This is a genomic window from Aminobacter sp. GW821-FHT11F06 (assembly GCF_058808215.1).
Genome location: NZ_JBXARL010000001.1, coordinates 1 through 56,885 on the forward strand (window position 1 = coordinate 1; position 56,885 = coordinate 56,885).

53 protein-coding genes and 2 tRNA genes (1 of these 55 running past the window's edge) are annotated in these 56,885 nt (G+C 62.1%); 13 read left to right on the forward strand and 42 right to left on the reverse strand.

All coding sequences use genetic code 11. The features are described 5' to 3' along the window. Positions 1-188: 188 nt before the first annotated feature. The 10 genes from AC1RTB_RS00005 to AC1RTB_RS00050 form a co-directional block, all read right to left on the reverse strand. Positions 189-1,004 carry an MBL fold metallo-hydrolase gene (locus AC1RTB_RS00005; protein ID WP_492877278.1) on the reverse strand — a complete coding sequence of 272 codons (816 nt, stop codon included), beginning with the start codon at positions 1,002-1,004 and terminating at the stop codon, positions 189-191. A gap of 3 nt (positions 1,005-1,007) precedes the next feature. Beyond that, positions 1,008-1,790, reverse strand: coding sequence for a TatD family hydrolase (locus AC1RTB_RS00010; RefSeq protein ID WP_492877276.1), 783 nt, complete (start codon positions 1,788-1,790; stop codon positions 1,008-1,010). Positions 1,791-1,801: 11 nt separating this feature from the next. Continuing rightward, the gene (metG, locus tag AC1RTB_RS00015; protein WP_492877275.1) at positions 1,802-3,343 is read right to left on the reverse strand and encodes a methionine--tRNA ligase; all 1,542 of its coding nucleotides are present in this window, start codon (positions 3,341-3,343) and stop codon (positions 1,802-1,804) included. An 87-nt stretch (positions 3,344-3,430) separates the two neighbouring features. Beyond that, entirely contained in the window at positions 3,431-4,486 is a 1,056-nt protein-coding gene (locus AC1RTB_RS00020) for a DNA polymerase III subunit delta' (protein WP_492877320.1), read from the reverse strand. Further along, on the reverse strand, positions 4,483-5,154 hold the full coding sequence (gene tmk / locus AC1RTB_RS00025; protein ID WP_492877273.1) for a dTMP kinase: 672 nt from the start codon (positions 5,152-5,154) through the stop codon (positions 4,483-4,485). Before tmk ends, AC1RTB_RS00020 begins: the two co-directional genes overlap by 4 nt. A gap of 109 nt (positions 5,155-5,263) precedes the next feature. Further along, complete coding sequence (locus tag AC1RTB_RS00030; RefSeq protein WP_492877318.1) at positions 5,264-6,403, reverse strand: D-alanyl-D-alanine carboxypeptidase family protein; 1,140 nt, start codon at positions 6,401-6,403, stop codon at positions 5,264-5,266. Positions 6,404-6,551: 148 nt separating this feature from the next. Continuing rightward, complete coding sequence (locus AC1RTB_RS00035; protein ID WP_492877271.1) at positions 6,552-7,844, reverse strand: septal ring lytic transglycosylase RlpA family protein; 1,293 nt, start codon at positions 7,842-7,844, stop codon at positions 6,552-6,554. Between the two features lie 291 nt (positions 7,845-8,135). Beyond that, a complete protein-coding gene (locus AC1RTB_RS00040; protein ID WP_492877269.1) occupies positions 8,136-8,627 on the reverse strand; it encodes an SRPBCC family protein in 492 nt (163 codons plus the stop codon). Beyond that, entirely contained in the window at positions 8,624-8,998 is a 375-nt protein-coding gene (locus AC1RTB_RS00045; RefSeq protein ID WP_492877267.1) for an ArsR/SmtB family transcription factor, read from the reverse strand. Before AC1RTB_RS00045 ends, AC1RTB_RS00040 begins: the two co-directional genes overlap by 4 nt. A gap of 244 nt (positions 8,999-9,242) precedes the next feature. Then, a tRNA-Ser gene (locus AC1RTB_RS00050) sits at positions 9,243-9,332 on the reverse strand. A 365-nt stretch (positions 9,333-9,697) separates the two neighbouring features. On the opposite strand from AC1RTB_RS00050, the gene AC1RTB_RS00055 reads away from it, so the two are divergent. Beyond that, a complete protein-coding gene (locus tag AC1RTB_RS00055) occupies positions 9,698-10,366 on the forward strand; it encodes a DUF2161 domain-containing phosphodiesterase (protein WP_492877265.1) in 669 nt (222 codons plus the stop codon). Positions 10,367-10,380: 14 nt separating this feature from the next. Here AC1RTB_RS00055 and AC1RTB_RS00060 read toward each other — a convergent pair whose 3' ends face one another. Then, positions 10,381-13,452, reverse strand: a complete 3,072-nt coding sequence (locus AC1RTB_RS00060; protein WP_492877264.1) for an efflux RND transporter permease subunit — start codon at positions 13,450-13,452, stop codon at positions 10,381-10,383. 42 nt (positions 13,453-13,494) lie between these two features. Next, a complete protein-coding gene (locus AC1RTB_RS00065; protein ID WP_492877262.1) occupies positions 13,495-14,625 on the reverse strand; it encodes an efflux RND transporter periplasmic adaptor subunit in 1,131 nt (376 codons plus the stop codon). Between the two features lie 278 nt (positions 14,626-14,903). On the opposite strand from AC1RTB_RS00065, the gene AC1RTB_RS00070 reads away from it, so the two are divergent. The 3 genes from AC1RTB_RS00070 to rimO all read left to right on the forward strand — a co-directional run bounded on the left by AC1RTB_RS00070 (position 14,904) and on the right by rimO (position 17,647). Further along, positions 14,904-15,239 (forward strand): hypothetical protein, encoded by a 336-nt coding sequence (locus AC1RTB_RS00070; RefSeq protein WP_492877260.1) that lies wholly within the window; start codon positions 14,904-14,906, stop codon positions 15,237-15,239. Positions 15,240-15,435: 196 nt separating this feature from the next. Beyond that, entirely contained in the window at positions 15,436-16,128 is a 693-nt protein-coding gene (locus AC1RTB_RS00075; protein ID WP_492877258.1) for a TerC family protein, read from the forward strand. A 202-nt stretch (positions 16,129-16,330) separates the two neighbouring features. Further along, entirely contained in the window at positions 16,331-17,647 is a 1,317-nt protein-coding gene (gene rimO / locus AC1RTB_RS00080) for a 30S ribosomal protein S12 methylthiotransferase RimO (RefSeq protein ID WP_492877257.1), read from the forward strand. 95 nt (positions 17,648-17,742) lie between these two features. Here rimO and AC1RTB_RS00085 read toward each other — a convergent pair whose 3' ends face one another. The 6 genes from AC1RTB_RS00085 to pcsA form a co-directional block, all read right to left on the reverse strand. Further along, on the reverse strand, positions 17,743-18,813 hold the full coding sequence (locus AC1RTB_RS00085) for a BMP family ABC transporter substrate-binding protein (protein WP_492877256.1): 1,071 nt from the start codon (positions 18,811-18,813) through the stop codon (positions 17,743-17,745). Positions 18,814-18,924: 111 nt separating this feature from the next. After that, a complete protein-coding gene (locus tag AC1RTB_RS00090) occupies positions 18,925-19,839 on the reverse strand; it encodes an ABC transporter permease (RefSeq protein WP_492877254.1) in 915 nt (304 codons plus the stop codon). Then, positions 19,832-20,932 carry an ABC transporter permease gene (locus tag AC1RTB_RS00095; protein ID WP_492877252.1) on the reverse strand — a complete coding sequence of 367 codons (1,101 nt, stop codon included), beginning with the start codon at positions 20,930-20,932 and terminating at the stop codon, positions 19,832-19,834. The genes AC1RTB_RS00090 and AC1RTB_RS00095 overlap by 8 nt, the downstream gene beginning before the upstream one ends. Beyond that, positions 20,932-22,509 carry an ABC transporter ATP-binding protein gene (locus tag AC1RTB_RS00100; RefSeq protein WP_492877251.1) on the reverse strand — a complete coding sequence of 526 codons (1,578 nt, stop codon included), beginning with the start codon at positions 22,507-22,509 and terminating at the stop codon, positions 20,932-20,934. The genes AC1RTB_RS00095 and AC1RTB_RS00100 overlap by 1 nt, the downstream gene beginning before the upstream one ends. 101 nt (positions 22,510-22,610) lie before the next feature. Beyond that, complete coding sequence (locus AC1RTB_RS00105; protein WP_492877249.1) at positions 22,611-23,588, reverse strand: quinone oxidoreductase family protein; 978 nt, start codon at positions 23,586-23,588, stop codon at positions 22,611-22,613. 4 nt (positions 23,589-23,592) lie between these two features. Further along, complete coding sequence (pcsA, locus tag AC1RTB_RS00110) at positions 23,593-24,333, reverse strand: phosphatidylcholine synthase (protein WP_492877247.1); 741 nt, start codon at positions 24,331-24,333, stop codon at positions 23,593-23,595. Between the two features lie 389 nt (positions 24,334-24,722). Between pcsA and AC1RTB_RS00115 the strand changes: the two genes are divergently transcribed. Then, positions 24,723-25,952 carry a UbiH/UbiF family hydroxylase gene (locus AC1RTB_RS00115; RefSeq protein ID WP_492877245.1) on the forward strand — a complete coding sequence of 410 codons (1,230 nt, stop codon included), beginning with the start codon at positions 24,723-24,725 and terminating at the stop codon, positions 25,950-25,952. Here the strand turns inward: AC1RTB_RS00115 and AC1RTB_RS00120 are convergent. Continuing rightward, on the reverse strand, positions 25,949-26,911 hold the full coding sequence (locus AC1RTB_RS00120) for an AEC family transporter (protein ID WP_492877243.1): 963 nt from the start codon (positions 26,909-26,911) through the stop codon (positions 25,949-25,951). The two genes, AC1RTB_RS00115 and AC1RTB_RS00120, sit on opposite strands and share 4 nt — an antisense overlap. 227 nt (positions 26,912-27,138) lie before the next feature. Here AC1RTB_RS00120 and hspQ point away from each other — a divergent pair, with 227 nt between their 5' ends. Next, a complete protein-coding gene (gene hspQ / locus AC1RTB_RS00125) occupies positions 27,139-27,462 on the forward strand; it encodes a heat shock protein HspQ (RefSeq protein WP_055977660.1) in 324 nt (107 codons plus the stop codon). A 74-nt stretch (positions 27,463-27,536) separates the two neighbouring features. Here hspQ and AC1RTB_RS00130 read toward each other — a convergent pair whose 3' ends face one another. Beyond that, entirely contained in the window at positions 27,537-28,163 is a 627-nt protein-coding gene (locus AC1RTB_RS00130; protein ID WP_476785455.1) for an invasion associated locus B family protein, read from the reverse strand. A gap of 234 nt (positions 28,164-28,397) precedes the next feature. Here AC1RTB_RS00130 and AC1RTB_RS00135 point away from each other — a divergent pair, with 234 nt between their 5' ends. Next, positions 28,398-30,218 (forward strand): extracellular solute-binding protein, encoded by a 1,821-nt coding sequence (locus tag AC1RTB_RS00135; RefSeq protein WP_492877241.1) that lies wholly within the window; start codon positions 28,398-28,400, stop codon positions 30,216-30,218. Positions 30,219-30,346: 128 nt separating this feature from the next. Next, positions 30,347-31,024 (forward strand): DsbA family oxidoreductase, encoded by a 678-nt coding sequence (locus AC1RTB_RS00140; protein WP_492877240.1) that lies wholly within the window; start codon positions 30,347-30,349, stop codon positions 31,022-31,024. Between the two features lie 61 nt (positions 31,025-31,085). On the opposite strand, the gene mfd is transcribed toward AC1RTB_RS00140, so the two are convergent. Continuing rightward, positions 31,086-34,586, reverse strand: a complete 3,501-nt coding sequence (gene mfd / locus AC1RTB_RS00145) for a transcription-repair coupling factor (RefSeq protein ID WP_492877238.1) — start codon at positions 34,584-34,586, stop codon at positions 31,086-31,088. 8 nt (positions 34,587-34,594) lie between these two features. Beyond that, the gene (locus tag AC1RTB_RS00150) at positions 34,595-34,882 is read right to left on the reverse strand and encodes an FAD assembly factor SdhE (RefSeq protein ID WP_492877236.1); all 288 of its coding nucleotides are present in this window, start codon (positions 34,880-34,882) and stop codon (positions 34,595-34,597) included. A gap of 92 nt (positions 34,883-34,974) precedes the next feature. Between AC1RTB_RS00150 and recG the strand changes: the two genes are divergently transcribed. Further along, the gene (recG, locus tag AC1RTB_RS00155) at positions 34,975-37,083 is read left to right on the forward strand and encodes an ATP-dependent DNA helicase RecG (RefSeq protein ID WP_492877235.1); all 2,109 of its coding nucleotides are present in this window, start codon (positions 34,975-34,977) and stop codon (positions 37,081-37,083) included. On the opposite strand, the gene AC1RTB_RS00160 is transcribed toward recG, so the two are convergent. From AC1RTB_RS00160 to AC1RTB_RS00180, 5 genes are all read right to left on the reverse strand, one after another. Continuing rightward, a complete protein-coding gene (locus AC1RTB_RS00160) occupies positions 37,035-37,790 on the reverse strand; it encodes a DUF502 domain-containing protein (protein ID WP_492877233.1) in 756 nt (251 codons plus the stop codon). The genes recG and AC1RTB_RS00160 overlap by 49 nt on opposite strands. A gap of 83 nt (positions 37,791-37,873) precedes the next feature. Continuing rightward, entirely contained in the window at positions 37,874-39,697 is a 1,824-nt protein-coding gene (gene glmS / locus AC1RTB_RS00165; protein WP_492877231.1) for a glutamine--fructose-6-phosphate transaminase (isomerizing), read from the reverse strand. 145 nt (positions 39,698-39,842) lie between these two features. After that, a complete protein-coding gene (gene glmU / locus AC1RTB_RS00170; RefSeq protein ID WP_492877230.1) occupies positions 39,843-41,210 on the reverse strand; it encodes a bifunctional UDP-N-acetylglucosamine diphosphorylase/glucosamine-1-phosphate N-acetyltransferase GlmU in 1,368 nt (455 codons plus the stop codon). A 100-nt stretch (positions 41,211-41,310) separates the two neighbouring features. Next, the gene (locus AC1RTB_RS00175) at positions 41,311-42,057 is read right to left on the reverse strand and encodes a cytochrome c biogenesis CcdA family protein (RefSeq protein WP_492877228.1); all 747 of its coding nucleotides are present in this window, start codon (positions 42,055-42,057) and stop codon (positions 41,311-41,313) included. 158 nt (positions 42,058-42,215) lie between these two features. Beyond that, positions 42,216-42,554: a hypothetical protein gene (locus AC1RTB_RS00180; protein WP_492877226.1), complete on the reverse strand. Its 339-nt coding sequence runs from the start codon at positions 42,552-42,554 to the stop codon at positions 42,216-42,218. 270 nt (positions 42,555-42,824) lie between these two features. On the opposite strand from AC1RTB_RS00180, the gene AC1RTB_RS00185 reads away from it, so the two are divergent. The 3 genes from AC1RTB_RS00185 (at position 42,825) to AC1RTB_RS00195 (ending at position 44,377) form a co-directional block, all read left to right on the forward strand. Beyond that, positions 42,825-42,900, forward strand: a tRNA-Lys gene (locus AC1RTB_RS00185). 276 nt (positions 42,901-43,176) lie between these two features. Continuing rightward, complete coding sequence (locus tag AC1RTB_RS00190; RefSeq protein WP_492877225.1) at positions 43,177-43,680, forward strand: BA14K family protein; 504 nt, start codon at positions 43,177-43,179, stop codon at positions 43,678-43,680. 175 nt (positions 43,681-43,855) lie between these two features. Beyond that, a complete protein-coding gene (locus AC1RTB_RS00195) occupies positions 43,856-44,377 on the forward strand; it encodes a BA14K family protein (RefSeq protein ID WP_492877223.1) in 522 nt (173 codons plus the stop codon). 31 nt (positions 44,378-44,408) lie between these two features. On the opposite strand, the gene AC1RTB_RS00200 is transcribed toward AC1RTB_RS00195, so the two are convergent. The 8 genes from AC1RTB_RS00200 to AC1RTB_RS00235 form a co-directional block, all read right to left on the reverse strand. After that, a complete protein-coding gene (locus AC1RTB_RS00200) occupies positions 44,409-45,185 on the reverse strand; it encodes a DeoR/GlpR family DNA-binding transcription regulator (protein WP_492877221.1) in 777 nt (258 codons plus the stop codon). Positions 45,186-45,280: 95 nt separating this feature from the next. After that, positions 45,281-46,693 carry a pyridoxal phosphate-dependent decarboxylase family protein gene (locus AC1RTB_RS00205; RefSeq protein WP_492877219.1) on the reverse strand — a complete coding sequence of 471 codons (1,413 nt, stop codon included), beginning with the start codon at positions 46,691-46,693 and terminating at the stop codon, positions 45,281-45,283. A 39-nt stretch (positions 46,694-46,732) separates the two neighbouring features. Next, complete coding sequence (locus tag AC1RTB_RS00210) at positions 46,733-47,464, reverse strand: proteasome-type protease (protein WP_492877217.1); 732 nt, start codon at positions 47,462-47,464, stop codon at positions 46,733-46,735. Positions 47,465-47,498: 34 nt separating this feature from the next. Continuing rightward, complete coding sequence (locus AC1RTB_RS00215) at positions 47,499-48,293, reverse strand: transglutaminase family protein (protein ID WP_492877215.1); 795 nt, start codon at positions 48,291-48,293, stop codon at positions 47,499-47,501. A 12-nt stretch (positions 48,294-48,305) separates the two neighbouring features. Then, positions 48,306-49,247 (reverse strand): alpha-E domain-containing protein, encoded by a 942-nt coding sequence (locus AC1RTB_RS00220; protein ID WP_492877214.1) that lies wholly within the window; start codon positions 49,245-49,247, stop codon positions 48,306-48,308. A gap of 54 nt (positions 49,248-49,301) precedes the next feature. Further along, positions 49,302-49,682: a four helix bundle protein gene (locus AC1RTB_RS00225; RefSeq protein ID WP_492877316.1), complete on the reverse strand. Its 381-nt coding sequence runs from the start codon at positions 49,680-49,682 to the stop codon at positions 49,302-49,304. Positions 49,683-49,742: 60 nt separating this feature from the next. Continuing rightward, positions 49,743-51,155 (reverse strand): circularly permuted type 2 ATP-grasp protein, encoded by a 1,413-nt coding sequence (locus AC1RTB_RS00230; RefSeq protein ID WP_492877212.1) that lies wholly within the window; start codon positions 51,153-51,155, stop codon positions 49,743-49,745. Positions 51,156-51,308: 153 nt separating this feature from the next. After that, positions 51,309-51,545, reverse strand: a complete 237-nt coding sequence (locus AC1RTB_RS00235; protein WP_109576006.1) for an Lrp/AsnC ligand binding domain-containing protein — start codon at positions 51,543-51,545, stop codon at positions 51,309-51,311. A 189-nt stretch (positions 51,546-51,734) separates the two neighbouring features. Between AC1RTB_RS00235 and AC1RTB_RS00240 the strand changes: the two genes are divergently transcribed. Further along, positions 51,735-52,148, forward strand: coding sequence for a DUF4864 domain-containing protein (locus tag AC1RTB_RS00240; protein WP_492877210.1), 414 nt, complete (start codon positions 51,735-51,737; stop codon positions 52,146-52,148). 2 nt (positions 52,149-52,150) lie between these two features. On the opposite strand, the gene AC1RTB_RS00245 is transcribed toward AC1RTB_RS00240, so the two are convergent. From AC1RTB_RS00245 to coaD, 7 genes are all read right to left on the reverse strand, one after another. Next, the gene (locus AC1RTB_RS00245) at positions 52,151-52,909 is read right to left on the reverse strand and encodes a class I SAM-dependent methyltransferase (protein ID WP_492877208.1); all 759 of its coding nucleotides are present in this window, start codon (positions 52,907-52,909) and stop codon (positions 52,151-52,153) included. Between the two features lie 72 nt (positions 52,910-52,981). Next, entirely contained in the window at positions 52,982-54,112 is a 1,131-nt protein-coding gene (tgt, locus tag AC1RTB_RS00250; RefSeq protein ID WP_492877207.1) for a tRNA guanosine(34) transglycosylase Tgt, read from the reverse strand. Beyond that, the gene (gene queA / locus AC1RTB_RS00255) at positions 54,109-55,185 is read right to left on the reverse strand and encodes a tRNA preQ1(34) S-adenosylmethionine ribosyltransferase-isomerase QueA (RefSeq protein WP_492877205.1); all 1,077 of its coding nucleotides are present in this window, start codon (positions 55,183-55,185) and stop codon (positions 54,109-54,111) included. Before queA ends, tgt begins: the two co-directional genes overlap by 4 nt. Then, positions 55,185-55,634, reverse strand: a complete 450-nt coding sequence (locus tag AC1RTB_RS00260; protein WP_492877203.1) for a DMT family transporter — start codon at positions 55,632-55,634, stop codon at positions 55,185-55,187. Before AC1RTB_RS00260 ends, queA begins: the two co-directional genes overlap by 1 nt. Positions 55,635-55,637: 3 nt before the next feature. Beyond that, entirely contained in the window at positions 55,638-56,153 is a 516-nt protein-coding gene (locus AC1RTB_RS00265; protein WP_492877201.1) for a peptidylprolyl isomerase, read from the reverse strand. 27 nt (positions 56,154-56,180) lie between these two features. Then, positions 56,181-56,768, reverse strand: coding sequence for a peptidylprolyl isomerase (locus tag AC1RTB_RS00270; RefSeq protein WP_492877199.1), 588 nt, complete (start codon positions 56,766-56,768; stop codon positions 56,181-56,183). A 17-nt stretch (positions 56,769-56,785) separates the two neighbouring features. Continuing rightward, positions 56,786-56,885, reverse strand: the end of a protein-coding gene (coaD, locus tag AC1RTB_RS00275; RefSeq protein WP_492877197.1) for a pantetheine-phosphate adenylyltransferase. Its footprint extends 401 nt past the window's final position; the window shows 100 of its 501 coding nt (coding positions 402-501); its start codon lies off the right edge, out of view — the gene reads right to left on this strand; its stop codon occupies positions 56,786-56,788.

Sequence of the window (56,885 nt, forward strand, 5' to 3'; positions counted from 1 at the left end):
CGACCAGCATCCCAAGAGGCGACGACTGTCGCATCTCTAACCGGCTCATGTGTCGCATCTCTAAAATGCCGCTACACGGGTTTGTCGCATAAGATAGATTATGGAACATCGTCTTGGGCAATAGGCGGAAATATGTATCTCCGCCTACGCTTCTCGCTGATGTCAAAAGGCATCAACTACCTAACCTATCACACTGACAGATAAGGTATTTCTACGATCATGCCGTCATAGGCTGGTTCGACATGCGCTGGCGTCGCCGACATCACCGCCGCATAGTCCAGCGGTACATGCATATGCGTCAGTACCGCCTGGCGAGGTTTTAGCCGGTCGATCCATTGCAGCGCCTGCGACAGCGACAGATGGCTGACATGCGGCCGGTGCTGCAGCGCGTCGACGACAAGCAGCTCAAGGCCGGTCATCAATGCTGCCGTGGTCTCCGGGAAGTCGCTGACATCGGAGCAATAGGCGATCGGCCCGACGCGGAAACCGAGCGAAATAATGTCGCCATGGATCTGCGGCAGCGGCAAAAAGGTGAGGGGACCCCCCTCTCCTGTTATGACAAACGGCTGATCGTGCTCAATGATGTGTGGCCGCACGATCGGCGGATATGAGCTTCCCGGCGGCGTTTCGATGCAATAGCCGAATGCCTGCTTCAGTCGCCCCAGGGTGAATTGGTCGGCATGGATGTCGATCAGGCTGCCGCGCTCGAGCACATAGCCTCTAAGGTCGTCTATGCCATGGATATGGTCGGCATGCGGGTGTGTGTAGACCACGGCGTCGATATGGCTGACGCTTGCTGCCAGCATTTGGGTGCGGAAATCCGGTCCCGTGTCGATGATGACGCGTGTCGTGCCTGAAGCCGAAACGCGCTCGACCATCGCTGCGGCGCGCGTGCGCCGGTTCTTCGGATTGGTCGGGTCGCACGCACCCCAGTCGCCGGTGATGCGCGGCGTGCCCGGCGACGAGCCGCAGCCCAAAATGGTGAGGCGCAGCGTATCCGGCATCGCTCAGGCCGGCTTTGGCATCTTGGTGAACAGGCGGAAGAAATTGGCCGTGGTGATGTCGGCGATTTCGGCGGCACTGACGCCGATCGTTTCGGCCAGGACCGCCGCCGTGTGGGCCACGAAGGCCGGTTCGTTGCGTTTGCCACGATGCGGTGGCGGCGCAAGGTAAGGCGCGTCCGTTTCGACCAGCAGCCGGTCGCGCGGCACGTCCTTGGCGATCTCGCGCAGCTCGGCCGAATTCTTGAAGGTCAGGATACCGGAGAACGATACGTAGCCGCCAAGCTCGACGCCGATGCGGGCAAGCTCGGCGCCGGAGGAAAAGCAGTGCAGGATGAAAGGGAAGGCACCCTTCCCTGTTTCTTGCCCGAGGATATCAGCCATGTCTTCGTCGGCATTGCGGGCGTGGATCACCAGCGGCAATCCGGTCTCGCGGGCTGCCGCGATGTGGACCCGCAAGCCCTGGGCTTGTGCGTCGCGAGGCGCCTTGTCGTAGAAATAGTCGAGCCCCGCCTCGCCGATCGCAACGACCTTCGGGTGCGCTGCGAGCTTGACGAGATCGGCCGTGGTCACGTCGAGTTCTTCGGCGGCATTGTGCGGATGGGTGCCGACCGAGCAGTAGACCTCGTCATATTCCTCAGCGATCGCAAGCACTTGATCGAAGCGCTTCACGCGCGTCGAGATGGTGACCATGCGTTCGACCCCGGCCGCCTTGGCGCGCGCGATGATATCCGCGCGCTCCTCGGCGAAGTCGGGAAAGTCGAGATGGCAATGACTGTCGACCAGCATTTTCGATGGCCTCAGCTTTCCGTCGTCGGCTCGACATAGCGCGGGAACACCGGCTGGGGTGCCGGCAAAGGCGCGCCCGAGACCAGCGCATGCGCGGCGTCGACATGGACGAAGTCCCTGTCGGTCACAGCAAGCAGATCAAGCAGCTTCGACGCAGAAGCAGGAATGAAGGGCTGGCACATGATGCCGACACGGCGGATCACCTCGGCGGTGGTCCACAGCACCGTTTCCATACGCGCCGGATCGGTTTTCTTCAGTGCCCAGGGTTCTTGTGCGGCGAAATAGCGGTTGGCCTCGGCAACGACGGCAAAGATCGCCGCAAGCGCGTGGTGGATGCCCTGCTCCGCCATCGTCTTGCGCGCGGTCACCAGTGCTGCCGTCGCCTGGTCGAGGATCGCCTTGTCGGCATCAGCCAGTTCACCGCGCTGCGGCACCACGCCATCGCAGTTCTTGGCGATCATCGACAGCGAGCGCTGCGCCAGATTGCCGAGATCATTGGCGAGATCGGCGTTGGTGCGATTGACGATCGCTTCATGGCTGTAGCTGCCATCCTGGCCAAACGGCACTTCGCGCAACAGGAAATAACGCACCTGGTCGAGGCCGTAATGCTCGACCATGGTGAACGGATCGACGACATTGCCGAGGGACTTCGACATCTTCTCGCCGCGGTTGAACAGGAAGCCGTGGCCGAACACCCGCTTGGGCAACTCGATGCCTGCCGACATCAGGAAAGCCGGCCAGTAGACGGCATGGAATCGCACGATGTCCTTGCCGATGATGTGCACCGCAGGCCAGTAGGCCCACTTCTCGGCATTGGTGTCGGGATAGCCGAGCGCGGTGATGTAGTTGGTCAGCGCGTCGACCCAGACATACATGACGTGCTTGTCGTCACCGGGCACCGGCACGCCCCAGTCGAAGGTGGTGCGCGAGATCGACAGGTCCTTCAGGCCGGAACGAACGAAGCTCGCCACCTCGTTGCGGCGCTCGTTGGGGCCGATGAAGTCGGGCTGGCTATCGTACAGCGCGAGCAACTTGTCCTGATAGGCCGAGAGGCGGAAGAAGTAGCTCTCCTCCTCAACCCATTCGACCGGGGTGCCCTGCGGGCCGTAGCGAATGTTGTCGGGGCGGACTTCGGTCTCTTCTTCGCCGTAATAGGCTTCGTCGCGCACTGAATACCAGCCGGCATAGCTGCTCTTGTAGATGTCGCCCTTCTCCGCCATCGCCTTCCAGATCGCCTGGGAGGCAGCGTAGTGGCGCTCTTCGGTGGTGCGGATGAAATCATCGTTCGATGCATTCAGAAGTGTTGCCATCTTCTTGAATTCATTCGAATTACGGTCAGCAAGTTCGCGCGCTGAAATGCCTTCCCGAGTGGCCGTCTGCAGCATCTTGATGCCGTGCTCGTCGGTGCCGGTCAGGAAGAAGACATCCTTGCCGTCATGGCGCTGGAAGCGGGCGAGCGCGTCGGTGGCGATCAGCTCGTAGGCATGGCCGATATGCGGCTTGCCGTTCGGATAGGAAATAGCGGTCGTGATGTAGAATTTTTCGCGGGACATGGATGGGGCCGTCATGAATGTCGGATTGAAAGGGTCGCGGTCAGATAACGCATCGGCATGGCGATTGCCATCCGGCTCGGACGAGCGTCACATTCGCAATGCGGCATTCAAGCGGTCGATCATGGCCAAGACGTGTTGTTTCTTATCAAGATTGTAGGTCTCGGTCTCGGATATCGCGTTTTGCGCCTCGTGCCAAGCATCGGACAGGACCTTGGCCCTGGAAAGGTCCGAGTTGTAGCCGGCCTCAGTCGCCGTGTCGGAAAGCAGGCCGAGTGCCCGGCGATTGAAGACGTCAAACTGGATGGCGTTGTCCCTGCCCGCCACCGCATCGGCAAGCCGGTGTGCGGCAGCAATGTCGTTGCGGCCCGATTGCACGATCTTGTCGAGCGCCTCGGCAATCTCCAGGCCACCATATTGGGTGAGCAGGATCGCCACGCGTGCGCTACCCCCTGCCCGCCGCACGAGCGCGGCGCGCGCTTCCGGCTCATCCGGCGCCGGCTGATCGGTGCCGGCGAGCGCCGCCAACAGCGCATCATCTTCGAGCGGGGTCAGCCGAATGGTCTGGCAGCGCGAACGAATTGTCGGCAACAGGCTGCCGGGCGCATGCACGATCAGGATGAACAGCGTGCGCGCCGGCGGCTCCTCGAGGTTCTTGAGCAGCGCGTTGGCAGCGTTGGTATTCATGTCGTCGGCCGGATCGACGATGACGACGCGGTAGGCGCCATCATGCGAGGTCATCGACAGGAAGCGCGACACTTTGCGGATCTCGTCGACGGTGACGACCGACTTGAAACCCTTGGTCTTGTCGTTTTGCGGCCGCGTCAGATGCAGCACCGAGGGATGCGCACCGGTGGCGACTTGCCTGAACAGCGCCGACTTGGGGTCTGGATGCGCCAGCGTTTCAGGCGCGCTGCGATAATCGGGATAGCTCAGCAAATGGTGGGCGAGATGAAAGGCGAGTGTCGCCTTGCCGATGCCGACCGGGCCGGTGAGGATCAGCGCGTGCGGCAGCTTGCCCGAGCGATAAGCGGCAGTGAGCATCGAGATCGCCTGCTCATGGCCAAACAGGCGTGGATTCTCGGCGGGCTCTGGAATGCCGTCGAGGGTGTCGTGCTGCTCGGGGGCGATGCGCTCGAACATCAGGCGTCCACCCTCGCCCGGCTGCCCGCTGTGGCGCGCGCCTCAAGGGCCGCGAACACCGCATCGGTGATGGCGTGCTCGACATCTTCCTGGTTCAGCGAGGCGTCGATGAGCACGCAGCGTTCGGGTTCGCTCTCGGCGATCGCCAGATAGGCCTCGCGGCGGCGCTGGTGAATGTCGACTGTCTCTTTCTCGAACCGGTCGGCGACATCCTGGCCGCGCCGCGCCGTTGCGCGCCGCAAGCCCTCTGTCGGGTCCAGATCGAGGATCAGCGTCATGTCGGGCATCATGCCGTTGATCGCCACACGCTCGACCGCCGCCATGAAATCGGGATCGAGGTTTCCGGTCACGCCCTGGTAGACACGCGAGGAATCGAGAAAACGGTCGCAGAGCACGATGGCGCCGCGCTCGACGGCCGGCCTGATCACCTGCTCGACATGGTCGGAGCGTGCAGCGGCAAACAGCAGTGCTTCCATCTCCGGCCCGAAAGGCTCGGCGGCACCGGACAGCAGCACATGCCGCACAGCTTCGGCACCAGGCGAGCCGCCGGGCTCACGCGTGACGACGATGTCGTAGCGCTTGTCGCGCAGCTTTGTGGCCAGGCGCTCGATCTGTGTCGACTTGCCTGCACCCTCGCCGCCTTCGAATGTAATGAAGAAGCCGCGCGCCAATCCAAATGCCTTTCTGTCCGCCGTATCGCAAGGTCTGCCGAACGAACGGCCTCACGGCATATGTAAGTGCTGATGCTCTACCGTCGAGAGCAACAAAGGTCTACCCGAACTATCGCAGCCAGCCGATCGCCAGCTCCTTGACCGCGTCGAAGGCGCGGCTTTGCAGCGAGCCGACATCGACGGCCTCGGCCGCATACAAGGGCGTCTCCTGGCTCAGCGTGTCGCCGATCCACACCTTGAGCGACCCGATGGGTGTTCCCGCAGCGACCGGTGCTGCCACCGGGCCGTCATAGACGATGCGGGCAACCAGCCGCTCCCGATTGGTGATCGGCAGGAAGATCGAGATCGGCTTCTGGGCCACCAGCGCCACATGCGATTTGGTGCCGCCGAACACCTGGGCTTCGCCAACCGTCTCGTTGGCGGCAAATATCTCCGTCTTTTCGAAGGCGCGCATGCCCCAGTCGAGCAGCTTGCGTGCTTCCTCCGAGCGTTCGCGGTCGCTGGCCATGCCGCCCATCGCTGCAAACAGCCGCCTGCCCTCGCGGTTGATCGAGCCGACGATGGCAAAGCCTTCGCCCTCGGTGAAACCGGCGGCCATGCCGTCGGCACCGATGTTCATGGCAATCAGCGGATTGCGGTTGCGCTGCAGGATCTTGTTCCAGGTGAACTCGGGCAGGCCGTAATATTTGTAGAAATCGGGATAGGTGGTCCAGATGTGCAGGCCAAGTTCGGCAAGCTCGCGCACGGTGGTCATCTGGCCCGGTGCGGGCAATCCGGTCGAATTGACGAAGACTGACTTTTTGAGCCCGATCTCGCGGGCGCGCTCGGTCATCTGCAACGCGAAACTGGCCTCCGACCCCGCCATGCCCTCGGCAAGTATGATGCAGCCATCATTGGCGAGCTGTACGGTCACGCCCTGGATCAGGTCCTCGATGCGGATCTGCGATCTCACCGCGGCAAACATCGTCGAGGCGCGCGATGCGGCACCGCCGGTGCGCCAGGCGTTTTCACTGACAGCGAATGTGTCGTCGAGCTTGTAGTGGCCTGACTTGATGGCGTTGAACACCACCTCCATCGTCATCAGCTTGGCAAGCGACGCTGGTGCGATGAGCTTGTCGGGATCCTTTGAAAACAGCACGGTGCCGGTTTCGGCATCGATCATGTAGGCCTGGGGCGCCTTGGTTTCGAACAGCTGCGCCTGTGCCTGGCCGGTAAAGGCCAGTGCTGCAAACAGGCCGGTCAAGAACATGAGCGGCGCGGATAGTCTGGAAATCATTGGAGATGCTGCCCCGTTCGGCCCCGTATTCCGGTCGAGGCCTCCGAGACTATCAGGCCTTGTCTGGGCAGATCAACCGCGCGAGCACGATAGCCACAGCTCACGAACCTGGTGCTTGGGATCAGTCGTGTACGGCGAAGGCGTCGGGCGCGCCATGCGACCAGGCGGCCTTGAGCATGGCGTCGAGCGAAATCTTGCCGTTCGGATAGAGGTCGACCGAATACCAGGTCTTGCCTTCGAAGTCGGACTGCTCGACCAAGGTGCGACCATAGGCGGACAGCGCCTTGGCAACTCGCTTGGCTTCTTCGCCGTCCTCGAATGTGCCGGCAGCGACATAAGCTTCCAGGTCCTGCTCGGCGCGTGGGCCCGGATTGAGGCGCTTCCAGGAATCGGCGATGTCGTTTGACGTCATCGCCTTGCCTTCCAGCGCGTCGAAGGCCCTTGCCGCGCCACCTGGGGTTTCGCTGGCGTAGCCCATGGTGGCGAGTGCCACGCGGGTCTGCGGAACCATGCCTTCGGGGCGTTCAGGCGCGATCGGGCCGAAATCCGGCAGCACGACATTGACGACGCCCTGGCCTTGCGCGGCCATGACCGGCTGCTCGAATTGCACGGCCTGGGCGGCAAGCGTGTTGGCTGGAGCGCTGGCCTGCATCGCAACCGCATGCGCGGTATTCGTCATTGTGCCGGGGAAAGCAGCCGCCTGCCCCACGCCGACGCTTGGCGTCGGCCCGTTCATGGCGATCATCACGCCGGTCTGCAGGCCATCATTGGTCGGATCGCCCATGCCCTTGCCTGGGCGGTAGGACGCGAGAAGATACTGGTCGTCCTGGCCATCGAGCGGTGCGCGGCCGACATATTCGACCTTCACATTGGCCGTGCCGCTATGGGCATAATCGAGCATTTCGGCGGCGCGCTTGGACAGGTCGATGACGCGATCGTCCGAATATGGCCCGCGATCGTTGATGCGCACGATCACCGAACTGCCGTTCTTGGTGTTGGTGACCCTGGCATAGCTCGGCAGCGGCATTGTCGGATGGGCCGCCGTCAGGTGGGTCATGTCATAGATTTCGCCATTGGCGGTCAGGCGGCCATGGAACGCATCGCCATACCACGAGGCGGCACCCACCGTCGTGTAGCTCTTGTCTTCCTTGGGATAATACCACTTGCCCCGCACCTTGTAGGGCTTGCCGGTCTGGTCGCGGCCACCGCCACGCTGCAGGCCCGACATCTTTGTGGTGACGCGCGGGCTCGCCTTCACGCCATATTCGGATTCGGCGAAATATTCCTTCGAGCGTTTCTTGCCTGAGGCGGACTTCGGCTGCTGCGAGGCGCAGCCGGCAATGAAAACAGCGGTCGCAGCAAGAATGCTGACCGTGGCTGCGCGACCAAAACGCGTCCGCGTCGTGTGCTGCATGATCGTGAAGTCCCCTGCCAGTACTACGTCGGCGTCACGCGAAGTTCACGACGCCGTTGCGCAAAAAACGAAAAACAGTCCGCGCACGTTTGTCCCCAGTCCCCTTTGTGCGCAGGAAATGCTTGCCAGCCTATTAATCGACTGTGGTTCGAAACGGGCGAGATTGTGGCATGAATGCGGCGACCGGCTGGTCTGGCCAGCCTCGCCCGATATGAAGCGACCCGCTTCGGGCGTCCAACGCGACCGCCACGGCAGCGGATGCGCTGGACGCCAGACATGGCCAAGGTTCGGTCAGGGCTGCATGCGCCCGGCCTTGATGTAGTCAACCATTTGGGTGACCACCGTGCCCCAACCGTCGTGGAAACCCATTTCTTCGTGCTTCTTGCGGTTGGTTTCGTCGCCATGCATGGCGATCGCCCGGTATCGCGTGCCGTTTCCGTTCCTGGCGAGGTCGAGCGTTGCCGTGAAAAACGGATTGGGCGATGGCCGATAGCCGCCGAGCAGCGTGTCGGTGATGACCAGCCGCTCGAATGGCTTCACTTCGAGGTAGCACTGGGTGTTGGGATATTCCTGGCCATCAGGCGAGCGCATGGTGAAGTTGATTGCCCCGCCGGGACGCAGATCCAGGTCGCAGGCCGTGATCGTCCACGGTTTGGGCGCGAACCAGTGACGCAGATGCTCCGGTGTCGTCCACGCGCGCCAGACGAGCTCCACCGGAACGTCGATTTCGCGTTCGAGCACGAGATCAAGCTTGGGATCGATCTTGATGATGGGCGATGTCATTTGGTTTCCTCTTCCTTGAGTTTCATCAGGTAGCTGTCGTGCTGATCGAGGCGGCGTTCCCAAAGTGAGCGCTGTAGCCCGAGCCAGTTTTCCGCAAGCTTGAGCTGTTCTGTCGCCAGTTCGTAGGTCCTGACGCGTCCGGCCTTGTGCGACCGTACGAGACCGCTTCCCTCCAGCACTTTCAGGTGCTCGACGAAGGACGGCAGGGCCATGTCGTACGGGGCGGCGAGTTCGCTCACCGACGCTGGGCTAGACGTGAGCCGCTCCAGAACATTGCGCCGCGTCGGGTCGGACAGGGCGCGAAAGACACGATCCACGACGGCGGGATTGGGCGGTGGTTGGTGCTGTGCGCTGCCGGTTTGCGGTGTCAAGGACCTCTCCTTGCAAGCACTCAATGCGTCTGTGCCCGACTGGAACCATAGGTGAAGTCAATACTTAGGTCAAATCCTTAGTGTTGTGCGATGCCGCCACGTCGAAACGCGACAAAAGATGGGCAATTTTGTTTCAAGAAGTGAGGCTTCGCCAACCACCTCGCATTGTCATTGCGAAGGTGGGCTGATGGCGTCGTGAGACTGGAGCCTGATCGGCCACAATAGCGTTGCCGCTGCGTGGAACTGGCGGAGGGAGTGGGATTCGAACCCACGGTGAGCTTGCACCCACGCCGGTTTTCAAGACCGGTGCCTTAAACCGCTCGGCCATCCCTCCGAGGTATTGGGACCTCGCCTGCCCTATCCGCGCTTTTCCTAAAAAACGCATGGCGGCGAGCTGCCCAGAACCTTTGTGGCGCGCTTGTAGCGCTGGTCCAGTCGCCGCGTCAACTTGTTCGATGCAGCTTCCGACAAGTCGCCCCATAGCGCGCGCAGCAAGATCGCCGCAACCGCGATCTGCTTGAAGATTGCCGGCCGATGTCGTTTCGCTTGGGCTCGACTATTCCATCCGCACCCGCATGATATCAGCCATGATTCTTCAAACGCTGGCGATGGCCGTTGGCCAGCCATCAGCGATGCAATGCGCCCGAGACGCCGCCACTGCATATGATCGACGGCCGATATCTGGTGAGGAAAACCTGGTTGCTTGAAACAGCGCTCTACAGTCCGGTGAAGGGCTTCCTCCAAAACCTCGGCTTCGAGGTCAAGGGCGAGATCGGCGGCTGCGATCTGCTGGCGCTGAGTGCCGACGCACCACCGATCGTCGTGGTCTGCGAGTTGAAGCTGCAATTCAATCTCGAACTGATCCTGCAGGGCGTTGATCGCGCGGCCGCCGCCGACGAGGTCTGGCTTGCCGCGCGCATGTCGCCGCGCGGCAAGGGCCGCGAGGGCGACAAGCGGTTCCGCAATCTGTGCCGGCGGCTGGGTTTTGGACTGCTCGGCGTTTTCGAAGACGGGCGCGTGGAGGTGTTGCTCAGTCCCGTGGCGCCGGCGCCGAGGCGGGATGCAAAACGGCGCTCGCGGCTGGTCGACGAGCATCGCCGCAGGCAAGGCGATCCTGTGGTCGGTGGCGGTTCTCGTGCGCCGATCATGACCGCCTACCGCCAGGATGCGTTAAAATGCGCGGTGGCACTGGCCGAGGGGCCGAAACGACCGCGCGACCTGACCCAAGCCGTCGCGCGTGCGCCCAAAATCCTGCTCGACAATGTCTATGGCTGGTTCATCCGGATCGACCGGGGCGTTTATGATCTCACTGACACCGGCCGCGACGCCTTGCAGCGCTGGCCGCAGCTCATCGTCCTTGAAGCTTAGGACACAAGCCCGCGTCACCCGGCTTCGGCCACCTGCCCAGCCTCGGCGCGCCTTGAATGGTCGGCTGCGATCAGCATGTAGACCGCAGGCACCACAAACAGCGTGAACATTGTGCCTATCGCCAGGCCGCTGGCGATGACCAGGCCCATATTGTAGCGCGACACCGCGCCCGCACCCGTTGCGACAATCAGCGGAACCACGCCCAGAACCATCGCCGCCGTGGTCATCAGGATCGGGCGCAGCCGGATGCCGCAGGCGTCCTCGATCGCCTCGCGCTTGGATTTGCCCTGCTGCTGCAAAGCGTTGGCAAACTCGACAATCAGGATGCCGTGCTTGCTGATCAGCCCCATCAGCGTCACCAGCCCGACCTCGGTGTAGATGTTCAGGCTGGCACCGCCGATGCCGATGTTGATGAAGATCAGCGCACCGGCGATCGACATCGGCACTGAAACGAGAATGATGACGGGATCGCGAAAGCTCTCAAACAGGGCAGCCAGCGCCAGATAGATGATGATCAGGGCGAAGCCGAAGGTGGCGATGAAGCCCGACGATTCCTGGATATACTGCCGCGACAGCCCGCCATAATCGACAGAGTAGCCCTGCGGCAGCGTGCGTTTGGCGAGATCCTGCAGGAATGTCAGTGCGTCGGCCTGCGCCACGCCCGGCGAGGCGACGCCCTGGATCGTCGCGCTGTTGAGCTGCTGGAAGTGATTGATCGATTCGGGAATGGTTTTCGTCGAGATCGTCGCAATCGTCGACAGCGGGATCGGAACGCCGTTCACGGCGCCGACATAATAGTTCATCAGTTGCTGCGTATTCAGCCGGCTGCCTTGCTGGACCTGCGGGATCACCTTGTAGGAACGGTCGTCGAGGCTGAAATAATTGACGTAGCCGCCGCCCAGCATGCCGCCGAGTGCTGCGCCGACATCGCTCATTTTCAGGCCGAGCTGCGCGGTCTTGTTGCGGTCGATCTGGACCACCGACTGCGGATTGTCGATCTTGAGGTCGCTGTCGAGGAAGATGAACATGCCGCTTTTCAGGGCTTCCTGAAGGAAATCCTGCGCCACCTGGTTGAGCTGCACGAAGGAGTCCGTCGTGTTCAGAACAAACTGGATCGGGAGCCCCTGGCTGCCCGGCAAAGGCGGCAGCTGGAATGCGGCTGCGCGAACGCCGGCAATGCCGTTGAGCTGTTGCTGAATGATCGGCTGCAACGTGTTGGTGGTGCGGCTGCGCTGATCCCAGGGCGTGAACACCATGCCCGCGATCGAGGTGCCGGGCGCATCGATCTGAAACACATGCGCGGTCTCAGGATATTTGGCGAAGGTCTCGTAGACCTGCCTGGAATAGAGCAGTTTCTGGTCCAGCGTGGCATTGGGTGCGGGCGTGGACGACGAGATGATGATGCCGGCGTCTTCCTGCGGCGCCAGCTCGCTCTTGGCCCCGGCATAGAGGAAATAGATGCTGCCGAGCACAATGAGGGCGAAGGTCGCGGTCACAGGGAGATAACCGAGACTGCCATGCAGCCAGCGTTCATAGCGGTTGCGGATGCGCGCGAAGGTGCGGTCGATCAAGTCGGTCAACCGATCCTGCCAGCCGCGCCTTTCGGGGTCGCGGACTTTCAGGATGCGCGAGCACATCATCGGCGATAGCGTCAGCGCGATGATCGCCGAGACGGTCACGGCCCCCACCAGCGTGAAGGCGAATTCGGTGAACAGGGCGCCGGTCAGGCCGCCCTGGAAGCCGATCGGCACGTAGACGGCGATCAGCACCACCGTCATCGCGATGATCGGGCCGCCGAGCTCCCTCGCCGCCATGATCGCGGCCGGTACGGGCTTAACGCCCTCGTCGAGATGCCGGTTGACGTTTTCGACCACGATGATGGCGTCGTCGACGACGAGGCCGATGGCCAGCACCAGCGCCAGCAGCGTCAGAAGGTTGATCGAAAACCCGAGCGTCAGCATCAGCGCGAAGGTTCCGATCAGCGACAACGGGATGGCGACTGTCGGGATCAGCACCGAGCGCAGCGATCCGAGGAAGGCGAAGATGACGAGGGTGACGATCAGCAGCGCCTCGCCGAGTGTCCAGATCACCTCGCGGATCGAGCTGTTCACGAAGTCGGTGGAATCGTAGACGATGGCGCCGCGCAGGCCTTCCGGCAACTGCGCCTTGATGTCGGGGAATGCCGCGCGTACCCCGGCGATGACATTGAGCAGATTGGCGCCCGGCGCCACCTGGATGCCGATATAGACCGCCTGCTTGCCGTCGAAAGCCACCTGCGACTCATAATCGTCGGCGCCGAGCGTGACGTTGGCCACGTCCTTCAGGCGCACGATGGCGCCGTTGGCCTGCTTGACGATGAGGTTGGAAAATTCTTCGGCGCTGTGCAGGCTGGTCGAGGCCGTGAGATTGACCTCGACCATCTGGCCCTTGGTGGTGCCGAGACCGGCGATGTAGTCGTTTTGCTGAAGAGCCGTTGAAATGTCGGTGGCCGTCAGCCCGTAGGCGGCAAGCTTGGCGGGGTCGAGCCAGGCGCGCAGCGCGAAATTCTGACCGCCAAGTATCTCCGCGGTCTGGACGCCGGGTACCGCCTGCAACTTCGGCTGCACCACGCGCACCAGATAGTCGGTGATCTTGTTGCGCGGCAGCACGTCGCTGTCGAAGCCCATATACATGGCGTCGATCGTCTGCCCGACCTTGACGCTCAGCACCGGCTGCTGGGTCCCGGACGGCAGTTGGTTGATCACCGAGGCGACCTTGGTGCTGATCTCGGTCAGCGCCTTGTCGGCATCGTAGTTGAGGCGGAGGTAGATGGTGATGACGTTGACACCGGTCTGGCTGGTCGAGCTCATGTAGTCGATGCCGTTCGCCTGGGCGATGGCGTTTTCCAGCGGCGTGGCGATGAAGCCGGCGATGACGTCGGGATCGGCGCCGTAATAGGTCGTGGTGACCGTGACGATGGTATTTTCGGTGCGCGGATATTGCAGGACCGGCAGCGAGCCGATGGCGCGCAGGCCAAGCACGAGGATAGTCAGGCTGACGACGATTGCCAGGACCGGGCGGCGGATAAAGAGGTCAGTGAAATTCATCGCCGCATTCCTTCCGCGAACTATCTCGCCAGACTGCGCCTGCTATTTGTCGACCGGTTTCGGATTGGGATCGTTGGTGGGCTGGACCGTGTTGTCGACATTGACCGGCGTGCCGTTGCGCAGCTTGAGCTGTCCGGCGGTGACGACTACATCGCCGTCCTTGATGCCGCTCAGCACCGCGACCTGATCGCCGCGCGTCGCTCCGGTGGTGACGAAAGCCTGGCGGGCGGCAAGCGCGGGCTTGCCGTTCGCGTCCTTGCCCTTGTCGTCGACGAGATAGACGATATCGCCGTAGGAATTGAAGGCGATCGCCGTTTGCGGAAGCGTGACGTATTTCTGCGGTGCGGCGGTATCGATGTCGATGGTGGCGAACATGCCCGGCAGCAACAGGTGGTCGCCGTTTTGCACGGTGGCGCGCAGCTGCACGGTGCGGGTCGCCACGTCGACCTGTGAATTGATCGCCGAGATCTGCCCGGCAAATGTCTTGTCGGGGAATGTATCGACCTTTGCTGTCACGGCCTGGCCGACCTTGATCTGCGCCAGCGATTGCTGTGGTACGTAGAAGTCGATGTAGATCGGATCGATCTGCTGGAGCGTGACGATGGAGGTTCCGGCGGCAAGATATTGGCCGAGGTCCACCTGGCGGATGCCGAGACGGCCGGAAAACGGCGCCTCGACCGCCTTGTGGTCGACGAGGGCCTGCTGCTGGGCGACGAGCGCCTCGGCGTTGAGCAGGTTGGCCTTGTCGGTGTCGACGACCTGCTGGCTTACGGCATCGGTTTTGACCAGCTTGGAATCGCGGTCAAAAGTGAGCTGGGCGATCGTCATGGTCGCCTTCAGCGCATTGAGGTGTGCGATGTCGTCGGCCGACTCCAGCTCCAGGAGGAGGTCACCCTTGTTGACATCGGCGCCGGATTCGAAGTGCAGCGCCGAAACGATGCCAGGAACTTCGGCGCTGAGATTTGCGCCGTTGACCGCCCGCACGCTGCCGACCGCCTCAAGTTGCGATTGCCAGTCCTGCGAGGCTGCGACCATCGTCGAAACGGTCTGCGGCGGATTGGCCAGGGAAGCCATCACCTTGGTGATCATCGAGGATTTGAACGCCGCAAAGCCGAAGACGCCACCCAGAACAATGGCGGTGAGCGCCAGCATAACAAACATACGCTTCAGCATCGACAACCCATCCAAAGGTTACGAGTGCTTCCTGCGAAGCCTGCCCCACGCCAATACGCCTGCACGCAACTGCAACGTCGTGCGATCGCTGGTCGGGATGGGTTCGCGCTGCAAAAACAGCCACGTCTTGTTACAAAACTAGGTCGGGGCCCAGCATTCGGCAACTGACGACCGCGTGATCCAGCCCTCCGTGAGGCCACTATCGCTGCAAAACTTCTGCAACTCACTGGAAATGCGATCTTTCTTGGGCGAACGTCACACGCTATAGAAAGGTCATCATGATCATACAGCGCCTGGCCCTTGCACTTCCGATCTGCCTGTCGACCGTCTTTCTCGGCGGCTGCAGTCGCTCGTCCGACGGCACGGTGGTTATTCCAAAACAGGTCGATTCGAGGCGGTTCTGGCAGGACGACGAGGCAAAGCGCGCCGCTGCCGAACGCGAGCAAGCGACTGCTTTTCCGACCGGACCGGAGATACGCTTCGCCACCCAGCAGCCCGGCCCTCGCCCGGTGACCCGCGCGCCACGCGCCGCCACTGACACCGCGAACTCCAAGCCCATCGCTTGTCGCGCGGCAGGCGGTCTCTCAGGCCGCGTCAAATACGTTTGCGACTGACCGCTTCATCGGCCTGCGAGCCGCACATCAGGCCATGACGTCGTTGGTCTATCACCATCTTTCGTCAGCCTGGCGTCAGCAATCGCTTGGATTTGTCCGGTTTCAAACAAACGCCTGGCTTGTCTGTTGACGCGCGCGTATCGACCGTTATAGCCCACTTCCAATTGCCGAAAATGAACGGAGAGGGTCCCGTCCGATGGAGATATTTACTGCTGCAGGCCTTACGGCCCTTCTGCAGGTCATAGCTATCGATCTCGTGCTCGCTGGCGACAACGCCATCGTCATCGGTCTTGCCGCGGCGGGACTTCCCGCCGATCTGCGCAAGAAGGCCATCCTTGTGGGCATCGCCGCCGCGACCGTGCTTCGTATCGGTTTCGCGCTGATCACCCAGTGGCTCCTGGCCATCGGGCCGATGCTTCTCATCGCCGGCGGCCTGCTGCTGTTGTGGGTGTGCTGGAAGATGTGGCGCGAACTCAGCGTCAGCCACGAACAGGAACATGACGCCACCGAAGCGCTCTCGAACGCCGACTACGACAAGGACGGCAAAATCGCCGGCAGAGGCCCGCGCAAGACCTTCGCCCAGGCCGCCTGGCAGATCGTCATCGCCGACGTTTCGATGTCGCTCGACAATGTGCTGGCTGTTGCCGGCGCTGCAATGGATCACCCGACCGTCCTGATCATCGGCCTGGCGTTGTCGATCGCGCTGATGGGCTTTGCCGCTTCGTTCGTTGCGCGTCTGCTGCACAAATATCGCTGGATCGCCTATATCGGCCTGGTGATCATCCTCTACGTCGCCCTCAAGATGCTGTTTGACGGTGCCGTAGATCAGTTCCCCAACCAGTTTGGGTTCCTGAGCCCATGGTTCGGCGGACATGGCGGCGGCCACTAAAACTACGTTCGAGACAAGGGCTGGGTTCGACCCGGCCCTTGTCATTTTCAGGCGGCGTCAGCGTCACCGGTTTGCTTGACAGCGGATTTGTGCTATTGCGCCGCCCGAATTGAGCTCTTTTTTGAGCCGACAGATCGTGAAAATTCGAGACTTCCGGGCCGGCCTTCAGGGGTTGCGGCCTTTATCCCTTGGAAACCTGTCCATGTCCGCAGCACCCCGCGTCAGTTTTGTCAGCCTCGGTTGCCCGAAAGCGCTTGTCGATTCCGAACGCATCCTCACTCAGCTCCGTGCCGAAGGCTACGAGATCGCCCGCAAGCATGACGGCGCCGACCTCGTGGTGGTCAACACCTGCGGCTTCCTCGATTCCGCCCGCGCCGAGTCGCTGGATGCCATCGGCACCGCACTCAAGGAAAATGGCAAGGTCATCGTCACCGGCTGCATGGGCGCGACACCCGAGCTGATCCGCGAAAAGCACCCCAACGTGTTCGCGATCACCGGGCCGCAGGCCTATGAAAGCGTGATGGCCGCGGTGCATGAGGCAGCCCCTCCGGCCCATGACCCGTTCACCGACCTGGTGCCACCGCAGGGCGTCAAGCTGACACCACGCCACTACGCTTATCTCAAGATTTCAGAGGGCTGTAACAATCGCTGCACCTTCTGCATCATTCCCGATCTGCGCGGCGATCTGGTGTCGCGTCCGGCCGGTGATGTGCTGCGCGAGGCGGAGAAGCTTGCCAATGCCGGGGTCAAGGAACTGCTCGTCATCTCGCAGGACACCAGCGCCTATGGCATCGACATCAAATATGCCACGTCGCCGTGGAAGGATCGCGAGGTCAAGGCAAAGTTCCTCGACCTGTCGCAGGAACTCGGCGAACTCGGCATCTGGGTGCGCATGCATTACGTCTACCCCTACCCGCATGTCGCCGACGTCATTCCGCTGATGGCCGAAGGCAAGATCCTTCCCTACCTCGACATTCCCTTCCAGCATGCCTCGCCGCAGGTTCTCAAGAACATGCGCCGCCCAGCCCATGGCGAAAAGGCGCTGGAGCGCATTCGCGGCTGGCGCGAGGTCTGCCCCGATCTCGCCATCCGCTCGACCTTCATCGTTGGCTTCCCCGGCGAGACCGATGAAGATTTCGAGATGCTGCTCGACTGGATCGACGACGCCAAGATCGACCGCGCCGGCTGCTTCAAATACGAGCCGGTGAAGGGCGCGCGTTCCAACGATCTCGGCCTCGAGCAGGTGCCTGAAGAGGTCAAAGAGGCCCGCTGGCACCGCTTCATGCAGCGCCAGCAGAAGATTTCGGCTGCCCAGCAGGCCAAAAAGGTCGGCAAGCGCCTGCCCGTCATCATCGACGAGGCGAACGGCACCTCGGCCAAGGGCCGTACCAAATACGACGCGCCCGAGATCGATGGTTCGGTGCACATCCAGTCGCGCCGTCCGCTGCGTGTCGGTGACATCGTCACCGTCAAGATCGACAGCGCCGACGCCTACGATCTCTACGGCTCGGCTGTCTGAATCCGGCAGTCGACCATCCCAAGTCCAACAAAAAATCCCCGGCGAATGAAACCGGGGATTTTTTTGTTTCAGAACGCTTACGCGTTCGAGCCGGCTTACTGCGGCAGCTTGTCGTCCACGCCCTTGACGTAGAAGTTCAGGCCGAGAAGGACGCTGTCCTTTGCAACTTCGCCCGCCTTCAGCCACTCGGTGCCGTCCTGCTTGGTGACTGGACCGGTGAAGGGGTTGAACGCGCCGGACTTGATCTTGGCCTCGGTTTCCTGGGCCAGCTTTTTCGTCTCGTCCGACATGTTGGCGTAGGGCGCCATCACGACGTGGCCTTCCTTCATGCCGCCCCAGACGTCGCTCTGCTTCCAGGTGCCGTCGACGACTTCCTGGATGCGCTCGATGTAGTACGGACCCCAGTCGTCGACGATCGAGGTCAGCTGGGTGGTCGGGCCGAACTTGATCATGTCGGAAGCCTGGCCGAACGCCTTGATGCCGCGCTCGGTCGCAACCTGCATCGGCGCGGTCGAGTCGGTGTGCTGGGTGATGATGTCGACGCCCTGGTCGATCAGCGCCTTGGCGGCGTCGGCTTCCTTGCCGGCGTCGAACCAGGTGTTGGCCCACACCACCTTGACCTTGAAGTCGGGGTTGACCGACTGCGCGCCGAGCATGAAGGCGTTGATGCCCATCACCACTTCGGGGATCGGGAAGGAAGCGATGTAGCCGGCGACGCCAGCCTTCGATTCCTTGGCGGCGATCACGCCCTGCACGTAACGGCCTTCATGGAACTTCGAGTTGTAGGTCGCAACGTTCGGATGCTCGCGCTTGTAGCCTGTGGCGTGCTCGAACTTCACATCCGGGAACTTGCCGGCGACCTTGTTGAGCGGGTCCATGTAGCCGAAGGACGTCGCGAAGATGATGTTGCAGCCCGAACGTGCGAAACGTTCGATGGCGCGCTCGGCGTCAGCGCCTTCCGGCACGCTTTCGAGATAGGCGGTCTCGAGTTCGTCGCCGAACTTTGCCTTCGCCTGCAGCAGGCCCTGATGATGCTGGTAGGAATAACCGAAATCGCCGATCGGTCCGACATAGATCCAGCAGGCCTTGACCTTGGCCTCTGCGGCGATCGTGCCGAACGACATCACGGCGGCAGCCGCTGCCAACGACAGAATTGTCTTCTTCATGCTTTTGTTCCTCATAGTGGTTGCCCGGGGCACTATCCCATCCTTTTTATAGTCCCAGAGACATGGCCATTTCGCGAAACCGCACCGCGGCTTCGCGTCAAGACCATGCCCTTAGCGATCTGGCACAAACGGCCGCCCCAATGAAGCCGGAGTGTTCACCATCGTCAGTCGCCTGTTGCGCGAGATTAGAACAAGGACAACGATGGTCGCCAGATAGGGTAGCGAAGAAAGCAGTTGCGACGGCACGCCGATGCCCAAAGCCTGGGCATGCAACTGGCCGATCGAAACCGCTCCGAAAAGATAAGCACCCGCCAGCACCCGCCATGGCCGCCACGATGCGAAAACAACCAGCGCCAGCGCGATCCAGCCGCGTCCGGCGGTCATGTTCTCGTTCCATTGCGGGGTGTAGACGAGCGACAGATAGGCGCCTGCAAGACCGGCGCAGCCGCCGCCGAACATGACAGCGAGATAGCGGATGCCGATGACCTTGATGCCGAGCGCATGCGCCGAAGCGTGGTTGTCGCCGACCGAGCGCAGAGTAAGACCCGCGCGCGTCTTGAACAGGAAATAGGCCACGCCAGCGGTCAGCAGGATCGAGACGTAAAACAACGGGTCCTGTCCGAACAGCAGCTTGCCCACCACCGGCAGGTCGGTAAGCCCGGGAATGTAGATGTAGTTCATCTTCACGCCCGGCAGGCCGACAAAACTCTCGCCCAGCATGCCGGCAAGGCCCAGGCCAAGCAGCGTCAGCGCAAGGCCGGTCGCCACCTGGTTGGTCACAAGCGTCAGCGTCAAAAACCCAAACAGCAGCGAAAACAGCGCGCCGACGATGATCGCCGCCAACACACCAAGCCAGGGCGAGCCGGTGGCAAGGGCGACGCCGAACCCGGTCACCGCCCCCATCACCATCATACCCTCGACGCCGAGATTGAGCACGCCCGAACGCTCGACCACCACCTCGCCGACTGCTGCTATCAGAAGCGGGGTCGCCGCCGTCGCAACCGTTATCAGAATGTCTTCAAACATTTTGCGTGGCCTCCACGGTCTTTGCAGCGGAGGAGCCGACAAAGCGGATGCGGTAAAGAATGAGCGTGTCACAGGCGAGCACGAAGAACAGCAGCATGCCCTGGAAGGCACGCACGACCTTGTCGGACACGCCAATCGAGATCTGCGCCGCCTCGCCCCCGAGGTAGGACAAGGCCAGCACCAGGCCGGCTGCAACGATACCGAGCGGGTTCAATCGCCCAAGGAAGGCAACGATGATCGCCGCGAAGCCGTAGCCGGGCGAGATCGTTGGCCTGAGTTGGCCGATGGCGCCCGACACTTCCGAGATGCCGGCAAGGCCAGCCAGGCCACCGGAAACGAGGAAGGCGAAAAACACCATGCGCGACTGCGAAAAGCCGGCGAAGCGGCCAGCGCGTGGGCTCTGGCCTAGCACGAGGACCTCAAAGCCCTTCAAGGTGCGCGAGAGCATGAACCACATCGCGATCGCCGCAACGATGGCGAACACGAAACCCCAGTTGGCGCGGCCCGAAGCCGACCAGATTTCGGGAAGGATGGCGCTATCGCTGAAGGTGCGTGTTTCCGGAAAATTCATGCCGGCCGGGTTGCGCCAGGGGCCGCGCACCATCCAGTCGAGGAACAGCTGCGCGACATAGACCAGCATCAGGCTGGTCAGGATCTCGTTGGTGTTGAAACGCACCTTGAGATAGGCCGGAATGGCACCGTAAGCGGCACCGCCGACGATGCCCATCAGAAGCATCAGCGGCAGAACGATCCAGGATTGAAATTCGGGGAACATCACCGGCAGGATAGAGCCTGTGATGGCGCCAATGATGAACTGGCCTTCGGCGCCGATGTTCCAGTTGTTGGAGAGGTAGCAGATCGACAGGCCGACAGCGATCAGGATCAGCGGAGCCGCCTTCACCGCCAGTTCATGCAGCGACCAGACTTCGCGCAGCGGGTCGATGAAATAATAATACAGCGCCTCGACCGGGTTCTTGCCGAGCAGCGAAAACATGATCGCACCGGCAATTAAAGTCAGCCCAAGCGCGATGAAAGGCGAGAGGGCGGCAAAGAGCGCCGAGCGCTCGGGACGTTTGACGAGTTCGATCCGCATCACGCGACCTCCTTCGCATGATCGGGATGACCAGGCTCGGCACCGCCCATCAACAGGCCGATGCGTTCGAGCGTCGCTTCCGCGATCGGGATGGGTTTCGACAGCTCGCCATTGTGCATGACGGCGATCGAGTCGGAGATCTCAAACAGCTCGTCGAGATCCTGGCTGATGACCAGCACCGCCGAGCCGTTACGGGCGAGTTCGATCAATGCCTGGCGGATACGCGCGGCAGCACCGGCATCGACACCCCAGGTCGGCTGGTTGACCACCATGACCGCCGGATTGCGGTCGAGTTCGCGGCCGATGATGAATTTCTGCAGATTGCCGCCCGAAAGTGCCGCGGCCTCAGGGTCCGGCGCGCTCTTGCGCACGTCCATCGCTTGGATGATGCGCTGCGCCGCCTTCTGGATCGCACCCGACTTGACCAGCCCGCCGGTGCCGACAAAAGCCTTGCCGTCGGTGGTGTGACGCGACAGCAAAAGGTTCTCCGACAGCCGCATGCGCGGTGCCGCACCGTGACCGAGGCGTTCCTCGGGTACGAAAGCAGCACCCAGCAGGCGACGCGCCGAAATCCCCATGCGCCCGGCCGACTGGCCGCGGATGCGGATCGCGTCGGCACTTTCCTGCAACGCTTCGCCGGAGATCGCCTCGAACAGCTCGCCCTGGCCATTGCCGGCAACACCGGCAATGCCGATGACCTCGCCGCCGGCGACAGCCAGCCAGATGTTCTTGAGCGGCATCGAGAACGGACCGGCAGGCTTGCGGCTCATGCCGCAGATACTGAGCAGTTCCTCGCCGCGCACGGACACCGTCGTCCGCTCGGCGTTCTTGACGTCGGTGCCGACCATCAGGCGCGCCAGCGACGACGGGGTCTCCTGCCTTGGATCGCAATGGCCGACAACCTTGCCGTGGCGCATGATCGTGGCGCGGTCGCACAGGCGCCGGACTTCGTCTAGGCGGTGCGAGATGTAGAGGATCGACTTGCCTTCGGCGCGCAGCCTCTCCAGCGTCTCAAACAGCTTGTCGGCCTCCTGCGGCGTCAGCACCGAGGTCGGCTCGTCGAGGATGATGAGTTCAGGGGCCTGCAGCAGGCAGCGGATGATCTCGATGCGCTGGCGTTCGCCGACCGACAGGTCGCCGACAAGCGAATCCGGGTCGAGCGGCAGGCCGTAACTGTAGGAAAGCGCGCGTGCCTTGGCGGCAATGGTGCTGATGGGCGTGTCGTCGGCCAGGGAAAGTGCGATGTTTTCGGCGGCGGTCAGTGCCTCGAACAGCGAAAAATGCTGGAAAACCATGCCGATGCCGAGCTTTTTGGCGACGCCCGGGCTGGTGATCTTCACCGGCTGGCCGTTCCAGCCGATCTCGCCGGCATTGGGCTCGAGCGAGCCGAACAGCATCTTGACCAGCGTCGACTTGCCCGCACCGTTTTCGCCGAGCAAAGCGTGGATCTCGCCCTTGGCGATGGTCAGGTCGACGTGGTCGCACGCCTTCAGCGTGCCGAATATCTTCGTCAGGCCGCGAACCTCAAGCAGGTTCGGACCATTGGCTAAAGGGGTTGTGTCCACAACGCCTCCCATTGTCAGTTCTTTTTATGTTCCCGAGGGCATGGTAGGCGCGTCCTGCTCCCGGCGCAAAGCATGTCACAAGTTGAAAGAGCTTCAAGAAATTAAGCGAAAACTCAAGGAATAAGTACCGTTGTCCCCGTGGTCCTTCTGCCTTCGAGATCGGCATGTGCCTGGCCGGCGTCGCGTAGCGCATAACGCTGGTTGATCCTGACTTCGACGGCACCTTTGAGCACCACATCAAACAGCGCATCTGCCGAACGGACCAGATCGTCGCGCTTGGCATTGTAGGCAAAGATGGTCGGCCGCGTCGCATAGAGCGAGCCCTTTTGCGCGAGCAGCGAAATGCTGAATGGCGGGATCGGCCCCGACGACTGTCCGAAGCTGACGAAGGTGCCCATCGGCCTCAGGCAGTCGAGCGAGCCCGGGAATGTATCGTTGCCGACGGAATCGTAGACCACATCGCACTTCTTGCCGCCGGTGATCCTGGCCACTTCAGCGACGAAATCCTGGTCGGAGTAGTTGATGACGTGGGCGAAGCCATGCGCCTTGGCGAGGATCACCTTATCGTCGGAGCCTGCGGTGCCGATGACGGTTGCGCCGAGATGCTTGGCCCATTGCCCGAGGATCAGCCCGACGCCACCGGCCGCCGCATGGTACAGCACCGTATCGCCAGCCTTCACCTTGAAGGTCCGGAGAAGCAGGTATTCGGCGGTCATGCCCTTCAGCATCATCGCCGCTGCCTGCTCGTCGCTGATGCCGTCAGGCACCTTGACCAACCTGTCGGCGGCAATCACGCGCTCTTCGCAATAGGCACCGGTGGGCACGGCATAAGCGACGCGGTCGCCGACCTTCAGCCAGTCGACGCCCTCGCCCAGTTCGAGCACCACGCCTGCCGCCTCGCCGCCCGGTGTGACCGGCATGCCGTTGGGCGCGGGGTAGAGGCCGGAGCGGAAATAGACGTCGATGAAGTTTAGACCGATCGCGGTATGGCGGATCAGCGCCTGCCCCGGGCCTAGTCGCCCGGCATCCGCATCTTCATAAACCAGAACTTCGGGGCCGCCATGGGCGTGGACTCGTATGGCTTTGGGCACGTCGTCAGTCTTTCTCTGTCTCAGGGGCAGGCTTTCCGCCGAGCTTGGGGAAGAACTGCATCACGCCGCCGATGAAGAACAAATAGATGCCGCTGATGGCGATGCCGATCTTGATCCACTCGCTGGCATGCATCTGCTGCAGCAGGGCCGCGGTGCCGAACGCGCACCAGATCAGTGTCATCGGCAGGTTGATGTTTCTGAGCCGTACGACGCGGACCGGATGCAGGAAGTTCATCGGCACGAACGTCAGGATGCCGGCGGCGACGACCACTGCGAATGACACCCATTGCCCGGGCTCGATGACGAACAGCGTGAACACCACCATGTTCCAGACGACGGGGAAGCCCTTGAAGAAGTTCTCCTTCGTCTTCATGCCGGTGTCGGCATAGTAGATCGCGCTCGACACGACGATGATCGCGCCCGAAACAAACGACAGCCCCTCGCCCATGAACCCGCTTTGATAAAGGGCAAAGGCTGGGATCAGCACATAGGTGACGTAGTCGATGATGTTGTCGAGCAGTTCGCCCGACCATGTCGGCAGGATTTCCTTGACCTCGAGCTTGCGCGCGATCGGCCCGTCGATGCCGTCGACGAACAGCGCCAGCCCCAGCCACCAGAACATCGCCGTCCAGCGTTCTTCGCTCGCCGCAACCAGCGACAGGAACGCCAGGAAGGAGCCCGACGCTGTGAGCAGATGGACCGAAAAGGCGCGAGCCTGCGGCCATGTGACTTTTTTAGGCTTCACGGTTCCCGCCAATCCAGATTGCAGATCTCAATCGTGCGGAAGACCGTGCCGCATGCAAGTAAAGGAGGCCAGCGCAGCGGGAAATGTTTGCTTCTCTTCCGTCGCTCAGCCCAGCTTGCAATTGGCAACTCCGCTTCTTCAGGCACTTAATAGCAGGGCCGCTTTTCAGACAAGCTGAAAGCCTGGCCGAGAGGTGGACCGCTGCGTCAAGTATCGCTCCGTGCACGCTATTGCAAATGGCCCCACCCACCAAACAACAGCAAATTCACCGTTGGGATCGTCCAAGCCGGCGAATGGGATGAAAAGCCGCGTTGATCAATGGCTTGCAGCCGCACTATATCAGGACAACAGAGGTGCAGTCGGCACTTCGACAGCATGGACGGCGGCACATGAGCGTCGACAGACAAACCCGCATACTGGTAGCTGGCACGGGGCCAGTGGGGCTGATTTCCGCCCTCGCCTTGGCCAATGCCGGCTTCGGCGTCATCCTCGCTGGACCGCCAGCGCGGGCCGACGATGGCCGCACCACGGCCCTGATGGTGCCGGCGTTGAAATTCCTCGATCGTCTTGGCGTTCTTGCAGCCCTTTCTCCCGATGCAGCCCCGCTTAAGATGATGCGCATCATCGACGGCACGTCGCGGCTGATCCGCAGCCCGATCGTCACCTTCCGCGCCGGCGAGATCGGCGAAGACCATTTCGGCTTCAACTTCCAGAATCGGGTGCTGAACGCGGTGCTTGAAAAGGCGGTCGATACGCATGCCGGCATCGAATGGCGCCGCGCGATGGTCGACAACTGGGCCATCGAGCCCGGCAAGGTCATTGCCACCCTTTCCGATGGAACAACGGTCGAATCGCCCTTGGCGGTCGCCGCCGATGGCAGGAATTCGCCGGCGCGCCAGGCGGCCGGCATTTCGGCAACCGCCCGCTCGCTTCCTCAAGCGGCATTGGTGTTGAATTTCGCCCACAGCCGCGACCACGCCTTCGCCTCGACCGAATTCCACACCGAAACCGGCCCGTTCACCCAGGTGCCGCTGCCAGGCCGCCGCTCCAGCCTCGTTTGGGTGCTCCGGCCCGAGACGGCCAAGGAGTACGCCGATCTCGACGACGCTGCATTGTCGCTGCGCGTTGAACGCCAGATGCAGTCGATGCTTGGCCGCGTCACCGTCGAAGGTGGCAGGCAGATCTACCCGCTGTCGACATCGCTGCCCCAGCGTTTTGCCCAAAATCGTGTCGCACTCGTTGGCGAAGCAGCGCACGTCTTCCCGCCGATCGGTGCGCAAGGCCTCAATCTCGGCATCAGGGATGTCGACCAACTCGTTGAAATAGCGTCGAAAAACACTGAAGATCCAGGCGCGCCAGCGCCCCTTTCCGCTTACGATTCCGCGCGTCGGCCCGACATTCTTGCCCGCACCAGCGCGGTCAACCTGCTCAACAGGTCGCTATTGTCCGACATGCTGCCGGCGCAGCTGGCGCGCAGCGCGGGGCTCAACTTCCTTGGCGGCTTTTCGCCCGTGCGCGCCTTCTTCATGCGCGAGGGCCTGAGGCCGGGCAGCGGCTTTTCGTCGATCGCCTCGAGCCTGCGTTCGCCGCGCAGCTCGCGCGACGTTTCGGCAGACTAAGGAAACAGGTCCGGCGGCAATATGCCGTGCTGGATCATGTAGAGCAGCCCAGTCACCGTCAGAACCGACAGGCAGGTGGTGACCAGAACGCTGGCCGAGGCGCGTTCGACCCATACGCCATATTGCTGGGCGATGACGAACACGTTGGTGGCCGTCGGCAAGGCCGCCAGCAGCATCGCCGAAAACAGCCATACCGGCGAGAAATTACCGATCCAGCTCAACACGACGTAGCACAGCAGCGGATGCACGATCAGCTTGAGCAGCGCGATCGGCACCATCTCATGCGGCACGCGCTTGAGTGGCCTGAGCGCCAGCGTCACGCCCATGGCAAACAGCGCGCAAGGGGCTGCCGCGTGCGACAGATATTCGAGGAACCGCTCGACCGGCAAAGGCGGGCGGAACTCGACATAGGCAGCCAGCACGCCGGCTGCCGTTGCGATGATGAACGGGTGGAAGGCGATCTTCTTGGCGACGTCGGCCACCACGCTCATTGGCGAGCGCGGCTCGTCGCCGGCCAAGGCCATCAGCATCGGTGCGATGGTGAAATGCATGATGTTTTCGAAGCAGAAGATCAGCGCCACCGGAACCGCGGCTTCCTCGCCGAAGGCAAGCAGCGCAAGGCCGGGGCCCATATAGCCGATGTTTCCATAGGCCGAGGCCAGGCCCTTGATCGTCGATTCGGCGATCTCGCCGCGCGACTTGAAGTAGGACACGACGAACATCAGCGAGAAAATGATGAAGGTCGAAAACACGGCGCCAAAGATGTAGCCCCATTCGGTCAGGCGCTCGAACGGTGTCTTGGCAAGCAGCTGGAAAAACAGTGCCGGCAGCGCGACATAGACGATGAAGGTCGTCATCCAGCCGAGCGCTTCGAGCGGCTGTCTGGTGATCCGGGCAACCACGAAACCCATGAAGATCAGCCCGAAGAATGGCAGGACCAGACCGATCACGTCAGACATTGGCACTTTCCCGCTTGGCGCAGCACGATCATTGCAACTGCCGGTATCGTGCGGCCTGACAGCACGTCAAGGCGCTATGCCATTGAATTGGCTGCCTTGCTGCGCCAAATAGGAGACTAGGAAGGCACAATCAGCGGGACTGGAGGGCTACTTCGATCCGGATTGCGACCTAAGCGATTGAAAGCGCGTGTGATTCGGCAGATCATGCGTGGTATCAGGTGATCCGCATGAAGACGGCAAAATTCTCGATAGGACAGGTGGTGCGCCACCGCGTCTTTCCGTTCCGGGGCGTGATCTTCGACGTCGACCCCGAATTCGCCAACACCGAGGAATGGTACGACGCGATCCCTGCCGCCGTGCGCCCCCGTCGCGACCAGCCGTTTTATCATCTGCTGGCTGAAAACGCCGAGACCGAGTACGTGGCGTACGTTTCCGAGCAGAACCTGCTCGAGGACAGTTCCGGCGAGCCGGTCCGCCACCCACAGGTCGGCGAGTATTTCGACAAGACCTCGGATGGCCGCTACGCCCCCAAGGCGCGCATCAGCCACTAAGCTCAACAAGCTGATATCAAACAAAAAAGCGGGGCCAAAACCCCGCTTTTTTCAATTCGGATTTGTTAGGTCGATCAGTTGGCCGTCTTGGCCTTGTCCTGCTCTTCCTTGAGCTTCTTGGCGAAGTCCTCGTTGTTCTTGGACACGAACTCCTGAAGCTTCTTCTGGCGGTCTTCCAGGTCCGACTGCTTCATTGGCTCGCCATCGAAGGCGCCGGTGAAGCCCGACAGCGAAACCTTGATCGGGTTCGGCTGGTTCTGGAAGTTGATCGACGTCAGCGTGAGCTCGGTGCCCTTCTTGAACGAGGCGATGAGCGGGTCGGTAAGGGCGATCTCGGCGACGCAGCGGTCCGGGAAGCAGATCACGTATTCGAGCTTCTGCGCCTTGCCGCCGTCGACCTGCAGGCCGATGCCGGGAGGCACAAGACGACCGCTCGGCACGGTAACCTGGAACACCTTGCGGTTGACCTTGCCCTTGAGCTCGATCATCGAAATGCCGGTTACCAGCTGGCCGTTGCTGGCGGTCAGGATGTTCTGCACGTTGCAGATGTCCACGTCAGCCTGCTTGGAACAAGCCTTGAACCAGCCCTGCGGGATCTGTTGCTGCTGCGCGGCGGCAGGTGCGAGGCCCGATGCCAGCATACCGGCAACGCCAGTCGCCAAGACCGACAGGCGGAGACCATCGAATTTCTGGCTCGTCATCTTCATGAATTCCTCTCAAACAATCCCGGAACCGGCCCAAGCCGTGTGTCGACGCTACCTGTTGGGCAAATGAGGCAACAGCATGACTTCGTTGCGCCTGTTACACTGCCAAGCGCCGTGAATCCAGCCCGCTTCAGCGCATTTCTTGTGCCTTTGAGGGGCAATGGACGGCGCGCATCCGCGTGCGCTACGCTTCGAATCATCAAAGCTTCCCCGAATTCGTGGAGAACCGTCGTGAGACGCACTCTTTCGCTGCTGGTTGCCACCGCCGCAATCGCTCTTCTTGCTCCGCGCGCGGCCGTTGCCGAGCCCGTCCACGGCCTTTCCATGCACGGAACGCCGGCCTTGCCGGAGGACTTCAAGAGCTTTCCTTATGCCAATCCGGATGCCCCCAAGGGTGGCAAGATCACCTATTGCGTCATCGGCAGCTTCGACAACCTCAATCCGTTCATCATCAAGAGCCTGCGCACCACCGCGCGCGGCATGCTCGACACGATCTACGGCAATCTCGTCTTCGAATCGCTGATGCAGCGCAGCGCCGACGAGCCCTTCAGCGTTTACGGCCTCACCGCCAAATCGGTCGACATCGATCCCGACCGCAAATGGATCGAATTCAACATCGATCCGAACGCCAAATGGTCGGACGGCCAGCCGATCACGCCCGACGATGTGATCTTCACCTATGACGTCTTCACCGAAAAGGGCCGCCCGCCCTACAGCGACCGCATGTCCAAGATCGAGAAGATCGAAAAGACTGGCGATCTCAGTGTCCGCTTCACCTTCAACGACAAGGCCGACCGCGAATACCCGTTGATCATCGCGCTGACGCCGATCGTGCCGAAGCACTTCTTCGACATGGCCACATTCGACCAGACGACGCTCAAGCCGATCGTCGGCAGCGGCCCCTACACCGTGGCCGACGTCAAGCCCGGCGAGCGCATCGTCTTCAAGCGCAACCCCGACTACTGGGCGCGCGACATCCCCTCGAAGCGAGGCTTCGACAATTACGACCAGATCACCATCGAATATTTCCTCAACGCCGCCGCCCAGTTCGAGGCGTTCAAGAAGGGCATCTGCGACACCTTCACCGAGGCCGACCCGGTCAAGCGCGAGCGCGGCTTCGACTTCCCCGCCTTCAAGAACGGCGACATCGTCGCCGAAACCTTCAAGAGCGGCCTGCCGCCGGTGGTTACCGGCTTCATGTTCAACACGCGCCTGCCGAAATTCGCAAATCCGGTCGTCCGCCAGGCACTTGGCCTGCTCTACGACTTCGAATGGGCCAACCGGAACCTGTTCAGCGGCAAATACGAGCGCACCGTCAGCTTCTGGCAGGGTTCGGAGCTGTCAGCCTATGGCGTGCCGGCCAACGACAAGGAAAAGGCGTTGCTGGCGCCCTTCCCTGGTGCTGTACGTCCCGAAATCATGGACGGCACCTATCGTCCGCCAGTCACCGACGGTTCCGGCCAGGACCGCAAGGTGCTGAAGGCTGCCTTCGACCTGTTCAAGAGTGCGGGCTACACGCTGCGAGGCGGCAAGATGCTCGACCCCGAGGGAAAACCCTTCGCATTCGAAATCCTGACTTCTTCGGAGGCCGAGCAGCGCCTGGCCGCCATCTACCAGCGCACGCTGGAAAAGCTTGGCATCGTCATGACGATCCGGGCGCTTGAGGCCGATCAGATACAGTCGCGCAAGCAGGCCTTTGATTTCGACGTCTTGATCGGCGTGACCGGTTTCAGCGGCACCTTGTCGCCCGGCATCGAACAGATCGGCCGTTGGGGGTCATCCTCCGCCCAGAAGCCCGGCTCGTTCAATCTGGCTGGCGTCTCGAGCCCTGCCGTCGATGCGGCCATCGAAGCGATGCTCCAGGCCCGCGAGAAGGACGATTTCGTCGCCGCCGTGCGCGTCCTCGACCGCCTGCTGATCTCCGGCAACTACATGGTTCCCATGCAGCATAATTCCGACCAGTGGATCGCTTATGCCAAGAGACTAAAACATCCGGAAAAAACACCCATATCTGGCTATCAATTGCCGGTCTGGTGGAGTCAGGGCGGTTAATGCATGCCCCCCCCGAAAGTCGCTTTCGATTTTCGGAAAGGATCATGCAGATTTTGGAGTGTTACAGCGTCCTTTGCGCGTCGAAAGGGACACGCGGCGCTGTAACGGTGACAATCAAGGACTTTTCCATGACCCAACAGAACCAGCTCACCATCGACGTCGTCTCCGATGTTGTCTGCCCATGGTGCTTTCTTGGCATGAAGCGCCTCGAAAGGGCGCTTGCCAGCCTTCCCGAGATCAAGGCTGAGGTGCGTTGGCGGCCGTTCCAGCTTGACCCGACGATTCCGCCCGAGGGCAAGGAACGCAAGGCCTATATGTTGGCGAAATTCAGCGACGAGGCGCGCCTGCATCAGGTCCACGCCAATCTGGTTTCGCTCGGCGCGGTCGAGGGCATTGCTTTCGATTTCGATGCCATCACGGTTGCGCCCAATACGCTCGACGCCCACCGCCTGATCCGCTGGGCGGCTGCATCAGGCCCTGGCGTGCAGGACAAGCTCGCGCGTTCGCTGTTCAGCCTCTATTTCGAACAGGGCAAGAATATCGGCGACCACGCAGTCCTGATCGAAGCGGCCCGCGCAGCCGGCATGGATGCGGCGGTCGTCGAATCGCTGCTTGCGACCGACGCCGACCGCGACGACGTGGCCAACGAGATCGTCACAGCCTCGCGCATGGGCGTCACGGGGGTGCCGTGCTTCCTGCTCGACGGCAAATACGCGGTCATGGGCGCCCAGGATTCGGCGACGCTTGCCGACGCCATCCGCCAGGTCGCAACCGAAAAGGCCACCGGCGAGCCGACGCTCAACTGAGTTTCCGATCTGACGAAAAATGAAATCCCTCATCGCGGTCAAGCGGTGAGGGATTTTTGTGTCAGGCGGCCTGTTCGGCGAGCTTCGCCAACTGCGTCATGATGACGGCGGAGCCAGCCAGCCGCTTCTCCGGATTTGGCCAGTCGCGCGCGAACACCACGCTGTGGTCGGGCCTGATCTTGGCCAGCGAGCCCTGCTCGGCGATGTAGCGCACAAGCCCGGCCGGATTGGCGAATTCGCGCTTGCGGAACTGCACCACCACGCCCTTCGGCCCGGCATCGAGCTTCTCGACATTGGCCTTGCGGCACAGCGCCTTGATGAAGACGATCTTGAGCAGGTGCTTGACCTCCTCCGGCAACGGCCCGAAGCGGTCTATGAGCTCGGCACCGAAACCATCGATCTCTTCGGTGTTCTCCAGGTCGCCAAGGCGGCGGTAAAGCGCCAGCCTGAGCTGCAGGTCGGGCACATAGGATTCCGGGATCATCACCGCCGTGCCGACCGCGATCAGCGGCGACCAGCCGGTGTCGATCGCTTCGCCGCTGCCGCGCAGCTCGGCCACCGCCTCTTCCAGCATCTGCTGGTAGAGCTCGAAGCCGACTTCCTTGATGTGGCCCGATTGCTCTTCGCCCAGAAGGTTGCCGGCACCGCGAATGTCGAGATCGTGGCTCGCCAGCTGGAAGCCTGCCCCAAGCGTGTCGAGCGACTGCAGCACCTTGAGCCGGCGGTCGGCGGTGGCGGTCAGCGTGCGGTTGGCCGGCAGCGTAAACAGCGCATAGGCGCGCACCTTGGAACGGCCGACGCGTCCGCGCAGCTGATAGAGCTGGGCGAGGCCGAACATGTCGGCGCGATGCACGATCAGCGTGTTGGCCGTCGGAATGTCGAGGCCGGATTCGACGATCGTCGTCGACAGCAGCACATCGTATTGGCCGTCATAGAAGGCATTCATGATGTCGTCGAGCTGGCCCGCCGCCATCTGGCCGTGGGCGACAGCCACCTTCAGTTCCGGCACAGATTCCTGAAGGAATTGATGCACTTCCGCGAGGTCTGCGATGCGCGGCACGACATAGAAGCTGTGGCCGCCGCGATAGCGCTCGCGCAACAGCGTTTCGCGAATGACCAGCGGGTCGTAGGGCGAAATGAAGCTGCGCACCGCCATGCGATCGACCGGCGGGGTGGCGATCAGCGACAGTTCGCGCACGCCCGTCAGCGCCAGTTGCAGTGTGCGCGGGATCGGCGTCGCCGACAGTGTCAACACATGCACGTCGCTCTTCAGGTCCTTGAGCCGTTCCTTATGCTTGACGCCGAAATGCTGCTCCTCGTCGATGATCAGCAGCCCGAGATTCTTGAACTGGATCGACGAACCCAGCAGCGCATGCGTGCCGACGACGATGTCGACAGTGCCGTCGGATATGCCTTGCTTGGTCTCGGCCAGCTCCTTGGTGCCGACAAGCCGCGAGGCCTGCCGGACCTTGATCGGCAGGCCGGCGAAACGCTGCGTGAACGTCTTGAAATGCTGGCGCGACAAAAGCGTCGTCGGCACCACCACCGCCACCTGGAAACCTTCCATTGCCGCGATGAAGGCGGCGCGCAGCGCCACTTCCGTCTTGCCGAAACCGACGTCGCCGCAGATCAGGCGGTCCATCGGCTTGCCGGCTGCGAGGTCCTCCATCACGGAATCGATGGCGCTCTGCTGGTCGTCGGTCTCCTCGTAAGGGAACCGCGCCGCGAACTCGCCATAGACACCGTCCGGCGGGTTCATCGCCGGGGCTTCGCGCATATGCCGTTCGGCGGCGATCTTGATCAGTTGGCCCGCCATTTCGAGCAGGCGCCGCTTGAGCTTGGCCTTGCGCGACTGCCAGGCACCGCCGCCGAGCTTGTCGAGCGTCGCTTCGGCCGAATCCGAACCGTAGCGCGACAGAAGCTCGATGTTTTCGACCGGCAGGAACAGCCGACCATCAGAGGCATAGTGGATTTCGAGGCAGTCATGCGGCGCGCCCAATGCCTCGATGGTCTTCAAGCCGACGAAGCGGCCGATGCCATGATCGGAGTGCACGACGATGTCTCCGGCCGACAGCGACGAGGCCTCGGCGATGAAATCGGCGGCGCGCTTGCGCTTCTTTGAACGCCGGATCAGCCGGTCGCCGAGAATGTCCTGCTCGGCAACGAACACCAGCTCGCCCGACTCGAAGCCCGCTTCGATCGGCAGCACGGCAAGACCTGCCTCGCCCGGCTTCAGCGCCTCGACCTCGGCAAGGTTCGTCACCCGCTTGAGATTGCCGAGATGATGCTCGTCGAGGATTTGCGTCAGACGGTCGAGCGAACCCTCGGTCCAACCGGCAACGACGACGCGCCGCTTGGCGGCGCGCTGGTCGGCGATGTGGCGGGCCACCACGTCGAAGACATTGGCGTTGGGATCTGCGCGCTCTTCGGCAAAGCTGCGGCCGGCGTGCGAACCGGCGTGTAAGACCCTGCGTCCGCTCGAAAACGGCGTGTCGAAGGGCGTCAGTTCGGCATTGACCTGGTCGGCGAGCGCTGAAGTCACCTCGTCCGGCGACAGATACATCTGCTCCGGCGCCACCGGCTTGTAGGGCACGGCGTCCTTGAGTCCCTTGCCTTCCGCCTGCTTGCGGCGGGAGTCGTAGTGGTCGAGGATCAGCGTATGGCGTTCGCCAAGCGCCTCGCGCGCCAGATGATCGAACACGACCGGCGCGTCGGGCAGGTAGTCGAACATCGTTTCGAGATGCGAATAAAAGAACGGCAGCCAGTGCTCCATGCCGGCAAAGCGCCGGCCTTCGCTGACCGCCGCGTAAAGCGCATCGTCGCGCGACGGCGCGCCAAAGGCGTCGATATAGCTGCGGCGAAACTTGCTGATTGTCTCCGGCGTCAGCGCCACTTCGCTCATCGGCTGAAGCGTCACCGAATTGCGGCTGCCCGTCGTGCGCTGGCTGGCGACGTCAAAGGCACGGATCGTCTCCAGCGTGTCGCCGAAGAAATCGAGCCTGAGCGCGTCAGCTGCACCGGGCGCATAGAGATCGAGGATGCCGCCGCGCACGGCGAATTCGCCGACGCCGCGCACCGTCGGCACGCGCTCGAAGCCGGCGCGTTCGAGCCGCGCGACCAGCAGGTTCATCTCGACCTGATTGCCGGGCTTGGCGCGGAACTCCTGTGCCTCGATCGCCGCCGATGGCGGCACGCGCTGCAGCAGCGCGTTCGCAGTGGTCAAAACGATCGCCCGGTGCGGCGATTTCCTGAGCGCGATCATCGCCGCCAGTGCATCGAGCCGGCGTGCCGCCGCATCCGAGCCCGGCGATACGCGGTCGTAAGGCAGACAGTCCCAGGCCGGCAGTTCGAGAACCGGCATGTCAGGCGCGACGAATGCCAGTGCCTCTACGATCTGCGGCAGGCGCTGGCCGTCGCGCGCGACAAACAGCAACGGCCTGTCGGGCGCCATCTCGGCAGCGGCGGTCGCCAGCGCGAAGGCCTCGTAGCCGTCGGCGACGCCGTCAACGATGAACTGTCCGGCGCGACCCTTCGGCAGGCCGATTGGTTTGATCAGGCTCATGATTTTACTCAGGCTGTGAATGCGCCGCGCGACGCCACGATCTGGCGGTAGACATTATGGTCGACAGCGGCCGGTACCGGGTGCTCGCCGATGATCCACGACAACAGATCCTTGTCGGTGATCTCGAGCAGCGCTTCGTAGTGGTCGAGCTCGTCGTCGTTGAGCTTGTCGATGTTGGCGTCGGCGAAACTGCCGAGGATCAGGTCCATCTCGCGCATGCCGCGATGCCACGAGCGGAACAGCAGCTTGCGCCTGCGTGTATCCAGCCCTTCGCTCGAGCGTGTCGATCCGGTCATTTCTGTAAATCCTCTGGTGCACCGCGCATATAGCGTGGATAGCTCGTCCTGTCAGCCTTTGCCCCGGCAACTCCAGCGCATAAGCTGACATCATGCGCCCATCATTGCTTGATCCGTTGTTTTCTCCCATCACGTCGCTCGCCGGCATCGGACCCAAGGTCGCTGTGCTGATCGAAAAGGTCGTGCCCGCCGATCTGGGCGACCGCGCGGCGCGGGTCGGCGACCTGTTGTTCGTACTGCCCAACAGCGTCATTGACCGGCGCAATCGTCCCGGCATCGCGCTCGCAGCCGAAGGCGCCATCGTCACGCTCGACGTGCGCATCGACAGGCACCAACCGGCACCGCGCGGCAACCGTTCAGCGCCCTACCGCGTCTTTGCCCATGACGACACCGGCGAGATCGCGCTGACATTCTTCCACGCGCATGCCGCCTATCTCGAAAAGGCGATGCCTGAAGGCGAGCACGTCATCGTTTCGGGGCGGATGGAATGGTTCAACGGCCGCCCGTCGATGGTCCATCCCGATCACATCGCGCTTGCCAGCGAAGCCGACAAGCTGCCGCTGATCGAGCCGGTCTATCCGCTGACCGCCGGCCTGTCGTCAAAAGTGCTGCGCCGCGCCATCGGCCAGTCGCTTGAACGCCTGCCGGCCTTCCCCGAATGGCTCGACGCCGAGCTGATGCGGCGCCAGAGCTTCCCCGCCTTTTCGGCAGCACTGCAGCGCATCCACAACCCGGCCGATCCGATCGACGCCTCGCCCGAAAACGCTGCCTGGCGCCGCTTGGCTTACGACGAGTTGCTGGCCGGCCAGGTGTCGCTGGCGCTCGTCCGCGCCCGGGTGCGCAAGCTGCATGGGCGGCCGCTGACTGGCGACGGCCGCATTGTCGACGCGTTGCGCGCGGCCCTGCCCTATTCCCTGACTGGCTCGCAGCAGACAGCGCTTGAAGAGATCGAAACCGACCTCGCCAAGCCCGAACGCATGCTGCGCCTGCTCCAGGGCGATGTCGGCTCGGGCAAGACCGTGGTCGCGCTGCTTGCCATGGCTCGTGCGGTCGAGGCCGGCGGCCAGGCAGCGCTGATGGCGCCGACCGAAATCTTGGCCCGCCAGCACCTCGCCACCATCACGCCGCTGGCGGAGCGCGCCGGCATGTCGGTTGCCGTGCTCACCGGTCGTGAAAAGGGCCGCGAACGGGCGCAGATCCTTGCCGGGCTCGAAAGCGGTGCGATCGACATCGTTATCGGCACGCACGCGCTGTTTCAGGAAACGGTGAAGTTCCACGACCTGGCGCTCGCCGTCATCGACGAGCAGCACCGCTTCGGCGTCCACCAGCGCCTCGCCATCACCGCCAAGGGCGACGCGCCTGACATGCTGGTGATGACCGCAACGCCCATCCCGCGCACGCTGGTGCTGACGGCCTTCGGCGACATGGATGTGTCGCGCCTCACCGAAAAGCCAGCTGGACGCCAGCCGATCCGCACAGTCACGCTGCCATTGGAGCGTATCGACGAGCTTGTCGGCCGTATCCGCGATGCGGTGGCCGAGGGCCAGAAGATCTACTGGATCTGCCCGCTGGTCGAGGAATCCGAAGAGATCAAGCTGATGTCGGCGGAAGATCGCTTCGCCTCGCTGCAACCTGTCTTCGGTGATCGCATCGGCCTTGTCCATGGCCGCATGAAGGGCACTGATAAAGACGAGGCGATGCGCGCGTTCAAGGCGGGTGAAACGCGCGTTTTGATCGCAACGACCGTCATCGAAGTTGGGGTCGACGTTCCTGATGCCACCATCATGGTCATCGAGCACGCCGAGCGTTTCGGCCTTGCCCAGCTTCACCAGCTGCGCGGTCGCGTCGGCCGCGGTTCCAAGCCCTCATCCTGCGTCTTGCTTTACAAGGACCCGCTCGGCGAGACCGCCAAGCGCCGCCTGTCGGTGATGCGCGACACCGAGGACGGTTTCCTGATCGCCGAGGAAGATTTGAAGCTACGTGGCGAAGGCGAACTCCTGGGCACGCGCCAGTCGGGCACGCCCGGCTTCCAGGTCGCGCGCATCGAGGCACATGCCGATCTCCTGGAGATCGCCCGCGATGACGCGCGCTTGATTCTCACCCGCGACCCCGATCTGGTGTCGCCGCGCGGCGAAGCGCTCCGGCTGCTGCTTTATGTGTTCGGTAGAGATGAAGCGGTGCGCTTGCTGCGCGCGGGCTGAGGCAGTTCGCCGACCGGCGGGTTGCCCATCGGCCCGTCAACCAGAACGCCCTTCGCCGCTGCCTTGCTCTTGACCTCAGGCGCGACCAGCCCTGCCGAGACAATCAGCTTGGCGCCATCCTCGATGCTCATGTCGAGCACCACGATGTCGGATTTCGGCACGTACATCAAAAAGCCGGTCGTTGGGTTAGGCGTGCACGGCATGAAGACGGCGATGAGCGGATCGCCCTCCTTGTCCAGCTTGTCGTTGATTTCGGTCTGCTTTTCATTGGCAACGAAAACCAGCGACCACACGCCCTTGCGCGGGTATTCGACCATGCCGACGGTGCGGAACATCTCGTTCTTGTTCGACAGCACGGTCTCGAACAACTGCTTCAGCGCCTTGTAGAGACCACGCACCAGCGGCATGCGGTTGAGCAGACGTTCGCCGAAAGACACGATCGCCCGGCCGATGAAGTTGGCGGTCAAAAAGCCGATCAGCGTGATCAGCACCAGGGCCACGATCAGCCCAAAGCCCGGCACTTTGATCGAGAGATAGTTGTCCGGATTGTAGGTGTTGGGGATGTAGGGCTTCACCCAGGAATCGACCCAGCCGATGAACGACCAGGCGATATAGACGGTGATGGCCAATGGCGCGCAGACGACGAAACCGGTGAGGAAGTAGTTCCTCAGCCTCGTCATCGCCGAAACCTTATATGCGTCCGACATCGTTCACCGCCGCCCCATTTGCACCGCAACATTAGTGAACCGGGCAGTGCTTTGAAACAGCGATCTTCGTAGAGGGCTCAGCCCTATTCCACAGTCACCGATTTCGCCAGATTGCGCGGCTGGTCGACGTCGGTGCCCATGAACACGGCGGTGAAGTAGGCCAGCATCTGGATCGGCAGGGCATAGATGATCGGCGCGATGAATTCCGGCACGTCGGGCAGGACGATGGTTTCCATCGTCTTCACCGTCGCCTGCGCTGCTCCCTTCTGGTCGGTGATCAGGATGATCTTGCCGCCCCGCGCCGCCACTTCCTGCATGTTCGACACGGTCTTTTCGAAGATGCGGTCATGCGGGGCGATGACGATGACCGGCATGTTCTCGTCGATCAGCGCGATCGGCCCGTGCTTCAGCTCGCCCGCCGCATAACCCTCGGCGTGGATATAGGAGATTTCCTTGAGCTTGAGCGCGCCTTCCATGGCGAGCGGGAAATTGGTGTCGCGGCCGAGATAAAGCACATGCTTGTAGGACGCGAGTTCCCGCGCCACCTTCTCGATCTGCTTGTCGAGCTTGAGCACCTGCGCGGCATAGCGCGGCGCCTCAGAAAGACTGCGTACCAGCGCCTTTTCCTCGTCCGCCGAGATAGTGCCGCGTTGCGAGGCCGCGCGAATGGTGAGTGCCGCCAGCACCGAAAGCTGGCAGGTGAAGGCCTTGGTCGAGGCGACGCCGATCTCGGGGCCTGCCAGTGTCGGCAGCGTCACGTCGGATTCGCGTGCCATCGTCGATTCACGCACATTGACGATGGCACCGATCGGCACACCCGCCTTGCGGCAGTAGCGCAGCGACGCCAGCGTATCGGCGGTTTCGCCCGACTGCGACACGAAGAACGCCGCACTCTTCTTGGAGATCGGCATTTCGCGGTAGCGGAACTCCGAAGCGACATCGATGTCGACCGGCAGCCGCGCATGGCGCTCGAACCAGTATTTTCCGATCAGCCCGGCAAGATAGGCCGTACCGCAGGCCGAGACCGCCAGGCGGTCGATGTCGGCGAAGTTGAACGGCAGGTCGAGCGGCTTGGAGGTGCCTTGGGTGAAGTCGAGATAATGCGCCAGCGTGTGCGAGATCACTTCCGGCTGTTCATGGATCTCCTTTTCCATGAAATGGCGGTGGTTGCCCTTGTCGACGAGGTAGCTTGAGCCGACGGACTGGCGCCGCTGGCGTTCCACCGGCGTGCGATCCATGTCGTAGATCTGGAATTCATCGCGGCGCACCACCGCCCAGTCGCCATCTTCCAGGTAGGTGACCGAGTTGGTGAAAGGCGCCAGCGCGATCGCATCGGAGCCCAGAAACATTTCGCCCTCACCATGGCCGATGGCCAAGGGCGGTCCGTTGCGGGCGCCGACGATCAAATTGTCGTCGCTCTTGAACATGATGGCCAGCGCAAACGCGCCGTTGAGCCGCTTCAGCGCCGCATGCGCCGCATCGATGGGCTTTGCGCCACCGGCCAGCTCGCGGGCGATCAGATGCGCCACAACCTCGGTATCGGTCTGGGAGGTAAATTCGTAGCCGTCGTTCTGAAGCTCTTCGCGCAGATCGGCAAAGTTCTCGATGATGCCGTTGTGAACGATCGCCACGCCGTTGGAAAAATGCGGATGCGCGTTGGTCTCGTTGGGCACGCCATGGGTCGCCCAGCGCGTGTGGCCGATGCCGATCAGCCCGTCGAGCGGTTCCTGCTTGAGGCGGCGCTCGAGATTGACCAGCTTGCCTTCGGCGCGGCGGCGCGCCAGTTCGCCGTTCTCGATGGTGGCGACGCCGGCGGAATCATAACCGCGATATTCCAGCCGCTTCAGCGCATCGACGATCAACGGTGCAACCGGCGTCAAGCCGACAATTCCGACAATTCCGCACATGATCTTGCCCCGTCCAATCCCTCAAAACCCTGTCGGCCTTGTAGGCAGCGCAACGAACAAGCGGAAGTCACATTCCGTTTCGCTACGTATCAGCCATCCAGGCGGTCAGGATGGACCACAATGGCACGCTAGGATTGAAATGCGGTTACTTCGCGCCGGCCTTCTTCGCTGCCGCCGCTGAAGCAAAGCGCTCGCGCAATTCCTTGCCTTTGCCCGGCAGCGTCTTCTGCCGCGCGCGGCCAAAGGCCAGCGAATCTTCCGGCACCTCGTCGGTGATGACGCTGCCCGATGCGATGTAGGACCGCGCGCCGATGACGATCGGCGCCACCAGCGAAGAGTTGGAGCCGACGAAGGCGCCCTCGCCGATGTCGGTGAAGAATTTCGAATAGCCGTCATAGTTGCAGGTGACGGTGCCCGCCCCGATATTGGCGCCAGCACCGACGCGCGCATCGCCGATATAGGTCAGGTGGTTGACCTTGGCGCCCTTTTCGATCGTCGCCTTCTTGACCTCGCAGAAATTGCCGACCTTGGCTTTTTCGTGCAGCTCCGCACCCGGCCGCAGCCGAACGAACGGCCCGATCTCGGCACGCGGGCCAACATTTGCGCCTTCCAGATGGCAAAACGCATGGACCGTCGCGCCATCGGCGATCGTAACGTTCGGCCCGAACCAGACATTCGGTTCGACCACAACGTCGGCACCGATCTCGGTGTCGTGCGAGAAATATACAGTCTCAGGCGCGATCAGCGTCGCTCCGCCGAGCATCGCGGCGCGGCGCCGGCGGTTCTGCCAGATGCCTTCCGCTTCGGCCAGCTCGGCACGGTTGTTGATGCCCAAGACGCTTTCAAAGCTTGCCTCGGTCGCCACCACCCTCAGGCCAGCTCTGTCGGCGATCTCGACGATGTCGGTGAGATAGAACTCGCCCTTGGCATTGGCGTTGCCGACCTGGTCGAGCAGCTTGAGGGCGTGCGCGCCAGAAATCGCCATCAAACCGGCATTGCAGAAGCCGATCTTGCGCTCCTCGTCGCTGCAATCCTTGTCCTCGCGGATTGCTACGAGTTTGCCGGCCTTCTCGATCAGGCGACCATAGCCTGCCGGGTTCGGCGGACGAAAGCCGATCACAACGACAGCAGCGCCTTCAGCGAGCTTTGCCCGCGCCAAAGCCAGCGAATCGGCCTCGACCAGGGGTGTATCGCCGAACATCACCAGGATGTCGTCATGACCCTTGGCGATCGCGGCCCGCGCCGCCAGTACCGCATGTGCGGTGCCCAGCCGCTCGGATTGCACTACGATTTCGGCCTTTGGGGCAAATGTTTCGGCCGCTTTGCGAACCTCGTCGCCGCCATGGCCGACCACCAGCGCGATGCTGTCCGCACCCGCCGCCTCGGCTGCCTTGGCGACATGCGCCACCATCGGCAGGCCGGCGATCTTGTGCAGCACTTTAGGCGTGGCGCTCTTCATCCGCGTGCCTTCGCCGGCGGCAAGGATGATCGACAGGCAGGTTCTCGATGTCATGGCGTCGTCCGGATTTTCTGAAGGCGGCTGGAATCGGCCACCTTTCTAGCATTGCTGGCAATCGCCTCCAATGCACACCGAATCGGGCCGTTTGTTGGAGCTAGCCGAGTTGGCCGAGTACCGGAAAGCGTTCGAGCAGCCAGTAGGACGCTGTCTGCACGCCGCCGGTCAGGAAAAGCACGCCGGCCACCACCAAAAGCGCGCCGATCGCCTTTTCGACCTTGCCGAGGTGCACCTTGAATTTGCTCAGGAAACGCATGAAGGCGCTGGAGAACATGGCAGCGATCAGGAACGGGATGCCCAGCCCCAGCGAATAGACGGCCAAGAGCAACGCGCCCTCACCCACCGTCTCGCGCCCGCCGGCCAGTGTCAGGATCGGCCCCAGCACCGGCCCGATGCACGGCGTCCAGCCAAAGGCGAAGGCGAGGCCCATCAGATAGGCGGCCAGATTGCTTGCCGGCTTGCCTTGCGACTGGAAGCGCGCCTCGCGCGACAAAAGCGGGATGCGCAATATGCCGAGGAAATTGAGGCCCATCAGGATGATGAGCACGCCCGCCGCCATGGCCAGCGGCTCCTGCCAGGTGCGCAGCAGCTGCCCGATGGTCGAAGCACCGGCGCCGAGCGCGACAAAGACGGTGGTAAAACCGAGCACGAAGGAGGCGGATGCGGCAAGCAGTGCTCCGCGCGCGCGCGAAACGGTCGCCGTTGCGCCGTCAGCCTTGAAGTCGTCGACCGAAACGCCGGCCATGTAGCAGAGGTAGGGCGGCACCAGCGGCAGCACGCAAGGCGACAGGAAAGACAGGGCTCCTGCCCCCAATGCGCTGAGATAACCGACGTCCAATGCCATTTAATGCCGCTCCACCGATGTTCAGGCGCCGCTATAGCGGCAGCGGCTATCAGGCACCAATCACCATTTTGTGGCAGTCATTGCCGGGCCGGTTTTTTTTGCCGGCCCGAACAATTCTTCGTCAGCGGCTTTGCGCCAGCTCTGGTTCGTGGCCAGTCCTATTCGTGGATGGTGTATTCGCCCATCTCGCAGAGATTCTGCTTGTCTTCGGTCGTGTCCAGGCTCGAGCTTTCCTCGAATTCGAAGCGCATGTCGTATTCGCAGACGCTGCGGCCGTCGGCGATGGTGATCTGCATGCTTTCGCCTGCACCAAGCGTTTCACGGCCGAAAATATCGTCTTCCCACTTGTCGACACCGACCGGGGAGGCATAAAAATTCGTCAGCACCGACGTCGTGCCGTTCTTCAGGGTAAAGACCAGATCTTCGGCCTGGGCGACGGCGGGAAGAGCCGAAATGGCCAAAACGGAAGCAACGGCGAGTTTCAAAAAAGTACGCATTTATGAATTTCCATAACGATGGCGGCCCGATATTGGACGCCATGCTCTAGCAGCGGGATATGACGCCAGCAATATCACCGCGCCTTAATATTACGCTGGTCTAACGCGGCAGGCCGGGCATCTTGAGGCCTACATTTAACAGGCTGTTTGCAACGGCATTTTTCCGGTTGACCCGCCGTGGCACTCTCCCTATGTTCCGGCCGAATTTCGGGGTCGCCGCGCGGCCTTCGAGAGCACGTAGCTCAGCTGGTAGAGCAGCTATGTACGGTCGGGCGGGTAGCTCAGTTGGTAGAGCATTCGACTTTTAATCGAATGGTCATGGGTTCGAGTCCCATCCCGCCCACCAAAAAGCCCATAAAAATCAATATGTTAGGTCGCCGCGGCGAAACCGCGGTTTGGGCTGTTTTGAAATTGTGACTAGTTTTATGACTAGTCGGCCAAAACTGCCCCTCACCGCTTCTCTTGATTGACCGGTTCGCACCGGTCGAACAAGGTCATGAAGCGCTGACGAGTGCGCGCTTCCCCATCCCGTGGGAACGTGCCCAAGCCGCTCGTCGCGGACGTTTCCGCCCTTCCCAGACGTTTATTCACCAAGTGAACGAACTCTCGTGAGGAGACGATCATGCGTAAGATCACTTCGAGCCTGATGGCGGCGGCTGTCGTGGCTTCTTTTGCCGTGGCATCGACGGTGCCGGCCACCGCACGTGGCATGGAAATGCATACGATGATGATGCCGCATTTCGGTGGCGGGGGCGGACATTTCGCCGGCCACGCCATGCAAATGCGCGGCGAACCGATGCGCCGTATGGCCTTTGCCGATCATCGCGGGGGCCGTGACTTCATGCGCGGTGGCCATGCGTTCTTCCATGACCACCGCGATTTCCGCCATGACAGGCATTTCCGCAATTTCGACGACGATTTCTTCTTCCCCGGCGCCTTCTTTGCCGGAGCTCTGCTGGGCAGTTCATTTTACGATGCCGGGCCGACATACAGCTATGTCGCACCCGGCTATGGAAATGCCCATGTCCAGTGGTGCTACAACCGCTACCGGTCGTACAGGGCCTATGACAACACCTTCCAGCCCTACAACGGTCCGCGCCAGCAGTGCTACACGCCTTATGGCTGAGACATGACAAGCCGGGAGACCCTCTCCAGGTCGGTGCGGGTCTCCCGTGGCAACAGCTGAGCAGCCTTGCTTGGCTGCAATGGGTAGGCTGCGGCTCGCTCTGCGAAACCGGAACAAACACCCCAGCCCCACCGTTTCTCCGGCAAGGGACAAAGGTCCCTGTAAGGAGACAACGATGAACAAGGTGATCTCAGGATTGATGGCAACGGCCATCGCCGCGTCGTTTGCGCTGGCGAGCGCGGCGCCTGTTGCCGCCGCGGTTTATTTTCCCATGCCGCCGAAGGGCTACTCGGTGATTGAAGATGTCGCTTATCGCGGGCATGTGCGGCGGCCGGTTCACGTCCACCCCAACGTCCGTGCCCATCCAAACGTCCGCTACCACCCCAACTACCACCCGAATGTGCGCTATCACCCCATAGCCCGAAATGGCGGCTTCTACATGAACGGGCATCGCGGCTACCGCGACTACCGTCCGGGTTACCGCAATTACAATGGCTGGTGGTATCCGGCCGGTGCTTTCGTCGGCGGTGCCATTGTCGGCAGCGCGATTGCCAGCCAGCCGAGATATGTCCAGCCCAGCGGCTACGGCAATTCGCACGTCCAGTGGTGCTACAATCGCTACCGGTCATATCGGGCTTCGGACAATACCTTCCAGCCCAACAACGGCCCGCGCCAGCAGTGCCGCTCGCCCTATTAAGCGAGGATCGACGGCACAGTCAGACCCGCGTTCACTCTGACGCGGGTCTTTTCGTTTCGACAAGCTGAACATCCGATTCCGCGCAGATCTTGCGGATGCTCGGAATGTCGCAATGGTCGGTGATGAAGGTGTCCATCTGCGACAGATGGGCGATGCGCACCGGTGCCGTGCGCTCAAACTTGGTCCTGTCAGACACCAGAATGACATGGCGGGCATTGGCGATGATTGCCTGCGCCACCTTCACCTCGCGAAAATCGAAGTCGAGCAAAGCGCCGTCATGGTCGATCGCCGAAGCACCGATCACCGCATAATCGACCTTGAACTGACGGATGAAGTCGACAGCCGCTTCGCCGACGATGCCGCCGTCAGAGCCACGCACCACACCGCCGGCGATCACCACCTCCATATCAGGATAAACCCGCATCCTGTTGGCAACATTGATGTTATTGGTGATGACCATCAGTCCCTTGTGGTCGAGAAGCGCCTTGCCGACGGCTTCGGTGGTGGTGCCGATATTGACGAACAAAGAGGCGTTGTCGGGGATGATGCGCGCCGCCGCCTGGCCGATCGCGTCCTTTTCGTCGGCGGCGATCTTGCGCCGCGCCTCGTATTCGAGGTTCTCGATACCGGAAGGAAACAGCGCTCCGCCATGGATGCGGCTCAGCAGGCGCTGGTCGCAAAGATCGTTGAGATCCTTGCGGATGGTCTGCGGCGTGACCTGGAAATGCGTTGCCAGATCGTCGACCAGCACGCGCCCATTGTCCTTGGCGAGCTGGATGATTTCGGACTGGCGCGGCGAAAGGTACATTTTTGGTGTTTCCCCGAATTTCGTTTTGCCCAACGATAAGGGAAAACGAAAGCAGTGAAAAGGCGCTTCGAAAGCAAATTCGAAGCGCCTCGCTTCTACCGCGCGGAGCGGGCGATCTCGGTGATCACCTGGAAGGCCTTGTCGACATCGGCCTCTGTCGCTTCGAACTGCCCTGCCTGGAAACGGATCACGGCGCGGCCATCGACGCGTGTCTGGGTCAGGTAGATGCGCCCGTCGCGATTGATCGTTTCGACCAGCGCCAGATTGTGCTGGTCGAGGTCGGCAACGCCTGATGGGCTGTGGCGGAAGGAAAACAGCGACAGCATCGGCTCGCTGGTGATCTCGAAATCGGGCTCGCGGCCAAGCCGTCCGGCCAGCTTTTCGCTCCAGGCGACATGGTTGCGGATCATCTTGCGCAGGCCTTCCAGCCCATGGGCGCGCAACAGGAACCACAGCTTCAGCGCGCGGAAGCGCCGTCCGAGCGGCACCGACCATTCCGAATAATTGGTGATGCCGTCGCGGCCGTGCGTCTTCAAAAACTCCGGACGGATAGCCAGCGTCCGCACCAGGCTTTCGGGATCGCGGATGAACTGGACCGAGCAGTCGAACTGGGCGCCCAGCCATTTGTGCGGGTTGAAGACGATCGAATCGACGCCTTCGACACCGGCCCAGAAGTGCCGGAACTCCGGGCAGATCATCGCCGAACCGGCCCAGGCGGCATCGACATGGGTGTAGAGCCCGTGGCGCCTGGCGACGTCCGCCACGGCTGCGATATTATCGGTACCGCCGACACTGGTGCCGCCGACGCAGGCGATCACGCCTGCCGGCAGAAAGCCCTGCTCGCGATCTTTAGCGATCGCGGCTTCGAGTGCCTCTGTCGACATGGCACGAAAGCGCCCGCTGGTGGGAATGCGCACGAGATTTTCCTCGCCGACACCCGCAACCCAGATGGCGCGGTCGATGGAGGTGTGCACGTGCTCCGAACAGTAGATCCGCAGGCGCGGCGCACCCGAAAGGCCAGATTTGTTGCCTTGCCAGTCGAGCGCGCGCTCGCGCATGGTCAGCACCGCCGCAAGCGTCGCCGACGAGGCGGAATCCTGGATGACGCCGGAAAAATCGACCGGCAGGCCAAGCGCCTGGCGCAGCCAGTCGACGACGCGTGTTTCCAGTTCCGTTGCCGCCGGCGAGGTCTGCCAGAGCATGCACTGGGCAGCCATGGCGCTGACGAGATACTCCGCCACCACCGAAACGGGTGCTGCGTTGGCCGGAAAATAGGCGAAAAAGCGCGGATGTTGCCAATGCGTCATGCCGGGCACGATCGTCGCCTCGAAATCGGCGAAGATCGTCTCCATCGGCTCGGCCTCTTCGGGCGGACTGGCGGCAACCGCGCCCAGAATTTTGCCCGGTTCGATATCCGGCCGCACCGGCCGGTCACGCAACCCGGCGCGGTAATCGACGCCCCATTCGGCCGCCTTCACCGACCAATGGCGAAACTCGTTGCTGTCCATGGTCGTCCTCCGATGAGCGTATTGAGCCAGACTTGGCGGCTATTCGATGAAATCAGGCAAGCTCTGAAAAGCCGCCTTCAGCGCGTCGGACCAGCCCTCCGAGACGCTCCGGTAATAGGGATCGTCAGCACCGATCCGCTTCTTCAGGCCGATCTTGAAACTGTCTTTTTCGTAGAACGCCAGGTCGAGCGGCAGCCCGACCGACAGGTTGGATTTCAGCGTCGAATCAAACGATACCAAAAGCAGCTTGACCGTCTCGGCGAAGCTCATCGTCTTGTCATAGGCGCGCACAATGATCGGCTTGCCATATTTGGTCTCGCCGATCTGGAAGAACGGTGTGTCGTCGCTGCATTCGATGAAATTGCCCTCGGGATAAATCATGAACAGCCTGGGTTCGCTGCCCTTGATCTGGCCGCCGAGGATGAACGAGGCGTTGAATGCCGCATCCGCTGTCTGGCCACCCAGCGCCGACTGGGCGATCACTTCCTTGACCGTGTCGCCGACCAGCCGCGCGATCTGGTACATCGAGGGTGCTTCGAGCAGCGTCGGCGCGCGCTCGGCCGCAGCCTTTGTCCTTTCGTCGAGCAGGCTGACCACGGCCTGCGTGGTGGCGAGATTGCCGGCCGACGTCAGAACGACGACGCGTTCGCCTGATTGCTCCCAGATGCGCATCTTGCGGAAAGTCGAGATGCTGTCGACCCCGGCATTGGTCCGCGTGTCCGACATGAACACCAGGCCGCGATCAATCTTCAGGCCGACGCAATAGGTCATCGATTCCAGTCCGGCGAAACGCTTCTATGCCGGATTACTGCTCTACGGTGATGTGGACTGCAAGCCGTTCCTGGGCGTGGCCGATCAGAATGCCTGAAATCGGCATCGCCTCGCGGTAGTCGCGCCCTACCGCCACGCGCACGTAGCGCCCGTCGGGCGACACGCCATTGGCGGCGTCAAAGCCGACCCATCCCAGCCCGTTGACATAGGCCTCCGCCCAGGCGTGGCTCGCCACCTGCTCGATCGTATCGTTCATCATCAGATAGCCGCTGACATAACGCGCCGGAAATCCAAGCAGCCGGGCCGAGGCGGCAAAGACATGAGCGTGGTCCTGGCAAACGCCGGTACCTTTCTCAAGCGCCTCTTCGGCGGTCGTGCGGGAGTCGGTCGTGCCGGTCATGTAGGCCACGCGTTGCTGGATCGTCGCCATCAGGGCGTGCAGCCGCTCCAACTCGCCACCCTCCCCGATGTCAGCCGCAAGACCGCGAATTGCAGCGCCTGGGGCCGTCAGCGGCGTCGGGTGCTCGAACAACCACAGCGGTGCAAAGCCGCGATGCGGCCCCGAAATGCCAGCGGTTTCGTTGGTCTCCACCTCGCCTTCCGCAACGATGCTGATTGTGTGCGGATCGCCGTCGATGCTGAGCAGGCGGGTGTCGTTGCCGAACTGGTCGAGGAACCGTACCTCCTCGCGCGCACTTTCGATACGCAACGTCCAGGTCAGCACCGTCTGCGCCGGCCCACTCACCGGCCACAGGCGTACGCGCTGCAGGCCATAGCGGATCGGCTCGTCGTAATTGTACTCGGTGCGGTGGCTGACCTTGAGCCGCATCTTCCTATCCGTTCAATAAAAGCCGAAATCCTGGGCGACCTGATCGCCGAGCCGGTTATTGTCCTGAATGAAGTCGGCCAGGAACTCGTGCAGACCGGTTTCGAAAATGTCCTTGATCTCGGTGCCGCGCAGCCTGGCATAGGTTCGCTCGGCGATCTCTTGCGCGGGGTGCTTGGCGCCATAGTCCTCACCGAGGTATTTGAGATGCTCGGCGAGGAACCGGTAGCTGAAAGCCAGCGAACGGGGCATGCGCGCATTGAGCATCAGATATTCGGCAATGTTGGCCGGTTTGTATTCGGCCTCATAGACCCAGCGATAGGACCTGTGTGCCGCAACCGACCGCAAGATCGACTCCCATTGGTAATTGTCGAGCGAAGAGCCCACCCACGAAACCGACGGCAGCAGCACGTAATATTTGACGTCGAGGATGCGCGCGGTGTTGTCGGCGCGCTCGACATAGGTGCCGAGCTGGGCGAAATCGAAAATCTCGTTGCGCAGCATGGTGCCGTAAAACGAGCCGCGGATGAGTGCCGTCTCGCGCTTGATCGCGTCAAGCACTCCGGGCAGTTCGCGCTGGTCGATCGGGGATGCCAGCATGCGCTTCAGCGACATCCAGGCTTCGTTGATGCTCTCCCAGGTTTCCCGGGTCAGCGCTGTGCGCACCATGCGCGCATTGTTTCGGGCCGTTTCGATCGCCGCGACAGCGCTCGACGGGTTGGCCATGTCGCGCAGCAGGAAATCGGCGACGTTTTCTGCCGTGTAGTCGCTGTGCTTGGCGGCGAACGCGCTGGCGGCTCCAGCCGAAAGCAGCACCGAGTTCCATTCTTCCGAGGCATCCTGGCTGCGGGTCAGCGCTATGCGCAGGCCGGCATCGATCAGCCGCGCCATATTCTCGGTCCGCTCGATGTAGCGGTTCATCCAGTAGAGGCCGTTGGCGGTGCGACCGAGGAGCATGTCAGGAAGCTCGAATGAGTGAGTGGGGAATAGTGAGTAGTGAGTAGTTCGGAGTCATGGTTTCGTCTGTTTCTGCTGAAGGCTTCGGATCAACGAACGCAGCATCTTCCCAACCTCCTCCGACCGACCAAGCAGCCCGTCGGCGGCAATGTCGTTCAACAGCCCCACCTTTCCGCACAAGATCACATGCGTCTCCAGCTCTTTGAGAGAGCCTTGTGCAATCCGAAGAAACTGGATGAACGATCCGCGATGCTCCCTTCCGTACCCTTCCGCGATATTCGCCGCGATTGAAGATGCCGAGCGCCGAACCTGAGAGGTCATTCCGTATGTTTCGCTGTTTGGAAAAGCCTTTGTTGCCGAATAACATTCCGTGGCGAGCTCGATCGCGGCCTTCCAAACCAACAAGTCGCGATATGAAGTGACTAACGTGGGCAGTTCTCCCTCTACTCACTACTCACTACTCACTACTCACTACTCACTATTCCCTATTCGCCCTCAATCATCCAACACCCACGTATCCTTCGTCCCGCCACCTTGCGACGAATTGACGACCAGCGAGCCTTCCTTGAGCGCCACGCGCGTCAACCCGCCAGGCACGATGCGAATACGGTCGGAAACCAGCACGAACGGCCTGAGATCGACATGGCGTGGCGCGAGCCCCTTTTCGGTCAGGATCGGGCAGGTCGACAGCGACAGCGTCGGCTGGGCGATGTAGTTGGAAGGCCGCGCCGCGAGCTTTTTCGAGAACTCTTCGCATTCTTTCTTGGAGGCAGCCGGCCCGACCAGCATGCCGTAGCCGCCCGAGCCGTGCACTTCCTTGACCACCAGCTCGGTGAGGTGCTCCTGGACATATTTCAGGCTGTCGGGCTCGGAGCAGCGCCAGGTCGGAATGTTACCGAGGATCGGCTTGCGGCCGCTATAGAACTCGATGATCTCGGGCATGTAGGAATAGATCGCCTTGTCGTCGGCGATGCCGGTGCCCGGCGCATTGGCGATGGTGATGTTGCCGGCGCGGTAGACGTCCATGATGCCGGGCACGCCAAGCGCCGAATCCGGCTTGAAGGTCAGCGGATCGAGATAGGCGTCGTCGACGCGGCGGTAGAGCACGTCGATCTGCTTGTAGCCTTCGGTGGTGCGCATCGCCACGCGCCCGTCGATCACACGCAGGTCCTGGCCCTCGACAAGCTGCACGCCCATCTGATCGGCCAAGAATGCGTGCTCGAAATAGGCCGAGTTGAAGCTGCCCGGTGTCAGCACCGCGATCGTCGGCACACCGCTCACACCGTTCGGCCGCACCGCCGAAAGCGACTGCCTGAGCAATTGCGGATAGTTTTCGACGGGATGCACCTTGATGCGCTGGAACAGCTCGGGAAAAAGCTGCAGCATCGTCTCGCGGTTCTCCAGCATGTAGGAGACACCGGATGGCGTGCGCGCATTGTCTTCGAGCACGTAGAACTCATTCTCGGCGATGCGCACGATATCGACGCCGATGATGTGGGTGTAGACGCCAGCCGGCGGCCGGACGCCGATCATCTCGGGCAGGAACGCCTCATTGGTGGCGATCAGCTCACGTGGCACGCGGCCGGCGCGCAGGATTTCCTGGCGGTGATAGATATCGTCGAGGAAGGCGTTGAGCGCCTGCACCCGCTGCTCGATGCCTTGCGTCAACCGCCGCCACTCATTGCCGGAAATGATGCGCGGCACGATGTCGAAGGGGATCAGCCGCTCGGAGGCTTCCTGCTCGCCATAGACGGCGAAGGTGATGCCGGTCTTGCGGAAGACGCGCTCGGCATCGCGCATCTTTTCGGTAAGTCGGACAGGGTCCTGGTTTTTCAACCAGCTGTCATAGGCTTCGTAGGGTTTTCTCAATCCGGCTTCGGCCGGGAGCATTTCATCGAACGCGACCACTGGTGAACTCCCCATGCGGTCAGTGAAATGACCTCATGGGAGAAAATCAAGCGCAATCGCTGGTTTCAGGCGCAGCCGGCTTCATATTCGGGAAATTGCCCATCATTTCGGCAAAAAGCCGGGGATTTGAGCGCATCCCTGCCTTCTTGACGCTCAAAACGCGCGGAAGGTCACGGTCGTGAACGTGTCCCTGATGTTGCCGATAGCATGGACCTTTTCGTTGACGAAGTGGCCGATGTCTTCTTCATCATCGACATAGAACTTTACCAGCAGGTCGAAATTGCCGGCCGTCGAATAGATCTCCGAGGCGATCTCGGCATCGGCCAAAGCGCTCGCCACTTCATAGGCCTTGCCGAGTTCGCATTTGATCTGCACGAAAAAGGTCTTCATCGCATCATCCGTTCCGGCTGCCCTTGTTGCCGGTCTTGTCGCAGAACGCACCAGCGCTTTCAAGCCAATGCCTGGCAACGCTGCAGAGGCAAAATGCCCATCCACCAGAAACCGGCAGACAGCCCTCCGCGTATGTTACAATGACATCGACGTTCCGGCCAATGCGCCGGATGAGCGGGAGTAAGCAAGATGCGCCGTGGAGCGATTGCCCTTGCAGCCCTGTTGTTTTGCTTGCCTGCGCTTGCCGGCGATGCCGAGATCAAGGCGGCGCAGGACAGTATCGCAGGCCAACTCAAGGCATTTCGTTCAGGCGACGATGCCACGGCCTATGGTTATGCCGCACCCAATGTGAAGCGTATCTTCCCCACCCTCGACACCTTCATGGGCATGGTCACTGGTGGCTACAAGCCGGTGTACAAGCCGCGGAGCTTTTCTTTCGGCAAGTCCGGGGAAACGAGCCCGACAGCGATCATCCAGCAGGTGCTGATCGTCGGACCCGACGGCAAGGACTATGAGGCCGTCTATACACTCGAACTGCAGCCCGACGGCGTCTGGCGCATCACCGGCGTCAGCCTGCGCGCAGCGAAGTCGCTGAGCACCTGATATCACGCCGGCCGACGCGCCTCGAAGCTGATGGTCTCGTCGTCCTTTTGCGGCGCGCGGCCATATTGGTAATTGCCCGACGCAACGACGTCGGCAAAGCCGGCCTCTCTGAGGGCCATGGCAAACTCGTTGACGCCCCACCAGCGCAGGCTGAACAGTTCGAGCTCGGTGTCGGCCAGTCTTGTATGGCGCCAATGCTCGTAGCGAAGCTGCGAAACAGTGGTCTGAGCCACAAAATCGGTTTGGACGCGAGTGTCGGTCAACGTCAGCAGGTCGCCATCTTCGGTCGTCCAGCTGCGGATACTGCCGCTCGCCCCGAGGAAACTGCCGATCGGGTCAAGATCGACCATCAGCCGGCCATTCGGTGCCAGGTGATCGAAAAACCGGTTCAGCACGGATTTGGCTGACGCCAGATCGGTGATCAGTTGGAAAGAGCCAAGCGGCACGACGATGGCCGCGAACTTCTGCGCGTAAGAAAAATCCTCGAAGGTCTGATGCGACAACTGAGCGTCCAGCGACCGCTGCCGGCCGGCCTCGCGGCAATAGCCCAACATCTCCTCGGACGGATCAAAGCCTTCCATGACAATGCCGCTCTCCAGCATCGGCACAAAGAACCGGCCATTGCCGACGGCGGGTTCGAGCACCGTCCCCGCGCAGTTCTCCAGGCGCTGACGATAATATTCGATGTCGCCAAACGACCTGCCGACAGGCTTGTCCAGGTTATAGACCCACGACGCCAGTGTTCCGTATCGATTGTTCATGTACTGCCTGCCCGAATTGCTTGCACGGGCATGCGATAAATCGAAACCGGGCCGAAATCCAGACCGACGAATTTACAGCACCGGCAAATCGCCTCGCACCCAGCCTTCGGTGATCTCCGCCGAGCGGTCGACGAATTTTCCTGCTTCGATCGCCGCGCGGATGTCGCCCATCAGCTGCTGGTAGTAGGACAGGTTGTTCCAGGTCAAAAGCATGGCGCCCAGCGACTCGCCCGACTTCACCAGATGGTGCAGGTAGGCGCGGCTGTAGTCGCGCGCGGCCGGGCAATCGCTTTCTTCGTCGAGCGGGCGCGGATCGTCGGCATGGCGTGCGTTGCGCAGATTGACCTTACCGCGACGGGTGTAGGCCAGGCCGTGGCGGCCGGCGCGGGTCGGCATGACGCAGTCGAACATGTCGATGCCGCGCGCCACCGATTTGATGATGTCGTCGGGCGTGCCGACGCCCATCAGATAGCGCGGCTTCTCCTCAGGCAGCTCCGGACAGGTGATATTGAGCATGTCGAGCATCACCTCTTGCGGCTCGCCGACGGCCAGACCGCCCACCGCATAGCCCTTGAGGTCAAGGCCCTTCAGCGCCTGCGCCGAGCGCACGCGCATGTCGGGGATGTCGCCGCCCTGGACGATGCCGAACATCGCCTTGCCGGGCTGGTCGCCAAAGGCCGTCTTGCAGCGCTCGGCCCAGCGCAACGAAAGCTCCATCGCGCGCTCGATTTCTTTCGGCGTCGCCGGAAGCGCGGTGCACTCGTCGAGCTGCATCTGGATGTCGGAATCGAGTAGTCCCTGGATCTCGATCGAGCGTTCAGGCGACATCTCGTAGGCCGCGCCATCGATGTGCGAGCGGAAGGTCACGCCCTTTTCGCTGAGTTTGCGCAGCTTGGACAGCGACATCACCTGGAAACCGCCGGAGTCGGTCAGGATCGGGTATGGCCAGCGGGCGAATTCGTGCAGGCCGCCAAGCCGCGCAACGCGCTCGGCGCCAGGTCTGAGCATCAGATGATAGGTATTGCCCAGGATGATGTCGGCGCCGACGCCGCGCACCTGGTCCATATACATCGCCTTGACCGTGCCGCCGGTTCCCACAGGCATGAAGGCCGGCGTGCGGATCGTGCCGCGCGGCATGGTGATTTCGCCGCGCCGCGCCTTGCCGTCGGTGGCAAGCACGTTGAACTTGAACTCTTCACTCATCGGTCGTTCCTGAACAGCAGGCTGGCATCGCCATAGGAGTAAAAGCGGTAGCCGCTGGAAATAGCGTGCGCATAGACCTCATGCATGCGTTCGAGCCCGCAAAAGGCCGAAACCAGCATGAACAGCGTCGAACGCGGCAAATGGAAATTGGTCATCAGCGCATCGACGAACTTGAAACGGTAGCCGGGCGTGATGAAGATGTCGGTCGGCCCCGACCATGCGGCGATGGTGCCGTCGGCGTGCGCCGCACTCTCCATCAGCCGAAGCGAAGTGGTGCCGACAGCGATGATGCGGTTTCCCCGTGCCTTGGCGGCGTTGAGCGCGCGTGCGGTTTCCTCGGAGACATGGCCGATCTCCGAATGCATCTTGTGCGCGGCCGTATCGTCGGCCTTGACCGGCAGAAAGGTGCCGGCGCCGACATGCAGCGTCACGAATTGCATCTCGACGCCCTTGGCGTCCATCTGGGCAAACAGTTCCGGGGTGAAATGCAGCCCGGCGGTCGGGGCGGCAACAGCGCCCTCCTCCCTGGCATAGACGGTCTGGTAGTCCTTGCGATCTCGTTCGTCGTCGGCGCGCTTGGAAGCGATGTAGGGCGGCAGCGGGATATGACCGACAGCATGCAGCGCCTCGTCGAGGGCCGCGCCGGAAAAGTCAAATGCGAGAAGTGCCTCGCCGGCCTCGCCTTTCTCGATGACGGTGGCGTCGAGCTGGCCCAGCATGCAAGCCTCGGCGCTATGGCCGAACTGGATGCGGTCGCCGACAGCGACCCGCTTGCCGGGCCGCATGAAGGCCAGCCAGCGGTCGGGACCGACGCGCATATGCAGCGTTGCATCGACATGGGCCGAGGCCTCGCCGCGCACGCGTGTACCCTTGAGCTGTGCCGGGATCACGCGGGTATCGTTGAGCACCAGCACGTCGCCCGGCTCAAGCAGCGATGGCAGGTCGCCAACGCTCAAATCTGCGAGCTTCTCCTCGGACCGCACCACCAGCAAACGCGCGGAATCGCGCGGTTCGGCCGGGCGCAAGGCGATCCGTTCTTCGGGAAGCTCAAAATCGAAAAGGTCAACACGCATCAGTAGATACGGATCATCATTGCTCCAGCGAGCAATAGCATGGCACCGACAATGCGGCCCATGGAGATTTCGCGGACGGCCACGCCAAGATAGCCGGCGCGGTCGACCAGCATTCCTGCCAGCAATTGCCCCGCAACCAGGAATGCCATCAGTGCCGCAGCGCCGATGCGCGGCGTCAGCAGCACCGAACTCGTGACATAGACCGCGCCAAGCGCGCCGCCGGCGACGAACAGCCAGGGCGCGGGTGCGCGCCAGTCGATGGAAACACCCTGCGCGCGGGTGGTCAGCAAGGTGACGATGCCAAGCACCACGGCACCGGCCAGAAACGAAATCGCAGCCGCCGCGACGGGCACACCGAGCCCGCGCGCCAGCTGCGAATTGATCGGCGCCTGAATGGCAATGAAGGCGCCCGCCAGCACGCCGAGAAGCGACCAGAGAACGCCAGCCATTGCTTACTCCGCCACGTCCGCTGCGACCTTCATCGACACGATCTTGTCGGGATCCTGCACCGGCTCGCCGCGCTTGATCTTGTCGACATTGTCCATGCCTTCGATGACCTGGCCCCACACCGTGTACTGGCGGTTGAGGAAGCCGGCGTCGTCGAAGCAGATGAAAAACTGCGAGTTGGCCGAGTTCGGGTTCTGCGAACGCGCCATCGAGCAGGTGCCGCGGGCGTGGTTCATGTTGGAGAACTCGGCCTTGAGGTCGGCCTTGTCCGAACCGCCCATGCCGGCGCGCGACGGGTTGAACGACGGCTTGGTCGAGTTGCCGTACTGCACGTCGCCGGTCTGGGCCATGAAGCCCTCGATGACGCGGTGGAACACGACGCCGTCATAAGCGCCTTCACGCGCCAGTTCCTTGATGCGGCCGACATGGCCGGGCGCCAGGTCCGGCAACAGTTCGATGACCACTTTGCCCTTGGTGGTTTCCATGATCAGCGCGTTTTCGCGATCCTTGATCTCGGCCATGATGAATATCCTCTTTTCGTTTCAGGTTTACTTGGCGTCCGCGGCGATGCGGACCTTGATCATGCGGTCGGGGTCGCTGACGGTGCCATTGTCGGACGCTTCGCCCTTCTTGATCCCGTCGACAAGTTCCATGCCCTTCTCGACGTCGCCGACGATGGTGTACTGGCCGTCGAGCGAGGATGCGGTGTCGAACATGATGAAGAACTGCGAATTCGCCGAATTCGGGTCCTGCGAACGCGCCATGCCGACGACGCCGCGCTTGAAATGCTCCTTGGAGAACTCGGCCGGCAGGTCGGGCAGCTTGGAACCGCCGGTGCCGGCGCGGGCGGCATTGTAGCCGTCCTTCATGTCGCCGAATTCGACGTCGCCGGTCTGGGCCATGAAGCCGTCGATGACGCGGTGGAAGGCGACATTGTCATAAGAGCCGTCGCGCACCAGCGTCTTGATCTGGGCGACATGCTTGGGCGCGAGATCGGGGCGCAGCGCCACCGTCACGTCGCCACCCTTGAGCGTGATGATCATCGTGTTCTCCGGTTCGGCGGCAAAAGCCGCAACCGATCCGGCCAGCAGGCTGGCGAGGACAACGAAGGACGAGGCAAGCTTCCTGAGCTGCATTTTCCGATACTCCGAAATTATTTCGCGAATTTGGCCGTGAGCGCACCGGCGACCGCCGCCGGTACGAACGGGCGGATGTCGCCGCCCATCGAGGCTATCTGGCGGACAAGTGTGGCG

Bases quoted from the DNA above. Each gene is read 5' to 3' on its own strand.
- AC1RTB_RS00005 (WP_492877278.1), bottom strand. From the start codon at position 1,004: ATGCCGGATACGCTGCGCCTCACCATTTTGGGCTGCGGCTCGTCGCCG.
- AC1RTB_RS00010 (WP_492877276.1), bottom strand. From the start codon at position 1,790: ATGCTGGTCGACAGTCATTGCCATCTCGACTTTCCCGACTTCGCCGAG.
- metG (WP_492877275.1), bottom strand. From the start codon at position 3,343: ATGTCCCGCGAAAAATTCTACATCACGACCGCTATTTCCTATCCGAAC.
- AC1RTB_RS00030 (WP_492877318.1), bottom strand. From the start codon at position 6,403: ATGTTCTTGACCGGCCTGTTTGCAGCACTGGCCTTTACCGGCCAGGCA.
- AC1RTB_RS00035 (WP_492877271.1), bottom strand. From the start codon at position 7,844: ATGCAGCACACGACGCGGACGCGTTTTGGTCGCGCAGCCACGGTCAGC.
- AC1RTB_RS00040 (WP_492877269.1), bottom strand. From the start codon at position 8,627: ATGACATCGCCCATCATCAAGATCGATCCCAAGCTTGATCTCGTGCTC.
- AC1RTB_RS00060 (WP_492877264.1), bottom strand. From the start codon at position 13,452: ATGAATTTCACTGACCTCTTTATCCGCCGCCCGGTCCTGGCAATCGTC.
- AC1RTB_RS00065 (WP_492877262.1), bottom strand. From the start codon at position 14,625: ATGCTGAAGCGTATGTTTGTTATGCTGGCGCTCACCGCCATTGTTCTG.
- AC1RTB_RS00070 (WP_492877260.1), top strand. From the start codon at position 14,904: ATGATCATACAGCGCCTGGCCCTTGCACTTCCGATCTGCCTGTCGACC.
- AC1RTB_RS00075 (WP_492877258.1), top strand. From the start codon at position 15,436: ATGGAGATATTTACTGCTGCAGGCCTTACGGCCCTTCTGCAGGTCATA.
- rimO (WP_492877257.1), top strand. From the start codon at position 16,331: ATGTCCGCAGCACCCCGCGTCAGTTTTGTCAGCCTCGGTTGCCCGAAA.
- AC1RTB_RS00085 (WP_492877256.1), bottom strand. From the start codon at position 18,813: ATGAAGAAGACAATTCTGTCGTTGGCAGCGGCTGCCGCCGTGATGTCG.
- AC1RTB_RS00090 (WP_492877254.1), bottom strand. From the start codon at position 19,839: ATGTTTGAAGACATTCTGATAACGGTTGCGACGGCGGCGACCCCGCTT.
- AC1RTB_RS00095 (WP_492877252.1), bottom strand. From the start codon at position 20,932: ATGCGGATCGAACTCGTCAAACGTCCCGAGCGCTCGGCGCTCTTTGCC.
- AC1RTB_RS00100 (WP_492877251.1), bottom strand. From the start codon at position 22,509: ATGGGAGGCGTTGTGGACACAACCCCTTTAGCCAATGGTCCGAACCTG.
- AC1RTB_RS00115 (WP_492877245.1), top strand. From the start codon at position 24,723: ATGAGCGTCGACAGACAAACCCGCATACTGGTAGCTGGCACGGGGCCA.
- AC1RTB_RS00120 (WP_492877243.1), bottom strand. From the start codon at position 26,911: ATGTCTGACGTGATCGGTCTGGTCCTGCCATTCTTCGGGCTGATCTTC.
- hspQ (WP_055977660.1), top strand. From the start codon at position 27,139: ATGAAGACGGCAAAATTCTCGATAGGACAGGTGGTGCGCCACCGCGTC.
- AC1RTB_RS00130 (WP_476785455.1), bottom strand. From the start codon at position 28,163: ATGACGAGCCAGAAATTCGATGGTCTCCGCCTGTCGGTCTTGGCGACT.
- AC1RTB_RS00140 (WP_492877240.1), top strand. From the start codon at position 30,347: ATGACCCAACAGAACCAGCTCACCATCGACGTCGTCTCCGATGTTGTC.
- mfd (WP_492877238.1), bottom strand. From the start codon at position 34,586: ATGAGCCTGATCAAACCAATCGGCCTGCCGAAGGGTCGCGCCGGACAG.
- AC1RTB_RS00150 (WP_492877236.1), bottom strand. From the start codon at position 34,882: ATGACCGGATCGACACGCTCGAGCGAAGGGCTGGATACACGCAGGCGC.
- recG (WP_492877235.1), top strand. From the start codon at position 34,975: ATGCGCCCATCATTGCTTGATCCGTTGTTTTCTCCCATCACGTCGCTC.
- AC1RTB_RS00160 (WP_492877233.1), bottom strand. From the start codon at position 37,790: ATGTCGGACGCATATAAGGTTTCGGCGATGACGAGGCTGAGGAACTAC.
- glmS (WP_492877231.1), bottom strand. From the start codon at position 39,697: ATGTGCGGAATTGTCGGAATTGTCGGCTTGACGCCGGTTGCACCGTTG.
- glmU (WP_492877230.1), bottom strand. From the start codon at position 41,210: ATGACATCGAGAACCTGCCTGTCGATCATCCTTGCCGCCGGCGAAGGC.
- AC1RTB_RS00175 (WP_492877228.1), bottom strand. From the start codon at position 42,057: ATGGCATTGGACGTCGGTTATCTCAGCGCATTGGGGGCAGGAGCCCTG.
- AC1RTB_RS00180 (WP_492877226.1), bottom strand. From the start codon at position 42,554: ATGCGTACTTTTTTGAAACTCGCCGTTGCTTCCGTTTTGGCCATTTCG.
- AC1RTB_RS00190 (WP_492877225.1), top strand. From the start codon at position 43,177: ATGCGTAAGATCACTTCGAGCCTGATGGCGGCGGCTGTCGTGGCTTCT.
- AC1RTB_RS00195 (WP_492877223.1), top strand. From the start codon at position 43,856: ATGAACAAGGTGATCTCAGGATTGATGGCAACGGCCATCGCCGCGTCG.
- AC1RTB_RS00200 (WP_492877221.1), bottom strand. From the start codon at position 45,185: ATGTACCTTTCGCCGCGCCAGTCCGAAATCATCCAGCTCGCCAAGGAC.
- AC1RTB_RS00205 (WP_492877219.1), bottom strand. From the start codon at position 46,693: ATGGACAGCAACGAGTTTCGCCATTGGTCGGTGAAGGCGGCCGAATGG.
- AC1RTB_RS00210 (WP_492877217.1), bottom strand. From the start codon at position 47,464: ATGACCTATTGCGTCGGCCTGAAGATTGATCGCGGCCTGGTGTTCATG.
- AC1RTB_RS00215 (WP_492877215.1), bottom strand. From the start codon at position 48,293: ATGCGGCTCAAGGTCAGCCACCGCACCGAGTACAATTACGACGAGCCG.
- AC1RTB_RS00220 (WP_492877214.1), bottom strand. From the start codon at position 49,247: ATGCTCCTCGGTCGCACCGCCAACGGCCTCTACTGGATGAACCGCTAC.
- AC1RTB_RS00235 (WP_109576006.1), bottom strand. From the start codon at position 51,545: ATGAAGACCTTTTTCGTGCAGATCAAATGCGAACTCGGCAAGGCCTAT.
- AC1RTB_RS00240 (WP_492877210.1), top strand. From the start codon at position 51,735: ATGCGCCGTGGAGCGATTGCCCTTGCAGCCCTGTTGTTTTGCTTGCCT.
- AC1RTB_RS00245 (WP_492877208.1), bottom strand. From the start codon at position 52,909: ATGAACAATCGATACGGAACACTGGCGTCGTGGGTCTATAACCTGGAC.
- tgt (WP_492877207.1), bottom strand. From the start codon at position 54,112: ATGAGTGAAGAGTTCAAGTTCAACGTGCTTGCCACCGACGGCAAGGCG.
- queA (WP_492877205.1), bottom strand. From the start codon at position 55,185: ATGCGTGTTGACCTTTTCGATTTTGAGCTTCCCGAAGAACGGATCGCC.
- AC1RTB_RS00260 (WP_492877203.1), bottom strand. From the start codon at position 55,634: ATGGCTGGCGTTCTCTGGTCGCTTCTCGGCGTGCTGGCGGGCGCCTTC.
- AC1RTB_RS00265 (WP_492877201.1), bottom strand. From the start codon at position 56,153: ATGGCCGAGATCAAGGATCGCGAAAACGCGCTGATCATGGAAACCACC.
- AC1RTB_RS00270 (WP_492877199.1), bottom strand. From the start codon at position 56,768: ATGCAGCTCAGGAAGCTTGCCTCGTCCTTCGTTGTCCTCGCCAGCCTG.